Source organism: Halonotius sp. GCM10025705 (assembly GCF_042662885.1).
In the GTDB taxonomy this organism is placed as follows: Archaea; Halobacteriota; Halobacteria; order Halobacteriales; family Haloferacaceae; genus Halonotius; species Halonotius aquaticus.
This window is the reverse complement of sequence record NZ_JBHSZD010000001.1, coordinates 558,913-613,938: the sequence shown is the minus strand read 5'-3', so window position 1 is coordinate 613,938 and position 55,026 is coordinate 558,913. Positions and strand designations below refer to the sequence as shown.

58 protein-coding genes, 2 tRNA genes and 4 pseudogenes (3 of these 64 running past the window's edge) are annotated in these 55,026 nt (G+C 63.1%); 37 read left to right on the top strand and 27 right to left on the bottom strand.

Annotated elements, in window-relative coordinates; genetic code table 11:
- Together ACFQJB_RS03470 and ACFQJB_RS03465 are read left to right on the top strand one after the other, a co-directional pair.
- Positions 1-389: the 3' portion of a DUF7537 family lipoprotein gene (locus ACFQJB_RS03470; protein WP_379724001.1), read on the top strand. It extends 340 nt beyond the left edge of the window; only the last 389 of its 729 coding nucleotides appear in the window; its start codon lies off the left edge, out of view; it ends in the stop codon at positions 387-389.
- Between the two features lie 83 nt (positions 390-472).
- Positions 473-619: a hypothetical protein gene (locus ACFQJB_RS03465; RefSeq protein ID WP_379723998.1), complete on the top strand. Its 147-nt coding sequence runs from the start codon at positions 473-475 to the stop codon at positions 617-619.
- 50 nt (positions 620-669) lie between these two features.
- On the opposite strand, the gene ACFQJB_RS03460 is transcribed toward ACFQJB_RS03465, so the two are convergent.
- Positions 670-1,344 (bottom strand): metal-dependent transcriptional regulator, encoded by a 675-nt coding sequence (locus ACFQJB_RS03460; protein WP_379723995.1) that lies wholly within the window; start codon positions 1,342-1,344, stop codon positions 670-672.
- A gap of 56 nt (positions 1,345-1,400) precedes the next feature.
- Positions 1,401-2,630, bottom strand: a complete 1,230-nt coding sequence (locus ACFQJB_RS03455) for a threonine synthase (protein WP_379723992.1) — start codon at positions 2,628-2,630, stop codon at positions 1,401-1,403.
- Between the two features lie 103 nt (positions 2,631-2,733).
- Here ACFQJB_RS03455 and ACFQJB_RS03450 point away from each other — a divergent pair, with 103 nt between their 5' ends.
- Together ACFQJB_RS03450 and ACFQJB_RS03445 are read left to right on the top strand one after the other, a co-directional pair.
- Positions 2,734-3,726: an alpha/beta fold hydrolase gene (locus ACFQJB_RS03450; RefSeq protein WP_379723989.1), complete on the top strand. Its 993-nt coding sequence runs from the start codon at positions 2,734-2,736 to the stop codon at positions 3,724-3,726.
- 66 nt (positions 3,727-3,792) lie between these two features.
- On the top strand, positions 3,793-5,064 hold the full coding sequence (locus tag ACFQJB_RS03445; protein WP_379723986.1) for an NAD(P)/FAD-dependent oxidoreductase: 1,272 nt from the start codon (positions 3,793-3,795) through the stop codon (positions 5,062-5,064).
- A gap of 7 nt (positions 5,065-5,071) precedes the next feature.
- On the opposite strand, the gene ACFQJB_RS03440 is transcribed toward ACFQJB_RS03445, so the two are convergent.
- Entirely contained in the window at positions 5,072-5,785 is a 714-nt protein-coding gene (locus ACFQJB_RS03440; protein WP_379723983.1) for a metallophosphoesterase, read from the bottom strand.
- 83 nt (positions 5,786-5,868) lie between these two features.
- Here ACFQJB_RS03440 and ACFQJB_RS03435 point away from each other — a divergent pair, with 83 nt between their 5' ends.
- Complete coding sequence (locus tag ACFQJB_RS03435; RefSeq protein ID WP_379723980.1) at positions 5,869-6,648, top strand: MarR family transcriptional regulator; 780 nt, start codon at positions 5,869-5,871, stop codon at positions 6,646-6,648.
- Between the two features lie 22 nt (positions 6,649-6,670).
- On the opposite strand, the gene ACFQJB_RS03430 is transcribed toward ACFQJB_RS03435, so the two are convergent.
- On the bottom strand, positions 6,671-7,285 hold the full coding sequence (locus ACFQJB_RS03430; protein WP_379723977.1) for a J domain-containing protein: 615 nt from the start codon (positions 7,283-7,285) through the stop codon (positions 6,671-6,673).
- 46 nt (positions 7,286-7,331) lie between these two features.
- Positions 7,332-7,589 carry an MTH865 family protein gene (locus tag ACFQJB_RS03425; protein WP_120100520.1) on the bottom strand — a complete coding sequence of 86 codons (258 nt, stop codon included), beginning with the start codon at positions 7,587-7,589 and terminating at the stop codon, positions 7,332-7,334.
- Between the two features lie 123 nt (positions 7,590-7,712).
- Between ACFQJB_RS03425 and ACFQJB_RS03420 the strand changes: the two genes are divergently transcribed.
- Complete coding sequence (locus ACFQJB_RS03420) at positions 7,713-8,348, top strand: halocyanin domain-containing protein (RefSeq protein WP_379723974.1); 636 nt, start codon at positions 7,713-7,715, stop codon at positions 8,346-8,348.
- Here the strand turns inward: ACFQJB_RS03420 and ACFQJB_RS03415 are convergent, their stop codons facing one another.
- Positions 8,349-9,422: a glycosyltransferase gene (locus ACFQJB_RS03415; RefSeq protein ID WP_379723971.1), complete on the bottom strand. Its 1,074-nt coding sequence runs from the start codon at positions 9,420-9,422 to the stop codon at positions 8,349-8,351.
- Positions 9,423-9,627: 205 nt separating this feature from the next.
- Entirely contained in the window at positions 9,628-9,858 is a 231-nt protein-coding gene (locus ACFQJB_RS03410; protein ID WP_379723968.1) for a hypothetical protein, read from the bottom strand.
- A 107-nt stretch (positions 9,859-9,965) separates the two neighbouring features.
- On the opposite strand from ACFQJB_RS03410, the gene ACFQJB_RS03405 reads away from it, so the two are divergent.
- The 3 genes from ACFQJB_RS03405 to ACFQJB_RS03395 all read left to right on the top strand — a co-directional run bounded on the left by ACFQJB_RS03405 (position 9,966) and on the right by ACFQJB_RS03395 (position 13,036).
- Entirely contained in the window at positions 9,966-10,382 is a 417-nt protein-coding gene (locus ACFQJB_RS03405) for a cobalamin B12-binding domain-containing protein (RefSeq protein ID WP_379723966.1), read from the top strand.
- Between the two features lie 88 nt (positions 10,383-10,470).
- Positions 10,471-11,649: a methylmalonyl Co-A mutase-associated GTPase MeaB gene (gene meaB / locus ACFQJB_RS03400; RefSeq protein ID WP_379727944.1), complete on the top strand. Its 1,179-nt coding sequence runs from the start codon at positions 10,471-10,473 to the stop codon at positions 11,647-11,649.
- A gap of 133 nt (positions 11,650-11,782) precedes the next feature.
- Complete coding sequence (locus ACFQJB_RS03395; protein WP_379723963.1) at positions 11,783-13,036, top strand: HEAT repeat domain-containing protein; 1,254 nt, start codon at positions 11,783-11,785, stop codon at positions 13,034-13,036.
- On the opposite strand, the gene ACFQJB_RS03390 is transcribed toward ACFQJB_RS03395, so the two are convergent.
- The 5 genes and pseudogenes from ACFQJB_RS03390 to trpC all read right to left on the bottom strand — a co-directional run bounded on the left by ACFQJB_RS03390 (position 12,939) and on the right by trpC (position 17,858).
- Positions 12,939-13,856 carry a DUF7504 family protein gene (locus tag ACFQJB_RS03390; protein WP_379723960.1) on the bottom strand — a complete coding sequence of 306 codons (918 nt, stop codon included), beginning with the start codon at positions 13,854-13,856 and terminating at the stop codon, positions 12,939-12,941. The genes ACFQJB_RS03395 and ACFQJB_RS03390 overlap by 98 nt on opposite strands.
- A 144-nt stretch (positions 13,857-14,000) precedes the next feature.
- Positions 14,001-14,795, bottom strand: coding sequence for a 2-amino-3,7-dideoxy-D-threo-hept-6-ulosonate synthase (locus ACFQJB_RS03385; protein WP_120100542.1), 795 nt, complete (start codon positions 14,793-14,795; stop codon positions 14,001-14,003).
- Positions 14,796-14,849: 54 nt separating this feature from the next.
- The gene (trpA, locus tag ACFQJB_RS03380; RefSeq protein WP_379723957.1) at positions 14,850-15,746 is read right to left on the bottom strand and encodes a tryptophan synthase subunit alpha; all 897 of its coding nucleotides are present in this window, start codon (positions 15,744-15,746) and stop codon (positions 14,850-14,852) included.
- Positions 15,747-17,026 (bottom strand): annotated as a pseudogene (gene trpB / locus ACFQJB_RS03375) (tryptophan synthase subunit beta).
- 67 nt (positions 17,027-17,093) lie between these two features.
- Positions 17,094-17,858 carry an indole-3-glycerol phosphate synthase gene (gene trpC, locus ACFQJB_RS03370; RefSeq protein ID WP_379723954.1) on the bottom strand — a complete coding sequence of 255 codons (765 nt, stop codon included), beginning with the start codon at positions 17,856-17,858 and terminating at the stop codon, positions 17,094-17,096.
- An 86-nt stretch (positions 17,859-17,944) separates the two neighbouring features.
- Here trpC and ACFQJB_RS03365 point away from each other — a divergent pair, with 86 nt between their 5' ends.
- Positions 17,945-18,397 carry an MGMT family protein gene (locus tag ACFQJB_RS03365; protein ID WP_379723951.1) on the top strand — a complete coding sequence of 151 codons (453 nt, stop codon included), beginning with the start codon at positions 17,945-17,947 and terminating at the stop codon, positions 18,395-18,397.
- 34 nt (positions 18,398-18,431) lie between these two features.
- Here the strand turns inward: ACFQJB_RS03365 and ACFQJB_RS03360 are convergent, their stop codons facing one another.
- The gene (locus tag ACFQJB_RS03360; protein ID WP_120100554.1) at positions 18,432-18,770 is read right to left on the bottom strand and encodes a hypothetical protein; all 339 of its coding nucleotides are present in this window, start codon (positions 18,768-18,770) and stop codon (positions 18,432-18,434) included.
- A 51-nt stretch (positions 18,771-18,821) separates the two neighbouring features.
- Positions 18,822-21,076, bottom strand: a pseudogene (lonB, locus tag ACFQJB_RS03355) (ATP-dependent protease LonB).
- Between the two features lie 167 nt (positions 21,077-21,243).
- Between lonB and ACFQJB_RS03350 the strand changes: the two are divergent.
- Both ACFQJB_RS03350 and ACFQJB_RS03345 read left to right on the top strand, forming a co-directional pair.
- Positions 21,244-21,762, top strand: a complete 519-nt coding sequence (locus tag ACFQJB_RS03350; RefSeq protein WP_120100559.1) for a nicotinamide-nucleotide adenylyltransferase — start codon at positions 21,244-21,246, stop codon at positions 21,760-21,762.
- 10 nt (positions 21,763-21,772) lie between these two features.
- Positions 21,773-22,570, top strand: a complete 798-nt coding sequence (locus tag ACFQJB_RS03345) for an SAM hydrolase/SAM-dependent halogenase family protein (protein ID WP_379723946.1) — start codon at positions 21,773-21,775, stop codon at positions 22,568-22,570.
- Between the two features lie 6 nt (positions 22,571-22,576).
- On the opposite strand, the gene ACFQJB_RS03340 is transcribed toward ACFQJB_RS03345, so the two are convergent.
- From ACFQJB_RS03340 to thsA, 3 genes are all read right to left on the bottom strand, one after another.
- Entirely contained in the window at positions 22,577-24,757 is a 2,181-nt protein-coding gene (locus ACFQJB_RS03340) for a PAS domain S-box protein (RefSeq protein ID WP_379723943.1), read from the bottom strand.
- Complete coding sequence (locus ACFQJB_RS03335) at positions 24,750-26,249, bottom strand: ATPase domain-containing protein (RefSeq protein WP_379723940.1); 1,500 nt, start codon at positions 26,247-26,249, stop codon at positions 24,750-24,752. Before ACFQJB_RS03335 ends, ACFQJB_RS03340 begins: the two co-directional genes overlap by 8 nt.
- A 152-nt stretch (positions 26,250-26,401) precedes the next feature.
- Positions 26,402-27,967 (bottom strand): thermosome subunit alpha, encoded by a 1,566-nt coding sequence (thsA, locus tag ACFQJB_RS03330; protein ID WP_379723937.1) that lies wholly within the window; start codon positions 27,965-27,967, stop codon positions 26,402-26,404.
- Positions 27,968-28,162: 195 nt separating this feature from the next.
- Between thsA and ACFQJB_RS03325 the strand changes: the two genes are divergently transcribed.
- On the top strand, positions 28,163-28,993 hold the full coding sequence (locus ACFQJB_RS03325; RefSeq protein WP_379723934.1) for an amidohydrolase: 831 nt from the start codon (positions 28,163-28,165) through the stop codon (positions 28,991-28,993).
- A gap of 1 nt (position 28,994) precedes the next feature.
- Here ACFQJB_RS03325 and ACFQJB_RS03320 read toward each other — a convergent pair.
- A pseudogene (locus ACFQJB_RS03320) lies at positions 28,995-29,908 on the bottom strand (glycosyltransferase family 2 protein).
- Between the two features lie 72 nt (positions 29,909-29,980).
- Complete coding sequence (locus ACFQJB_RS03315; protein ID WP_120082806.1) at positions 29,981-30,253, bottom strand: MarR family transcriptional regulator; 273 nt, start codon at positions 30,251-30,253, stop codon at positions 29,981-29,983.
- A 187-nt stretch (positions 30,254-30,440) separates the two neighbouring features.
- Between ACFQJB_RS03315 and ACFQJB_RS03310 the strand changes: the two genes are divergently transcribed.
- The gene (locus ACFQJB_RS03310; protein WP_379723931.1) at positions 30,441-31,142 is read left to right on the top strand and encodes a class I SAM-dependent methyltransferase; all 702 of its coding nucleotides are present in this window, start codon (positions 30,441-30,443) and stop codon (positions 31,140-31,142) included.
- Positions 31,143-31,147: 5 nt separating this feature from the next.
- On the opposite strand, the pseudogene ACFQJB_RS03305 reads toward ACFQJB_RS03310, so the two are convergent.
- Both ACFQJB_RS03305 and ACFQJB_RS03300 read right to left on the bottom strand, forming a co-directional pair.
- A pseudogene (locus tag ACFQJB_RS03305) lies at positions 31,148-31,551 on the bottom strand (TRAM domain-containing protein); the annotation flags it as partial.
- 158 nt (positions 31,552-31,709) lie between these two features.
- Complete coding sequence (locus ACFQJB_RS03300) at positions 31,710-32,606, bottom strand: mechanosensitive ion channel family protein (protein ID WP_379723927.1); 897 nt, start codon at positions 32,604-32,606, stop codon at positions 31,710-31,712.
- Between the two features lie 93 nt (positions 32,607-32,699).
- Here ACFQJB_RS03300 and ACFQJB_RS03295 point away from each other — a divergent pair, with 93 nt between their 5' ends.
- The 9 genes from ACFQJB_RS03295 (at position 32,700) to ACFQJB_RS03255 (ending at position 40,990) form a co-directional block, all read left to right on the top strand.
- Positions 32,700-33,737, top strand: coding sequence for a zinc-dependent alcohol dehydrogenase family protein (locus ACFQJB_RS03295; protein ID WP_379723924.1), 1,038 nt, complete (start codon positions 32,700-32,702; stop codon positions 33,735-33,737).
- A 124-nt stretch (positions 33,738-33,861) separates the two neighbouring features.
- Positions 33,862-33,987 (top strand): hypothetical protein, encoded by a 126-nt coding sequence (locus ACFQJB_RS03290; protein ID WP_379723921.1) that lies wholly within the window; start codon positions 33,862-33,864, stop codon positions 33,985-33,987.
- Positions 33,988-34,175: 188 nt separating this feature from the next.
- Positions 34,176-35,300 (top strand): hypothetical protein, encoded by a 1,125-nt coding sequence (locus ACFQJB_RS03285; protein WP_379723918.1) that lies wholly within the window; start codon positions 34,176-34,178, stop codon positions 35,298-35,300.
- Positions 35,301-35,630: 330 nt separating this feature from the next.
- Positions 35,631-36,239 carry a trimeric intracellular cation channel family protein gene (locus tag ACFQJB_RS03280; RefSeq protein WP_379727942.1) on the top strand — a complete coding sequence of 203 codons (609 nt, stop codon included), beginning with the start codon at positions 35,631-35,633 and terminating at the stop codon, positions 36,237-36,239.
- Between the two features lie 118 nt (positions 36,240-36,357).
- Complete coding sequence (locus tag ACFQJB_RS03275; protein ID WP_379723915.1) at positions 36,358-37,899, top strand: PAS domain S-box protein; 1,542 nt, start codon at positions 36,358-36,360, stop codon at positions 37,897-37,899.
- 134 nt (positions 37,900-38,033) lie between these two features.
- Positions 38,034-38,663 carry a TetR/AcrR family transcriptional regulator gene (locus tag ACFQJB_RS03270; RefSeq protein WP_379723912.1) on the top strand — a complete coding sequence of 210 codons (630 nt, stop codon included), beginning with the start codon at positions 38,034-38,036 and terminating at the stop codon, positions 38,661-38,663.
- 63 nt (positions 38,664-38,726) lie between these two features.
- Entirely contained in the window at positions 38,727-39,176 is a 450-nt protein-coding gene (locus tag ACFQJB_RS03265) for a TIGR00725 family protein (RefSeq protein WP_120100593.1), read from the top strand.
- Between the two features lie 66 nt (positions 39,177-39,242).
- Positions 39,243-39,941: an SDR family NAD(P)-dependent oxidoreductase gene (locus ACFQJB_RS03260; protein ID WP_379723908.1), complete on the top strand. Its 699-nt coding sequence runs from the start codon at positions 39,243-39,245 to the stop codon at positions 39,939-39,941.
- A gap of 218 nt (positions 39,942-40,159) precedes the next feature.
- Positions 40,160-40,990 (top strand): hypothetical protein, encoded by an 831-nt coding sequence (locus tag ACFQJB_RS03255; RefSeq protein ID WP_379723905.1) that lies wholly within the window; start codon positions 40,160-40,162, stop codon positions 40,988-40,990.
- A 215-nt stretch (positions 40,991-41,205) separates the two neighbouring features.
- On the opposite strand, the gene ACFQJB_RS03250 is transcribed toward ACFQJB_RS03255, so the two are convergent.
- On the bottom strand, positions 41,206-42,153 hold the full coding sequence (locus ACFQJB_RS03250) for a ZIP family metal transporter (protein WP_379723902.1): 948 nt from the start codon (positions 42,151-42,153) through the stop codon (positions 41,206-41,208).
- 159 nt (positions 42,154-42,312) lie between these two features.
- On the opposite strand from ACFQJB_RS03250, the gene ACFQJB_RS03245 reads away from it, so the two are divergent.
- A complete protein-coding gene (locus tag ACFQJB_RS03245; protein ID WP_379723899.1) occupies positions 42,313-43,470 on the top strand; it encodes a PQQ-dependent sugar dehydrogenase in 1,158 nt (385 codons plus the stop codon).
- A gap of 9 nt (positions 43,471-43,479) precedes the next feature.
- On the opposite strand, the gene ACFQJB_RS03240 is transcribed toward ACFQJB_RS03245, so the two are convergent.
- Complete coding sequence (locus ACFQJB_RS03240; RefSeq protein WP_379723896.1) at positions 43,480-44,613, bottom strand: hypothetical protein; 1,134 nt, start codon at positions 44,611-44,613, stop codon at positions 43,480-43,482.
- Positions 44,614-45,329: 716 nt separating this feature from the next.
- Positions 45,330-45,402: transfer RNA gene (locus tag ACFQJB_RS03235), tRNA-Gln, on the bottom strand.
- 108 nt (positions 45,403-45,510) lie between these two features.
- Here ACFQJB_RS03235 and ACFQJB_RS03230 point away from each other — a divergent pair.
- From ACFQJB_RS03230 to ACFQJB_RS03215, 5 genes are all read left to right on the top strand, one after another.
- Complete coding sequence (locus ACFQJB_RS03230; protein ID WP_379723893.1) at positions 45,511-45,801, top strand: hypothetical protein; 291 nt, start codon at positions 45,511-45,513, stop codon at positions 45,799-45,801.
- 76 nt (positions 45,802-45,877) lie between these two features.
- Entirely contained in the window at positions 45,878-47,023 is a 1,146-nt protein-coding gene (gene sucC, locus ACFQJB_RS03225; RefSeq protein WP_379723890.1) for an ADP-forming succinate--CoA ligase subunit beta, read from the top strand.
- Entirely contained in the window at positions 47,020-47,889 is an 870-nt protein-coding gene (sucD, locus tag ACFQJB_RS03220) for a succinate--CoA ligase subunit alpha (RefSeq protein ID WP_379723887.1), read from the top strand. Before sucC ends, sucD begins: the two co-directional genes overlap by 4 nt.
- 101 nt (positions 47,890-47,990) lie before the next feature.
- Positions 47,991-48,152 (top strand): hypothetical protein, encoded by a 162-nt coding sequence (locus ACFQJB_RS15250; protein WP_417448578.1) that lies wholly within the window; start codon positions 47,991-47,993, stop codon positions 48,150-48,152.
- A complete protein-coding gene (locus ACFQJB_RS03215; RefSeq protein ID WP_417448577.1) occupies positions 48,140-50,530 on the top strand; it encodes an ATP-dependent DNA helicase in 2,391 nt (796 codons plus the stop codon). Before ACFQJB_RS15250 ends, ACFQJB_RS03215 begins: the two co-directional genes overlap by 13 nt.
- 101 nt (positions 50,531-50,631) lie before the next feature.
- Here the strand turns inward: ACFQJB_RS03215 and trxA are convergent, their stop codons facing one another.
- Entirely contained in the window at positions 50,632-50,964 is a 333-nt protein-coding gene (gene trxA, locus ACFQJB_RS03210; protein ID WP_120100615.1) for a thioredoxin, read from the bottom strand.
- Positions 50,965-51,035: 71 nt separating this feature from the next.
- A complete protein-coding gene (locus ACFQJB_RS03205) occupies positions 51,036-51,701 on the bottom strand; it encodes a 2,5-diamino-6-(ribosylamino)-4(3H)-pyrimidinone 5'-phosphate reductase (RefSeq protein ID WP_379723884.1) in 666 nt (221 codons plus the stop codon).
- Between the two features lie 93 nt (positions 51,702-51,794).
- Between ACFQJB_RS03205 and ACFQJB_RS03200 the strand changes: the two genes are divergently transcribed.
- The 4 genes from ACFQJB_RS03200 to ACFQJB_RS03185 all read left to right on the top strand — a co-directional run bounded on the left by ACFQJB_RS03200 (position 51,795) and on the right by ACFQJB_RS03185 (position 53,307).
- Positions 51,795-52,031, top strand: coding sequence for a glutaredoxin family protein (locus ACFQJB_RS03200; RefSeq protein WP_379723881.1), 237 nt, complete (start codon positions 51,795-51,797; stop codon positions 52,029-52,031).
- Positions 52,028-52,555: a cob(I)yrinic acid a,c-diamide adenosyltransferase gene (locus tag ACFQJB_RS03195; RefSeq protein ID WP_120100620.1), complete on the top strand. Its 528-nt coding sequence runs from the start codon at positions 52,028-52,030 to the stop codon at positions 52,553-52,555. Before ACFQJB_RS03200 ends, ACFQJB_RS03195 begins: the two co-directional genes overlap by 4 nt.
- A gap of 326 nt (positions 52,556-52,881) precedes the next feature.
- Positions 52,882-53,145, top strand: a complete 264-nt coding sequence (locus ACFQJB_RS03190) for a DUF7553 family protein (RefSeq protein ID WP_379723878.1) — start codon at positions 52,882-52,884, stop codon at positions 53,143-53,145.
- Between the two features lie 87 nt (positions 53,146-53,232).
- Positions 53,233-53,307, top strand: a tRNA-Val gene (locus tag ACFQJB_RS03185).
- 167 nt (positions 53,308-53,474) lie between these two features.
- On the opposite strand, the gene ACFQJB_RS03180 is transcribed toward ACFQJB_RS03185, so the two are convergent.
- Positions 53,475-53,852, bottom strand: a complete 378-nt coding sequence (locus ACFQJB_RS03180; protein WP_379723875.1) for a thioredoxin family protein — start codon at positions 53,850-53,852, stop codon at positions 53,475-53,477.
- A 138-nt stretch (positions 53,853-53,990) separates the two neighbouring features.
- Between ACFQJB_RS03180 and ACFQJB_RS03175 the strand changes: the two genes are divergently transcribed.
- On the top strand, positions 53,991-54,170 hold the full coding sequence (locus tag ACFQJB_RS03175; protein WP_379723872.1) for a hypothetical protein: 180 nt from the start codon (positions 53,991-53,993) through the stop codon (positions 54,168-54,170).
- Between the two features lie 108 nt (positions 54,171-54,278).
- On the top strand, positions 54,279-54,431 hold the full coding sequence (locus ACFQJB_RS03170) for a hypothetical protein (protein WP_379723869.1): 153 nt from the start codon (positions 54,279-54,281) through the stop codon (positions 54,429-54,431).
- Between the two features lie 131 nt (positions 54,432-54,562).
- Positions 54,563-55,026, top strand: partial view of a hypothetical protein gene (locus ACFQJB_RS03165; RefSeq protein WP_379723866.1) — the 5' portion only. It continues 28 nt past the right edge of the window; the window shows 464 of its 492 coding nt (coding positions 1-464); its start codon is at positions 54,563-54,565; the stop codon falls past the right edge of the window.
- Positions 54,981-55,026, top strand: the 5' portion of a protein-coding gene (locus ACFQJB_RS03160) for a glycosyltransferase (RefSeq protein WP_379727940.1). Its footprint extends 794 nt past the window's final position; 46 of the gene's 840 nt are visible here — the first part of the coding sequence; it begins with the start codon at positions 54,981-54,983; its stop codon lies beyond the right edge, outside the window. The genes ACFQJB_RS03165 and ACFQJB_RS03160 overlap by 74 nt, the downstream gene beginning before the upstream one ends.

Below are 55,026 nucleotides of genomic sequence, written 5' to 3'. Positions count from 1 at the left end.
ACTACTACACCGCTGAGGGCGTCTTCGAGTACGACCGGACGACGGGCGAACTGAGCCGAAATCCCGACGAAAACTGGACTCCCTCTCGCGTCGCCTCACAAGAGGGACTCGAACAACCCCTCGTGGCACTCGAACTGAACGCGACGCGGACGGTCACCGTTGCGGAAACGACGGCTGTCAGGTACCGGGTGACTGGATTCAAAGATCCTGACTCGGTTCCGTTCGATACTGCGTCTGGACAGATTACCGTTTCCGAGGCGGGATTCATCGCAGAGTACAATATCACGAGAGCAAGCGAGGGAAATACCAGGCAAACAAGATACGACCTTTCGGCGGTCGGAACGGCGACGGTGAACCGGCCAGCGTGGCTGCCCGACGGGGAGATGTGAGCGTGACAGCTTTGGGTAAGTCACGTCATCGCTGTCCAGCAATCGAGTCAGATATATCGGCTGTGAATGGGTAGTATCGACGCATGAACGTCGAATTCGAATGCCTTATCTGCGGCGAAACAGCAGTCGCATCGGTCGACGAGGAGGCGATCCCGGACGATGATAAACCAATGGAGACGCTACACGACTGTCCAAACTGTGGGATCGAAACGATCTGGGTCGAAGCCTAACGCACCTCACGTGTTGCCCTGCTGGCAACGCGGTAGCCACCGCTCACCGCTCAGGCCACAGCCTCATCAACCGGCTCAACCCGAATCGACCGCGCGACGGATTCAGGAAGGCTCTGCTCGTCGCCGCTGGCGGTTTCGACGGTGATCATGCCGAACGGCGCGATATCGGTGAGTTCGAGTTCCGTCCCCGGCGTGATGCCGGCCGCTTCGAGATAGGTCAACTCTTCTTCGTCGCGGTCGCTAACGCGGCTGACGACGACGTGATCGCCGGTCTCAAACTCGGTGAGTCGGACAGCATCGTCGCCCTCGATTGGGTCGAGGTCGACACCCGGAATCGGATCGCCGTGGGGGTCGACAGTCGGGTTATCGAGGGCCTCGGCGACGCGGCGTTCGAACTCCTCGGAGATGTGGTGTTCTAAGGCGTCGGCCTCCTCGTGTACCTCGTGCCAGTCGTAGTCAAGCTGCTCAGTGAGATACGTTTCCAGCAGGCGATGGTGGCGGATAACTTCGAGTGCGACAGTTTCGCCCTCCGCGGTCAACTCGACGCCTTTGTACTTCTCGTGGTCGATAAGGTCGTTTTCGGCCAGCGAACTCACCATGCTGGTGACCGTCGGCGGGGTCTTCTCAAGATACTCCGCGATCTCGGAGGTCGACACCGGCGGCCCGCCCTCGGTCTGAAGGACGTAGATCGCCTTCAGGTAGTCCTCCATGGTGTCGCTGAACATACAGGGGCAGCGGTGTCGAGGGCAAATAGCTACCGGGAAGCAGCGACGACCGCGGGCTATCCACCGGGGCCCATCAGATGACTGCGGAGAATATCCGGCGTCTTGGTGCCGGATTCGGTGTTGAGCAACACCACCGTCTCGTCGCCATCGAAGCCGCCATCGTCGGCGTACCGCCACGCGCCAGCCGGGGCCGCGCCGCCGGCCGCGCCCATCTCGATGACCTCGTTGCTGGCGACGGCGACCGCCGATTCGAGGATCTCATCGTCGTCGACGGTGACAGCTGCTCCGTTGAGTCGCTCCAAGGCGGCGACAGCCTGCTCGCCGCCGGCCGGATCAGGCACCTCCAGTTCGCCGACGATCGTATCCGGGACAGCCCACGGCTCGGGTGCGCTCGCGCCGCTGTCGACCGCGGTGGCGATCGGTGCACACCCCGTCGGCTGTACCGCCACCAAGGTTGGCGTCTCATCAGCAACGCCAATCGTGACCAACTCCTCGAAGCCAGCGGCAACGCCAACAACCACCTCGCCGGTGCTTGCCGGGACGAAAACGACATCCGGAACCGCGCCGAGATCCGCATACAGCTCGAAGGCCAGGGTCTTCGCGCCCTCCTGTCGGTACGGCGTGGTGAACTCCTGCAGCGAGTAGTAGTCGCCAGCCAACTGCTCGTCGACAGCGTCGGCGGCATCCGAGTACCGCCCACCGACGACCTGCATCTCCCCGCCGTGGACGTTGATCATCGCCTTGTTCGAAAACGCTGACCGCGAGGGGACAAACGCGTAGCTCCGAACGCCGAGGCGACCCAGATACGCCGCTGCCGATTGCCCGCTGTTGCCGGTTGTCGCCACTGCGGCCGGTTCGACAGCCTCGGGAGAGCCTCTGGCTGCGATCGCGGTCGCCGCGATACTCATGCCGCGATCATAGATCGTTCCTGTTGGATTCCGGCTCTCGTCTTTGATGTAGACGCTGTCGACGCTGAGTTCGTCGGCCAGCCGATCGGCGGCGACCAGCGGCGTCGCCCCCTCGCCGGCGGTGACGGCGTCGGCGGCGTCGAACGGCAACAAGGCGTCATACTGCCACTGTCCGCGTGCGGACTGGCTGCCGGTGGCCGCGTCGGTGCCGCGGGGAGGTGCGCCGCGGTCGAACAGCGCGGCAGCGTCGACCGCGTCGTAGTCGTAGGCGACGGTGCAGGCAGTGCCACAGGTCGGACAGCCCTGATCGGCATCGAGCGGGTGGATCGTCTCGCAGTCCGGACACCGTAGGCCCTGAACAGCCCCCGTTGGTTCCATACACGGCGTTGGGTACCGACGCCCTAAGCCCTTCCCGTCGCTCGGGGAGCTGTGAGTGACCTGATGGCAAGCTATTATGTGTGCGGCAGCGTAGCCCACAGCGATGGGTTCCCCGCTGTCCCGGCGGCAGACACTCGGGTTGACCGCAACCGCCATCGCCGGCGGCACAGCCGGCTGTCTCGGCGGCGACCCACCCGAGGGAACGATCGATTACTCGGTGCTGGATGCCATCGACTGGGCGAATGCCCCGCCAACAAAGGAGACAACCGCGGGCACCCAAAAGCCGGTGTTCCGGGAGTATCTGGCTGACGGCGATCCAGACACCGTGTTGATCCTGTATCATAACGCGACCCTCGATAGCCGGATGCTCACTCCGCTGGCCACGGCGATTGCCGAGACAGGGGTTGCCCACGTCATCACCCCCGATATTCGGGGCCACGGGCCCAACCCGATTCGCCGTGGTGACAGCGAGTATGTGGGGCAACTCAGCGACGATCTTGAAGCGGTTATCGCCACCGCAAACAGCCTCCAGCGGCCGACGCCACTCGATGAGTTCGACACAGTGATCATCGGCGGCCACGGTGCCGGCGGCGGATTTGCGGCCCGGATCGGCGCGGATCCACTCGGCGACAGCCTCGCCGACGCCTATCTGTTTTTGGCACCGCATCTTGGGCGACTGCTCACTCCGACGAGCCGACGCGCCTTCGGCGGCTGGCAGCAGTTCAACGTTCAGTCGGCCCTGGTAGCTGGGCTGTTCAACGGCCTCGGTGTTGGCCTCTACAATGACACCGAGGTCGTCAGCTACAACATGCCTGAGAGCGCCCGCTATGGAGCTGAGACGCGGTCTTACACGTTCCGGCTGGCAACCGATCTGGTGCCGGATGAGCATACCGTCGTCACCGAGATCGAACAGCCGACACTCACGCTCGTCGGCAGCGACGACGAGGCCGTGATCCCGTCAGCATACGAGTCGTTGCTGGCTGACACCGAGGGGAGTCAGGTATCGATTCTCGACGGCCTCTCGCATCTCGAACTGATGGCCCACCCGAAAACGCTTGAGGCAACGATCGCGTGGATTGAGTCACTCGGTGGGTAGGCCGACACCGCTACAGTCTGACAGGAGTCCGGGTGCTTCTTTGCCCCCGCCACCCCATAGTGCGGTATGAGTCGTTCTGTTGTCGTTATCGGCGGCGGACTCGCGGGGTTGGTCGCCGCCCGCCATCTCGCGGCTGGTGGCGCGGATGTCACGCTGTATGAGGCCGACGAGACGGTGGGGGGCCGCGTCACAACCCACACCGAACGCGGCTATACGTTGGATCGTGGCTTTCAGGTGCTGTTTACCGCCTACCCGGCGGTACAACGAGAACTCGATCTTGCTGCCCTCGACCTCCGGCGGTTTTCGCCGGGCGCAACGATCGCCCGGCCCGGCAGTCGGTCGGTGTTGGCCGATCCACTGGGTGATCCGAGTGCTGCCCTTGCCAGTCTGCTTACTGCTGAGGTCACCACAACCGACAAACTGCGAACGCTCGCGCTCCGACAGGATCTTTCGACACGAGCCTACGACGATCTGCTCCAGCGACCCGACGCATCGATCCGCGAGTGGCTTCGTGAATGGGGGTTTTCCGAGCAGTACAGCAGCAACTTCATCGCGCCGTTCTACGGTGGGATCACGCTGGATCGATCGCTGTCGACCTCCAAGCGCGTCTTCGAGTACACGTTCAAGGCCCTCAGCGACGGCGACAGCGCGGTGCCGGCCGAGGGGATGGCCGCAATCCCGCGGCAACTCGCCGCGGCCGCCGCCGACGCCGGGGCAACAATCCAGACCGGCGAGGCTGTCACAGAACTCAAACAAAAACGCCGGCATGCGGTCGTCGTCACCGACAACGATCGCCGTGCGGTCGACGCCGTCGTCGTGGCAACCGGCGCGCGACAAGCGGCGCGGCTCACCGACTGTGCTGCGATCCCGACCGATGGCGTCGGCTGTGTCACCCAACACTATCGGCTCCCAGCGGCCGACGGTCTCGACACCGGGCGGCGACTGCTGTTGAACGCCGGCGACAGCGCGCCGAATACGGTTGTGCCGATGTCGACGGTCGCCCCCGAGTACGCGCCCGACGACGGGGTGCTGCTGAATGCGACGTTCCTCGGCGACGACGCCGTCGACACCGACAGCCAGCAACTCGCTGCCAAGACCCGCAAGACGCTGTCGGCGTGGTACCCCGACCGGCAGTTCGACGGCCTCGACCCCCTTCGAACCGATCGGATTCCGTTTGCGCAGTTCGCCCAACCGCCCGGGATTCACGAGTCGCTGCCAGATGTGCGTGACGGCGGGCGACGCACCTATCTGGCCGGTGAGTACACCGAGTGGTCGTCGATTCAGGGCGCGATGGAAAGCGGTCGCAAAGCCGCCCGTGCGGTGTTAGAGGATCGCTGAGACGGGGTCACAACAACCGCTGTAACTGCTGGAGTGGCGGAAACCACAGCGTGTCGTCATCTTCGTCATCCCAGACCACCGGCTGTAGCGGGGCCAGCGTCGATACCAGCGGTGACGGCAGATCGCCTGCCCGCCGGTCGCTGATATCGACGCCGCCAGCGAGGGTGGTAAACGCTGGGAGCACCAGTAACTCGCCGCCACGGTAGGCGTCTTTGCCAAACAGATAGCAGGGGCGTTTCACCCCCTCAATCGTGATCGCCGGATGGGCATGGCCGATCACGTAGCGATGCCCACGTTCCTCGGGCGGGGCGTGGCCATGGCAAACAACCGTGCCGTCATCGAGTGTGACCGCGTCAGCAACCGAGCCCGGCCAGCAGTCGGCCAGCCGGCTATCGTGGTTGCCGACAACAGCGAGCGCGTCGACATCGGCGTCGGCACAGTCGGCCCACAGCCCTTCGATGGCGTCGGCAGCAGTCCGTGGCAGCCGATCAAAGCTGTGGAGGAGATCGCCAGCAAAGACGATCGTCGCCGGCTCGAAGCGATCCAGCAGTGTGCGAACGCGCTGGCGGATCGACTCGCCAGCGTCGATCGGAGCCGCAACACGGGAGGCGTCGCCCCGGCCAACATGGAGATCAGCGAGCACCACCGCGTCGGCGGCGTCGAGGTACACCGCCCGGTCGGCGAACCTCAGCGTCTCAGCAGCCGGTGGGCGGACAGCCATACCGACGTGTTGGCGTCGACGGACAAAACCCTCCGGTCGGCGATCCCGTCGGGCTTTTTACCGTGCCACCGAAAGCAACTGGTATGAGCGATGCCCTCGCGGACAAGCGAACGGCCACGCGGTTTCGCGTGCTGGTGGAGATCGCCGACCGCCAGCCGGCGGTGAGCCAAGGCGAGATCGCCGACTCGGTCGGCGTCACCAGCCAAGCTGTCTCCGAGTACATCCGCGAGCTCGTCGACGACGGCCTCGTCCGCAAGGAGGGGCGCTCCCGGTATGCCGTCACCAAGGAGGGCGTCGACTGGCTGTTTCAGGAGGCCAGATCCCTCCAGCGGTTCGCCAATCACGTCACCGACGACGTGTTGGGCAGCGTCCAGGAGGATACCGCGATCGCCACCGACGCGATCGAAGCCGGCCAGCAGGTCACTCTCTCACTGGAAGACGGGTTGCTGCATGCGACCCCCGGCGACGAGGGGCCGGCAACCGGGGTCGCCACGACCGATGCCGACGCCGGCACCGACGTGAGTGTCACCTCATTTGAGGGGATCATCGAGATGACGACCGGCACGGTCACGGTTGCGCAGGTGCCGCCGGCTCGTGATGGCGGCAGCCGCGAGGCCGATATCGACGCGTTGGCCGACCACTGTGAGACCGCCGATCAGTGTCTGGCAGCCGATGTCGAGGGCGTCGTCTCACTCCGGGAGGCGGGCTACGAGCCAGCGGTGACGGTTGCTGCCGGCGAGGTCGCCGCCGCGGCGGCCGCTGTCGGGATGGCTGTTGTCGTCGCCGCCTCAACCGACACAGTTGGTCGTGTCACCGACGCGCTCCGCGATGGCGACACGGATTATGACGTCACAACGCTGTAAGTGAAGCTATCGTCGCGACCGCTCAGGCGGTGCCCTCGGCGTGATCTTTCGCGGTCGCGTAGGCTTCTTGAAGCTGTTTGAACTCCTCGCTGCTGCCGCCGCGATCGGGGTGGGTTTCTTTGGCTCGCGAGCGGTAGGCATCCCGGACTTCAGTGGCGGTGGCGTCAGGCGAGATCCCCAGCTGCTCGTAGGCGCGATCCACCGGGTCGTTGCTGGTCGGTGGGGGACGGACATCATCCGGAATCTCAAAGGGCAGTCGGCGGCCGAGGTTGGCCGCGGGCATCTCAGCCTCACAGAGAATAACGTGTGTCGTGGTCTCCTCAAGTCCAAAGAGGACGCGTGGATCGAAGGTAAGCCCGACATCTCGATCCGGCAGATAGAACTCCAGGCTGTGGCCGGCGCGGTCGTGGGCTTCAAGATACGGTTCGTCGATCGCCGTCAGATACTCTCGGAATTCGGCACGCCGCCGCTCCGTGCCGCTGGTGTACTGGGTGCGGTCGTGGTGGCCGTGATCTGTGGCAGGAAACAGTCGATCGCCAACATAGAAGAGGGCGGCGACGATCGCGGAGGCAACCAGTCCCAAGAGGAGCCCAAAGACGACCCACGCCGGCAGCGTGGCCTGCAGCACGGATAACACACCTGTCGTTTGCGCTCCAGAATAAAGAACGTCTCGCCCCTGTCGCTCAGATCACGCCTTCGTCTTTCAGGCCCGCGATCGCGTCGTCGACGAGTGACTCAACATCCTCGTAGGGGAACTCCTGGTGGCCGCTGAGCTCCGAGGCAAGTTCCATTGCGGTGAGCGTTCGTTCTCCGGCGGTGAACGTTGTCCCCGGGCCGTTGGGGAGTGCGGGTACCAGATCCATCTGGCCGGTGATCGGGTAGTCGGCTCCGGCGAAGGCCTCGGTGAACTGCTCGCGGAGTTCGGCTTCAACTGATGACATGGGCGAATGTGTCGGGATCGGCAGTAAAAGCGTTCCGAAACGGGTGACAAGCGGGCGGGCTCACCGGTGGGTGGGCGAGTGCGAACCAACATATTCACTACACCCGATCACGAAGGGCGAGATATGAGCGACAACGACGCGGTCTCGCGGCGGGGGCTGCTTCGAACAGCGGCCGGCGGCGTCGCCGCGGCGGGAGCCGCAACGGCCACGGCAGGTACCGCGGCTGGGCAGTCGGAGATGGCTGATTTCGGGAGCCACCTACAGGGCGTCGACGGCGGCACCGAAGACCTGCGCGGAAACGACGAGGTCACCGTCCAGGTCGGTGCCAGCGGCAACGGCGGCAATCTCGCCTTCAGCCCAGCCGGCATCTGGATCGACCCAGGAACGACCGTCATCTGGGAGTGGACCGGCGAAGGTGGCGGCCACAACGTTGAAGCGATCGACGGCCCCGCCAGCTTCAGCAGCGAAACGGTCGGCGAATCCGGCTTCACCTTCGAGTTCACCTTCACCGAGGAACACGCCGGGATCACCAACTACCGATGTAGCCCCCACGAATCGCTTGGAATGCTCGGGGCGGTCGCCGTCGGCGGCGACGTGCCGACAGTCGAGACTGGCGGCGGTGGCGGCGGTGGCGGCGCCCCACAGATCCCGGATTCGGCCAAAACACTCGGGTTGGCGACGTTCGTGGCGATGGTCTCGACGCTCTCGTTTGCCTTCTTCTTCCTCAAATACGGCGGCGACTACGAGGACGCGGCCTGATCACAACAGGCCGTAGTTGTCGATCGCCTGCCGGTAGCAGGTGAGATACCGCTCGACGATATTGCTGTAATCGTAGCGTTCGTACGCTGGATCGATGGTTCGGTGTTCAAGCGCGCTTGCGGCGACGATCTCATCAGCAAACTCCTGTGGCGTCGAGACGAGTTCGCCGCGGGTTTCTGCAAGCCGGGATTTCTCCTCAATCAACTCGTGGGCCGCCGAATCGGTCTGATACTCCGCGATGCCGACACAGCCACAGGCCAACCCCCACAGCAGGTTCGTCGCAAACGGCTCTTGTTCGGCGGTCTGGGCGAAAACGTGGGCCCCTTTCAACACGGCGACGCGCTGTTCGTCGCCCAACTCGCCGAGAAATGAGACCCGATCGCGGATGCGGAGGTCGCGGGCTGTCCGCTCGATATCCGACGCCGCGTCCCCGTTGCCGATGATCGCCGCCGACCAGTCACGGTCGCGGAGCTCGGCCAACGCGAGCAGAAACGTCTCGGCGTTGGCGTGTGAATCCAGCTGGCGACTGTAGACCAGATCGAATTCGTCGTTGACGGGGGCAGATTCGATCAACGAGAAGTCCAGTCCTTCTGGGATGACGCTGACCGCCGACTCGGCGGCCCCGTACTCACGGACGACCGTTTCAACCGTTTGGGAGGGGGCGATGAGCCGGTCGGCGTTGCTGGCGACGCTCCGGCAGTCACTGTCGCTGTCGTCGTCACCGATCGCCCACCAGTCGACAACCAACGGCACCCGCAGTAGTCGGCACACTGCTTTGGCGGCGCGGGCGTGTCGAGCCGGCGTGTTCGGCATGTGGACGACATCCGGGTCGACCCGTCGAATGGCCAACGGGAGTTTGGCGACAAAGCGGTTCGTCGAGAACTCGCCGTCGACCGCGCGGTAGGAAATACCGTCCTGCTCGAAGGTTGGGTGGTCGCCGTCCCACCAGCGGCTACAAAGCACCACAACCTCGTGGTCAGTATGGCTGAGCAGGCGAATCAGTCGCGTTCGTCGGCGAATCGCAGGGGTGTCGCGGGTGTGGTGGGTATGCATCGAGACGAACGCGACACGCATACCTGAAGCGTGCCACCCGTTCATTAAAAACCCACGCGAAACGTGCCCGATCGACCCCAGGCGTCGGTCGCTACCCACGCACCCGACCGGTTAGCTGTCACTCCTTGTGTGATATGTCGTGTCTGTGGTTCGTTGGTGTCAGAACCACCTGCAGAAGTGTTCGTCGCAGGCTACGATGCCTGCCGTGGACGGTTGGAGCGGCGATTCAGTGCGTTCGATCGGTTGATGGAACCGGCTGCATGTCCGGCCCCGAAAGCCGGCTGAGGCCAACAAGCAGCGAGAGTGTCATTACAACCAACAGTGCAGCCAAGGCGAGCGCAAACGTCGTCACACCGAGGGTGACGAGTGCAGCGGCACCAGCCATCTCACCGCCGATGGTGGTGAGGAGGGCCGCGATGGCGAGTCCGAGGAGTCGATCTTCCAGTTTCGTGGTCATACCTCCCCTTGGGGCTGGAAGGTGATAAGCCGCGCCCGACACCTGCGGTCGTGTCTCACACCCGCATGGCCGGTAGAATCAAACCGTTCTCGCCCAAACCCACAGCTATGAGCGCGGAATCGACACAGCGGGCGATCCGGTGTCTGATCGCCAAGGTTGGCCTCGATGGCCACGACCGCGGCGCGCAGGTCATCGCTCGGGCGTTCCGGGATGCTGGCTTCGAGGTGGTGTACTCCGGGCTCCACCGCGCGCCCGAGGAGATCGTCCAGGCTGCCGTCCAAGAGGACGTGGATGTTCTTGGCATCTCGATCCTCTCAGGGGCCCACAACACGCTGATCCCGAAGATCATCGACGGCCTGGAATCCTACGGCGCGCTTGATGACACCCTAATCCTTGTTGGTGGCATCATCCCCGAAGAGGATACGACGACGCTCAAAGAGATGGGCGTCGCCGAGATCTTCGGCCCCGGGACGCCGATGGAAGAGACCGTCGCGTTCGTCCGCGAACACGCCGGAGCGGAGTGACAATGGGCGACGACACCCCCAGACCGCCGACGACGATGGCGACGAGACGACAGACGATGAGCCCACAGCGTCGCTCCCGGATGCGTTGCTGGCGACCCGTCCAGCGGCTCCACGCGAGCAACTATCGGCGACGAATACGGCGTTGCTGGATGACCTCTTGGACGGTGACCAACGCGCGCTCGCACGCGTGCTCACGAAGATCGAAGATCGGACAGCGGGAGCCCGTGACCTCCTGGCCGCGCTGTACACCCACGCCGGCACGACACCGGTACTCGGGATCACCGGCAGTCCCGGCGCGGGCAAATCCACGCTGGTCGACAAACTCACCGACTACTACCGCGAGCGCGGCGAGACTGTCGGCGTGTTAGCGGTCGATCCTGCCTCGCCGTACACCGGCGGGTCGGTGTTGGGCGATCGGATCCGGATGGGGTCGACCGCCGGCGACGAGGGCGTCTTCGTCCGCTCGATGAGCGCGCGCGGCCGCCTCGGTGGGCTCTCGATGGCGACGACCGACGCCGTCACCGCCTTCGAGGCCTTCGGGATGGATCGGATCATCATCGAGACGGTCGGCGCGGGCCAAAACGAGGTCGACATCGTCGAAACCGCCGACACCGTCGCGGTCGTCGTCCAGCCGGGCTCCGGCGATGATGTCCAACTGCTGAAAGCCGGCATCCTTGAGATCGGCGACCTCTTCGTCGTCAACAAGGCAGACATGGACGAGGCCGCTCAGACAGTCGCAGATCTGGAGGCGATGGTACACGGCGCGAAGCCGACTGGTGGAGTTGCTGGTCACCACACCGCCGATATCGGCCCTGTTGGCCACGATAGCGACGATAGCGAGCCCCCGAGTGAGTCCAGCACCACCGACGACAGTGAAGAGCCGACGTCGTGGACACCCACAGTCGTCGAGACGATCGCCACGACGGGTGAGGGAGTTGAGGAGTTCGCCGATGCTGTCGCTGCACACACAACCCACCTTGCTTCGTCAGCCGGAGCGACCAGCCGCCGGCACCAACGGGCGGCAGCAACCCTGCAACGACTCCTCAGGAGTGATCTGAGCGAGATCAGCGAACGCCTGCTGGACGCCAACGGCGGCCTCGATGCGGTGGCCGCGGCCGTCGCAGAACGCGACGTTGACCCATACACGCTCGTCGACCGGCTTGTTGCGCCACTTGATTCGGCCGTCGCATCGGCGACCGTTAACACCGACGCCACAGAGGAGCCACCGGACGCCAACACCAACAGCGACGGCAACACCCCAACCTGAGGTCACAGGAGCCACCCGTGAGGTTCCTAGAGGCTTATTGTAGTTCGATTGTAAGGGATCACTACGTCGTACCGAGCAGCAGCGGTGAGCCCACCACTGTCGCTCCGGACACCACCAGCTTTCAGAGGACGCAATGGACGACCAGCCACAGACCACACAGCCGGATTTCCTCTACACACTGGCGACCAACGGCCAGTTCGACCGGATCGCCCGCTATCTCGGGAGCAACGATTCACTGGGCGTCCGGTTGGGGGCCGCCGGCATCCTCGCCGAGTTCGGCGACGGGGTGAAACAGGCCGACAACGGCGAGATCAAACAACAACTCATCAGCGGCGTCTTAGAGGAAACCGACGAAACCGTTCGGGCCCGCATCGTCGAGACGCTGCTGTACATCCACGACGAGGACATCATTGAGACACTCGTCAGAAAGGTCGCCTCCGACACCGAGCCGACGCCGACCGACTCGCCACACCCACTGGTGTTAGTCGAGTGGCTCGGCAGCGACCACCCCGAACTCCGCCTGCTGGCGGTCGCCGGGCTTGGCGATGTCGGCACCCACACCGTCATCCCAAAGCTGGCCTCCGCGTGTACGGACGACGACTACCGCGTCCGAGCCAGAGCGATCGAGGAATGCGGCCGGGTCGGCGACCACCGCTGTGTCGACGCGCTCATCGAAGCGCTTGAGAGTTACAACGAGGAAATCAAGATGAAGGCGGCCCGGTCGCTCGCCCAGATCGGCGGCGATGCCGCCATCGAGGCCCTTATCGACGCCGCAAAAACCGACAACGAGGAACTCCGGCGGACAGTCATCGAAAGTCTCGGGACGCTCGGGTCGCTTGATGTCCTCACAATTTTGCTCAACGGGATCGACGACAGTGATGACGGTGTCCAACAGGCAGCCGCCGAATCCATCGTCGAGTTGGTGTATCAGGCCCCCTTCGAGGAGAGCCATACCGTCCGCGAAACGGTCGTCGAAGAGCTACAGGCCAGCACCGACAGCGACACCGTCCCGATCTTTTTGACGCTCTTCGAGGAGAGCGACCGGCGGGCGATCCGGCGAAATACGGCGTGGCTGCTTGGTCGCATCGCCAACCCGCATCCACGCGATGAGACTGTCGAGACTCTCATCGACGCGCTGGATGCCTACGACGACACCACCGCCCAGATCGCTGCCACCAGCCTCGTTCGGATCGGCGGCATCGATCTTGAGGAGCGGCTTGAAGCCGCCATCGACAGCTACGAGACCAGCGAGGACGCCCGCCAGCGCGCGGAGTTCGTCCACACTCAGATCACCGACAGCGAGGCCGAGGAATTGCTGAAAGAAACCGTCGAGTACGTGCGGGTGACCGAGCCCGCCGACTACACCGCCCAGAAGCGCGACGACTAAGCTTACTCTTGGAGGAACAGCGGTCCTCGGCTTTGATCTGCATATCGAACACGGGATCTAACACGTTCATACTGGAGGCCATCCGGTCACGGTTGACGAAGAAATGCGACAGCGCGGTCACATCCTCCAGTCGAGCCGTCAGGAGGTGAAGGAATTTGAAAATGCGCTGGAGCTTTGCTTTCTGGATGAGTTCGGTGAGGATGTCGAACTCGAAGGCGATCTTCCGGCCGGGCTCTTGTTGCTCTTCGAGCACGCGTGAGATGGTCTCGGTGAGACTGCCCAACCCCATCTGTTTGTCGAGATGGACGATCTCGACGGGAATATCCATCAACTGGACACCGCTGAGCCCCTCCAGTGGGTCTTCCTTTGTCGTCAGGACGACCGTCCATTCGGGCCACTCACTGAGTTTAGACCGCAGCAGATCGATCCGCTCTGCCGGGTTTGTGGTGACGATTACGACAACGTCACCCGGTGACAGAAAATGAACTCTGGCGTTGTCGGCACCGGTTGATTCGATCGGGGAGAGCACCGCAACCGACCCCGTTCCGTTGATGTCGTCGGCGACGTGGACACCCGACTCCAACAGCGGTTTTTTGTGTGAAAACAGGTGCTGTTTGAACGTTTCAAGCGCGACGTGCTCGTCGTGAGCGGAGTTACGGCGATCGCAGTACGGACACGACCAGCCGACCATCACCCCCTCCTGTGTGAGGCGGTTTTGGTTGCGCTTGGCGATGTAGGTTTTCACGCGCTCGACGGTCTCCTCGCGGCTGGCCGACCAGACGGTGAAATCCCCACTTCGCGCACGCCATCGGTACACCATCGACTACCTCATCGGAGTCGTGTAGCATACTTAAAACTCACCATGAACTAAGTAGTGCCGTTCAGAGCCTGAGACGCCGGTCAGTTGGTGAGTATCGATCAGGACACAGTCGTCAGTTGACAGCCCGACGCAGATACCAACGAATCAGGCTTCCACGGTGAGGCCGGCCGCACTCAGCGCGTCCTCGGCGTCGTGGTCGTCGTGGACAACCGCCGAGACAGCACGGGTGATCGCCTCGGGTGTGTCGTGTTGGAAGATCGATCGGCCCATCGAGACGCCCGCCGCGCCGGCATCCATCGCGCCACGAACCATCTCGACGGTTTCGGCATCAGTCCCCTTCGAGCCACCGGCGATAACGATCGGCAGGCTGGTCGACTCACAGACGTGTTGGAAGCTCTCGGCGTCGCCGCTGTAACCGGTTTTGACGATATCGGCACCGAGTTCCTCGGCGAGCCGAACAGCGTGGCCGAGCGCCTCAGGTTCATCGCCCTGAATCCCGGGGCCACGCGCGTAGGCCATCGCCAACACCGGGATGCCAAACCGCTCGGCCTCGCCGGTAATCTCGGCGAGTTCCTCGATCTGCTTTGGTTCGTAGTTCGAGCCGACGTTGATATGGAAGGAGACCGCATCAGCGCCGGCACGGATCGCCTCTTCGACGGTGCAGGTGAGGCGTTTGTCGTTTTCGTCCGGGCCGATCGTCGTTGAGCCGTTGACGTGGACGATGTAGCCGCTGCCGTTGGTGTTGCCGTGGACGCGGTCGGCGACGCCCTTCTGGGTGAGGACGGCGTCGGCACCGCCGCTGGTGACGCCGTCGACGGTCGCCTCCAACTGCTTGAGGCCGGTAACCGCGCCCATTGTGATCCCGTGATCCATCGGGACGATCAGATACCGGCCCCCGGTGGAGATGCGATCGAGCCGCGCGCTGATTCCTGCGGACATAACTGTTGTGTGAACCTCTGTCAGTAGGAGGGTATGTAGCTTGCGACTCCGACCCTACTCGTCGCTGGGTGCCGGCTCAGTTTGCCCACGGCTTGCACCCTCAGCCAGTTCCGTGGCCTTCGCTTCCAGCTTTGCAGCTGTTTCCTCGGTCGACCACTCGTTGTCGACGCCGTCGGCGACGATATCGACGAGAGCGGAGCCGACGATGATCCCATCGGCACCGCTGGCGACGATGCGTTCGGCCTGCTCGCCGCTGGAGATCCCGAAGCCGACCGCTTTCGGCACGTCCCACTCGCTGAGTCGCTGGAGACTCCGATCGGTCTGATCCGACACGTCGCTTTTCGCGCCGGTCGTGCCGAGGCGAGCCTGTACGTAGACGTAGCCCGAAACACGCTCCATCATCGATTGCAGCCGCTCGCCCTCGGTTGTCGGCGCGACGATGAAGACGAGATCCAAGCCGTGTTCGTCACAGGCCGCCCGCAGCGGGTCAGCCTCTTCGGCAGGGAGGTCGGGAACGACAAGGCCCGAAATACCGGCCTCGGCCGCGCGAGCGACGAACTGTTCAGGGCCTCGCTCGTCACTGCCCGGCGGGCTATACTGGTAGATGAGATTGTAGTAGGTCATACAGACCAGCGGGACGTCAACATCGACATCCTCGACGAACTCGAAGAACAGTTCGGGCGTCATCCCACCCTCTAACGCGCGAACGATCGCGCCCTGAATCGTCGGCCCCTCGGCGATCGGCTCCGAGAACGGTAAGCCGAGTTCGATCACATCCGCGCCGCCGCGAGCGAGGGCCTCGACGTATTCCTTCGAGGCCTCGTAGCTCGGATCGCCGACCGCGAGATAGGGGATGAACGCGGGGCCGTCGTCGAAGGCCGCGGCGATCTCGCTGTTGGCAGCCGCGCCGTCGCTGCGGCGGGTCTCGGCTGCCTGTCCACTGTCGGCCATTCAGATCCCCTCCGAGAACATCGACATATCCGGCGCGTTTGGGATGTCGCGAGACTCGGTCTCCTCGATGGCCGCCTGGAGATCCTTGTCGCCGCGGCCGGAAACGTTGACGACGACGGTGCCGGAGAGGTCGTCGGCGTGTTCCTCCAGATAGCCAAAGGCGTGGGCGGTTTCGAGGGCCGGAATGATCCCCTCAGTGTTCGATAGCCGGTGGAAGCCTTCCAGTGCTGCGTCGTCGTCGATGGCGACCGGAGTCACGCGGTCTTCATCGACGAGGTGGGCGAGTTCGGGACCCACACCCGCATAGTCGAGGCCTGAGGAGATGGAGTGCGATTCCATGATCTGGCCGAAGCTATCCTGTAGGAGTTTCGTGCGCGCGCCATGCAGAACGCCCTCGTCGCCGGTCGACAGCGACGCGGAGTTAGGCGCGACCCCGGCCTCCTCGTCGACCGCCAGCGAGGAGCCACCGGCCTCAACGGCAACGAGATCCACGTCCTCATCGTCAACGAAGTGGGCAAAGGCACCCATCGTGTTTGAGCCGCCACCCGCACAGGCAACGACGGAATCCGGGAGCCCCCGGTTTGCTCGCGAACCTGGGTGCGCATCTCCTCGGAGATGACCGCGTGGAAATCACGTACCATCACCGGGAACGGGTGAGGGCCGACGATGCTGCCGATCACGTAGTGGGTCGTCTCGACGCTGGCCGCCCAGTCGCGCATCGTTTCTGAGATCGCTTCCTTCAGGGTGCCGCGGCCGGCGGTCACCGGCTTCACGTCCGAGCCGTTGAGCTTCATCCGGAAGACGTTGGGTCGCTGGCGGTTGATGTCGCGTTCGCCCATGTAGATCGTACAGGGCATATCGAGGTGGGCGGCAGCCATCGCCGTCGCCGTCCCGTGTTGGCCCGCGCCGGTCTCGGCGATAATCCGGTCTTTGCCCATGTATTTGGCAAGGAGCACCTGACCGAGGGCGTTGTTCAGCTTGTGGGCCCCGCCGTGGAGCAGATCCTCGCGTTTGAGGTAGACATCGCAGTCGTATCGCTCCGAGAGCCGATCGGCCCGCTGCAGCGGCGTCGGCCGGCCGCCGAAATCCGCCAGCCGCTGGCGGAACTCGTCCATGAACCCATCCTCGTTGTTAACGACGTATCGCTCGTAGGCATCGGTGAGCTCTTGAATCGCTGGCATCAGCGCTTCCGGCACGTACTGGCCGCCGTAGTCGCCGAACTTACCGTCGGCCGCCTTCGTGGGTGAGTCCTCAGCATCTGTCGCGTGGTCTGTACTCATTGTGTGTTCCTCTCGTATGGCATGGTCATGTAACCCTCGCTTCGCTGTGTCAGTGCGCTGTCTCCCATCAGTTCGCTGCTCCGGTCAACCGCTCGGTGTTTGTCTGTGGATCGCCGTCCATGATCGCGCTGCCGATCAGCAGGCCGTCCGCGCCGGCATCCCGCATTCGGCGGACATCCTCAACCGTCGCAACACCGCTTTCGGCGATCAGCGTCACGTCGTCGGGCACGTCGGGTGCCAACTGTTCGACAGTCGAAAGGTCGACCGTTAGCTCCGCGAGATCGCGGTTGTTGATCCCGATAACCTCCGCGCCGGCGTCGATGGCGGCGGCGAGTTCCGAGGCGGTGTGTACCTCGACGAGTACCTGAAAGCCACGGTCGCGGGCGGCCGCAAGCATTGGTTCGAGGTCGTCGCCAAGGAACCGCGCGATCAGCAGGATCACGTCGCTGTCGGCGGTGTCAAGTTGGGCCTCACGTAGGATGAAATCCTTGCGCAAGACTGGGACGTCAACGGCCTCGCGGACACGCCGAAGGTTCTCGATCGAGCCACCGAAATGTTCCGGCTCTGTGAGCACCGACAGCGCGGCCGCGCCGCCGTCGACCATCGCTTTCGCCAACGCAACCGGATCGGCGTCGTGTTCGCCGTCGGTCGTCGGACTCGTCGGTTTGACCTCCGCGATCACCGGCACGCGGCCGTCGCGTTCGGCCGCGGTGAACGCTGCCGACAGCGACCGCGGGGTCACCGACACGCGCTCGTCGCCGCCCGACCGGGCCGCAGCCGCATCGAGAATCGACTGCACTGCCGGGGCCACCTCCCCTTGTTGTTCGTTCATCTATGTACATCAGTGTACGTATCTGTACATAAGACTTGCGTCGTAAGCCGGAACCGTTGAGAGGCATCGGCAGCTTATATCGAAGCATGACGCCCGGAATCTACGCACAACGGTTCGACGACCTCGATACCGTCGTCCAACTCGGTGTCGCCAGCGGCCAGGTGATCGATGTGTCGTTTCCGGAGACGGTTCCCGACGACGCCGCAACCGACCACGAAGTCTTCACGCTGATCGGCGACTATCTCGACGGTGATCGCCTCGCGCTGACCGACGTCGAGATCGCCCTGACGGTGCCAACCGACCACCGGCAGGTGCTTGAGGCTCTCCAGAATGTCTCGGCTGGCAACACGGTGACCGTCTCGCGACTGGCACGGCTGGCCGGAATGGATGAGGACAGCGAGGAAGACGCCGCAACTGTCCGAGACGCACTACAGGCAAACCCGGTGCCGCTGTTGATCCCGGATCACCGCGTCCATGACGCTCAGGGAGCGACGCCACCCAATGTTGCGGCGACGCTCCGCGATCTCGAAGACGACTAACGACAAAACAGCGACGGAGGCGGACTGTGATCGGTTACTCGTCGACGTATCCGAGCAGGCGGATCGCCCCGTAGACGAATAGGGCCGCTCCCAGCGGCCCGTCAAACTCGAAGAGATTCGGCACGTCAAACCCGACGAGAACACTGCCGAGCACCATCGCCGAGACCGGAATCGCCAGTTTGGCTTCGACCGGCTCGATCCGCTGGAGTGCAAACCAGACGAATGCGACGGTGCCACCGACCAAGGATAGAATCGACAAAAAGTGACCCTCAGCGTTGCCGACGATGACAAAGAGGCTGCCGAAGGCGATGGCGACGGTTGCTGTCACCAACGGGATGTCATCGGAGTCGATATCGACCGAGACTGCATCCATACAGACCTCTCGAAAAACAGCGTCTTGAAACTCCCGCTCCCGGCAGCCCGCTTACTGCGGGCTGGGACTGGAGGGGCCGGCGACGCTGCCGTCTTGCAGCGCCGAGCCGGTGATGTTCTTCAGTCGAGCGACCAGCGAGTCGGTCTCGGCTTCCCCTTCGAGCGCCACGTCAAGCACCTCGCTGATGTGGCTGACGGGGATGATCTCGACCATATCCTCGTACTCGTCTTCGATCATCACGTCTTGTTCGTTGGCCTGCGGGATGATGACGCGCTTGCAGCCGGCTTTGGCGGCGGCCTCGATCTTGTGGGTCACCCCACCGACCGGAAGCACGTCGCCGCGAACCGACAGCGAGCCGGTCATCGCCAGATCCTGGCTGACGCCGACACCCTCAAGCGCAGAGATCACGGCCGTCGCAACCGTGATCGACGCCGAGTCGCCGTCGACACCCTGTTGGCCGGTCTGGACGAACTGGATGTGGATATCCTTCTCCGAGATGTTCTCGTCGGAGAACTTCTTGATGATTGCCGAGACATTCTGCACCGACTCCTCGGCCATCTCCTGGAGCTGGCCGGTGGCGATCACCTGCCCACCGCTTTGGGTGGGTGTGATCTCAGCCATCACCGGCAGCATGATCCCGGAGTCCTCGCCCATCACGGCGAGGCCGTTGACGCGGCCGACCTCGTAGCCATCGGAGACCTGGAGTTCGTAGTCCTTCCGTTTCTCGATGAACTCGTCGGCGAGCTGCTGTTCGATCGATCGAGAGCGTTCTTTGGCCTGCAGGACGTGATCGCGGGTCGTGTACTCGGTGTCCTCGGCGCGAGCGATATCACCAGCGACGCGGACGAGCCCGCCAAGGTCACGGAAGTGCAGCGTGAGCTGTCCCTTCCGGCCGGCGCGTCGCCGCGCCTCAAGGACAACCTCCTCGATCGCCTCGGCTTCAAACGGCGGGAGGCGACCGTCGTTGGCGACTTCTTGGGCCACGAAGCGGACGTACTTCTGGCGCATTTCGAGCGTGTCGTCGATGGTGTCGTCCATGTAGACCTCGTAGCCGTACCCCTTGATGCGGGAGCGAAGCGCGGGGTGCATGTTCTCCATGGCATCAAGGTTGCCGGCGGCGATCATAATGAAGTCCGTCGGCACCGGCTCGGTCTGAACCATCGCACCAGAGGAGCGTTCGCTCTGCCCCGTAATCGAGAACTCACCCTCCTGGATCGCAGTCATCAGCTTCTGCTGGCTGCGGATATCGAGGGTGTTGATCTCGTCGACGAACAGCACGCCCTTGTTGGCTTTGTGGATCGCCCCGGCCTCAACACGGTCGTGGGAGGGCGTCTCCATGCCGCCGGACTGGAAGGGGTCGTGTCGCACGTCGCCCAACAGCGCGCCGGCGTGGGCACCGGTGGCGTCGCGGAACGGCGCGCTCGTGGTGTCGGCGTTGTTGACCAGCAGGTTCGGGATCATCGCGTCGCCGCCACGGGAGGCATAGCGGAAGGCGAGATAGACGATCCCCGCGGCGAGAATCCCCAGCAGGATCTGGCCGGCGATGATGAGCGCGTAGCCCAACACGACGGCGATGATGATCCACATGAGGAAGGTACGCATCTGGTCGCGCTTGCGGGCCTCCTCCTTGTGGGCGTCGACGATCTGTTCACCCTTACCCGCGGGGACGGTCGCACCTTCGGCTTGTTGCCGTCGTCGGGGTTGTGGTAGATCAGGACATCCTGCAGTTCCTCTTTCGGGAGGAGTTCGGTCATCGCCTTCGCCAGCATGGACTTGCCGGTTCCCGGCGAGCCGATCATCATGACGTGTCGCCGCTGGCGGGCAGCTTTGATGATCACATCGCGGGCGTGTTCCTGGCCGATAACCTGGTCGACGAGCCGGTCGGGGATCTCGACGTCCTCGGTGCTGTCGATCAACAGCCCGCCAAGGAGGTCGTCTTCATCCGGGTCGTCGGCGACCTGCGCGCTGACCTCGACATCGCTGCCGAGTTCCTCGATCGTGCCCGCCGTCCCTTCGGTTTCGGCCGGTTCGTTGCCACGGGTGCGGTCTGTGTTAGGGTCGGAATCGAAGGCGTCCTCGTCGGCGATCGTTGGCCCGTCGTGATCCGATCCCGTTGGTGGCCACTCGTCCTCGTCGCCGTCGGAGTGGTCGCCGTCCTCGTCGGCGTCCGATCGCTCCTCGTGGTCGTCGTGCGGTCGATCGCCGGCCTCGCCGTCGGCGACCTCCTCGGAGTGCCCGGGCTCCGAGGCCGTCTCCTCGGCCTCCGTGTCGGGAGGCCCGTCGTCTGTGTCCGTGTTGTTGCTCATAGAACGGGTTCGCTACGCGAATAGACGGCTCGGCGACTGATATACTTTCTCCCCTTGTGAAAAATCGTCAGTGTGCATAATTGCGGTGGTAGCAGCCCGCTACCGAGTGTCTGCGATCCCGCCAGCGACTCGCCGCGCTTATAAAGGGCGACGTGATAGCGTGTGGTATGCGGGGATTCTACATCGGCCGGTTTCAACCGTACCATGCGGGTCATCACCACATGGTCGAGGAGATCGCCGAGCAGGTCGACGAACTGGTGTTAGGGATCGGCTCGGCGGGGGACTCCCACACACCACGCAATCCGTTTACCGCCGGCGAACGCGTCATGATGGTGACCAAATCCGTCGCCGAGTTCGATATCCCAACCTACGTCGTCCCCATCGAGGATCTCGACCGCAACTCGGTGTGGGTCAGCCACGTCCAGAGCATGTCACCGGCCTTCGATGTCGCCTTCTCGAACAACCCGCTGGTGATCCGGCTGTTCGAGGAAGCCGGCGTCGAGGTGCGACAATCCCCGATGTTCCGCCGGGAGATCCTGGAAGGCTCAGAACTCCGAGAGCGCATGATCGACGGCGAGGACTGGGACTCGTTAGTCCCTGATCCGGCGGCAGCCGTCATCAAGGAGATCGGCGGCGTCGAGCGCATCCAGCAGGTCAGCGACACCGACGGCGCGGGCGACACCTAAGGGCCGACCGATGCTTACGCTTGCCTCTGATTTTGGCAGCCCCTATCCGGCGGCGATGAAAGGCGTCATCTGCTCGCGGACAGACGCCCGCCTCGTCGATATCGCCCACGATCTCCCACGACAGGATCCCCGTGCGGCGGCCTTCTGGCTGCGCGAGACGATCCCATGGTTTCCACCCGCTGTCCATCTCGCGGTTGTCGACCCCGGTGTCGGCACCGATCGCCGCGCGATCGCGGTTCGCGTCGGCGACCACGCGGTCGTCGCCCCCGACAATGGGCTGGCCCGGCCGGTCGTGCGACGACTCCGGGAGCCGACAGCCGCGGGCGACCCAGCCGCCGCAGAGCCGACCGTCGAGGCCTTCGAGATCACCGTCGAGGAACCGGCGTCGTCGACGTTCCACGGGCGAGATGTCTTCGCGCCCGCGGCCGGTGAGATTCATGCTGTCGGCGTCGACGCCATGGCCGACCTCGAGATGCTTAGCCGGATCGAACTCGATTCGTGTGTCGACATCGAGTTTCCGACCCCCATTGTCGACGATGGAACGATCCACGGTGAGGTACTCGTCGTCGACGACTTCGGCAACGTGATCACGAACATCCCGGGCGACGAGCTCACCAACGTCGAGACGGTTGGAATCGACGGCACAAGCGTTCCGGTCGTCGAGACATTCGACCATGTTGACCGCGGTGAGACGCTGGTCACTGTCGGGAGCCACGGCTACGTCGAATGTGACGTGAATCACGGCCGTGGCGACGAGGCCTTCGGACTCGCTGTGGGCGATGCAGTCCGGCTCTCGCTCGGCCGCTAACGACCCCTATTCGTCAACGGGCACTCGCGGCAGCGTCAACACCATCTGGGTGCCGATATCGCTTCCTTCAATTCGAACTTCCCCGCCAAGCAGCGAGACCGTCCAGTGGACGAGCCAGAGGCCAAGCCCGCTGCCGTGTTGGAGTTGTGTCTCCTCACCCTGTTCGATCGCTCGCCACTCGTGTTCCGGAACCCCGAGGCCGTTGTCGGTGACCGTGATCTCAACCCACTCCTCGCTACGGTCGGCGGCTGGCGTGGCCGTCACGGTGATCGCTGGTGTCGTCTCGTCGTTGTAACTGAGCGTGGTCGTTAACAACTCCTCAAGCGCCACCCGGAGGCGGCTATCGGCGCGCACCGCCAGCGCCCCCGAGAGCTCGGTTTTGATCGTCGCCTCGGGATGAGCTTCCTCGAACTCGGCGGTCACCGCCTCAAAGAGGTCGTCGATCGGATAGCGGGCATCGCTCGGTGGTTCCTGTTCGAACAGCGACCGCACCGTCGAGGCCTTCTCGCTGAGGGCCGCAAGTTCCGTCGCGCGCTCCTCGATCGCCTCGACAAACCAGCGGGCCTCCTCGTCGGCGACTGTCTCCGACAGCAGCGTGGCGTTGCCCTCGATGACATTGATCCCGTTGCGAAGATTGTGGCGGAGAATGCGGTTGAGCACCGACAGCTGTTGCTCCCGAAGCTGGCGGTCGGTCACATCGGCCTCGATGGCGACGAAATGGGTGATATCGCCGACGCTGTTTTCGATCGGCGAGATCGCCTGTTCGACGTGGTAGAGTTCGCCGGATTTTCGCTGGTTGACCAGCTCCGCCTCCCACGTGTCACCGTCAAGAATCGTCTCCCAGAGCTCCTCGTAGAATTCCTCTGACTGTTTCCCTGAGGCAAACAGGTTTGGACTTTTCTCGACAACCTCCTCGCGACTATACCCGGTTTGGGACTCGAAGGCCGGGTTGACGTATTTGATATCCCCAGTGCGGTCGGTGATCACAACAGCACTCTCAACGTTTTCGACAGCGCGGCGGAACAACTGCAGATCCTGTTCGCGCTCCTTCCGTTCGGTGACATCCTCCTGAAATCCGACGTAGTTGACAACCTCGCCGTCATCGTCGCGGACAGGAGCGATCGTCACCCGGTTCCAAAACGGCGTGCCGTCTTTTCGGTAGTTCCGGAGTTCGACGCTGACCGGTTCCTCGTTGTCGATGGCTTCCCGCATCTCGGCGACCGGTTCCTCGCGGGTGCCTGGCCCCTGGAGATACCGACAGTTTTTGCCTGTTGCTTCCGATTTGGGATACCCTGTCAGTTCCGTGTAGCCGTCGTTGACGTAAACAAGCGGATTGTCCGGTTGGGAGGGATCGCTGATCGTAATGCCGATCGGCGCGCCATCGATCGCCTGTGTTTTGAGTTCTAACTCTGCTTGGTAGGCCTTCCGCTCGGTGATATCACGGATCGACAGCAAGATCGACAGGTCGTCGCTGGTCTCGAAGGTCGTCGCCGAGATCTCGATCGCCCGCTCCTCGCCGGCTTTCGTCCGGCAGGTGAGCTCGTCGGTCCACGCATCGCCGGTGGCGATGATATCCTCGAAAAACGACGCGAGGGGATCCGGCTGGTCAGGGGCAAGCAGTTCAGACGGCTCTGTTTCGAGGATCGTTGCCCGCGAGTAGCCGAGCAGGTCGCTGGCGGCGGGGTTGCAGGCGGTGATAAGCAGTGACTCCGCATCAAGGACGAGGATCGCGTCGTTGGTCGCCTCAAAGAGCCGTTCGAATCGGGTCTGAATGTCGGCGTACCGCTGGGTAAGTTCGGCGGACTGCCGCCGACGGACAAGGAGGTTCTCCAGCCGGCGGTACAGCGTCTCCCGATCGATCGGGGCGGTAACAACCTCATCGATCAACGGCGGGCCATCGTCACTGTTGTCAGCACCCAACTGGGGAGCCGTCTCAGTCGCCTGCTCTCGCCGGAGCAACAACACCGGCTGAAAGGTTGGATCTAATTCGGCTTTCTGGGCTTCAATCGCCTCGCTGTAGGCTGGCAGGCTGCGATCATCAACGAGATAACAGTCGACGGCCCGCAGTTCGTCGGCGATGACAACATCGTATTGTTCGCTGAGCATCGACCGGATCGCTTCGCGGTCGGCCTCGTTGGCGACGATGAGTTGGAGCCGATCGACTGCGTCGGGATGGCCGTCACGCATCGTCGCGTCTCTCCGCCCGGTGGCCGGTGCCCTGCATAATCCCGTGGACGTTCTCGAAGGGGCCGGTGATCTGAAGGCCCTCGTCGCTGACGATCGCAAACCGGTGGAAACGGCTGTCGAAATCACCGAGCCGCTTTTTCAGCACGCCGATCGCCCGCTGGAGTTCGCCGTCAACCTCGACATACGAGAGAAAGAGGATATTGTCGGCGATGTAGCTGGTGTTCGTGCTGGTAGCCTTCGGAAAGCCGGTCAAGGCATCGGATTCGTCGGTGATGATCGTCGCCACGTTGTGGTTTTTGAGCACCCGTGTGAGCCCGTGGAGCCGGCGGACAAGGCGCTGATCGTCGCCCTGTAAGGAGATCTTGTAGCCAGCGAGCCCATCGATGAAGACGGCAGCCGGATCGTGGGTTTCGACCTCGTTGACGACGTATTGACCGAACTCTTCGGCCGACCGCACCAGGGGTTCGACCTCGGTAAGCTGGAGTTGGCCCGTCTCCAGAAGCTCGGAAACCGGGATTCCGAGGTTCTCACACCGATAGGTGAACTGGTCGATCGACTCCTCAAAGAGATAGCCGAGAGCGGTTCTGCCGTCGGCGGCGAGCCCCGACAGCATCTGCGCACCGGTTGTCGATTTGCCGATCCCGGTTGGCCCAGAGATAAACGACACCGCGCCGCGTTCGATCCCGCCGCCGAGCAGTGAATCCAACGTCTCGTGGCCGGTCGTGATCAGTGTCGGATCGAAGGTTCGGTCGTCGTGATCGGGGATCGTCTGTGGGTAGATCTCGATGCCGTCGTCGCGGATTTCGAGGCCGTGCGTGCCGTCGATCTGCCCGAGACCGCGGTGTTTGGGGACGGCGATGCGGCGTTCGCTCTCATCCAGATAGAGGTTGACCACGCCGTCGCTGAGCGACTCGAAGTCGTCGTAGCTGCTGCCGTGGGGGACGCCGCGGCTAACCGTCCGTGTAGCAACGGTTGTCACCCGCCGATCCCGGAGAAACCGGATCAGCGATTGGAGGCGTTTGCGGTACTGGTATTCGTCGCGTTCGACGTACTGCAGTTGGGTGATCGGATCGATCAGGAGGCGTTCGGGATCAACCGACTCGATGACCTCCTTGATATCTTTCGTGAAGCGTTCGGATTCGACCTCGGCGGTCTCGACGAGATCATAGGAGATATCCTCGGCGAAAAAGTCGGTGCCGGGCCCGATGTCGAGGAACTCGGCATCGCTGATGTCGACCGACAGCTGGGCGGCATTGAGGACGATATCAGCTTTTGATTCCTCGCCGTGGATGTAGACAACCGTCTCGCCGTTTTCGATGCCGGCTTCGAGAAAATGCTGGCCGAGCAACGACTTACCGGTGCCAGACACACCCTGCACGAGGTATGTACGACCCCGGATGTATCCGCCGTTCAGGAGTTTGTCGAGCTCGGCGACGCCGGTGCTGATCGGCTCGATATCGTACTCGTCGGCGGTTGGTGTCTCATCTGTCATTGTGTGGTACGCCGTGTCAGGTAGCTCGTGCTCGTGGGGATTTACCTACTGAACTGCGCTTGCTATGTAATGCCGCCGTATTCACTTAAACATGTGCAAGCCAAAAAAGACGAACCCAACCGTGACTGCCATCGGGGCGGCAGCGAGCGGCGTTAGTTGTCGGAGCTGATCACGTCGTCAATGCGGAGGATCATCGTCGCGGCCTCGGTCGCCGAATCAACGGCTTCGTGTTTGACGGCCGCGGGATCGAGGATATCCTCCTCAACTGGGTCGCCAACCTTGCCCGAGCGGCCGGTCGAAACGAGGCCGGCCCGTCCCTGCGCATCGTGGCGGGCCCGGAGATCGACGAGCGCGTCGATCGGATCCATGCCGGTGTTTTCGGCGAGCGTTCGTGGCAGCTCATCGACTGCCGTCGCGAAGGCCTCGATGGCGAGCTGTTTCCGGCCTTCGACGCTGGCAGCGTGACTCCGGACGTGGTCGGCGATCGCGATCTCAGCCGCACCGGCACCGCCGACGACGCCGCCGGCATCGAGGGCGGCGATGACGACATCAAGGGCGTCGTTGAGCGCGCGTTCGAGCTCGTCGACAACGTGGTCGGTGCTGCCGCGGACGAAGAGGCTGACGTGGGCGGCGTCGGCACCCTCGACGAAGGTGAACTTGTCCTCGCCGTAGGTCTCGACGCTCAGGGCGGCGGTGGTGCCGAGATCCGCATCCTCGATGTCCTCAAGGGTGCCGAGCTGTCGGGCACCGGTTGCCGCCGCGATGGCGTCGGCATCCGAGGAGCCGATATCCTCGAAGGCGACGATCTCCTCGGCAGCGAGGTGGCTGGCGACGCGGTCGTCGATATCGCCGGTGACAAACAGGAGCTCAACCCCGGCGTCGGCGATCGTCTCAGCGTAGCCTTCCAGCTCTGCTTCCTCGGCGGCGATAGCCTCGTTGAGCTGATCGACGTCAGTGATGTTATACTCGGCGTCGGCCTCGCCAGTGTCGAACTCCAGATCCGTATCGAGGATCGCCGTCGTCGCATCCGCAAGCTGGCTCGGGGCTGCGTCGTCGAGCGGCGTTTCGTCGATGACAACGCCCTCGATCAGTTCGGTCGCACTCGTCGACGCGCCCGGGTGGGTGTGGATGTGGATATCCTCGCGGTCGACACCGGCGTCGGTGGCGACCTGCTGAACCGCGCTGACGACCGGTTCCGCCAGGGCATCGACGGTCACATCGCCGGTGCCTTTGCCGGTCATACTGGAGCGGGCGACCGCTTCCAGCGTGTCGTCGTCGAGATCGACAGCAAGCGTCTGGTCGTCGACCGCCTCGTGGGCGAGTTTGGCGGCTTCGTGGTAGCCTTCGACGATGACGGTGGGGTGAAGATCCTGATCGAGCAGTTCCTCGGCCTCGGCGAGCAACTCGCCGGCAAGCACAGACGCGGTCGTCGTCCCGTCGCCGACCTCGATCTCCTGGGTCTCGGCGACCTCGACGAGCATCTGGGCGGCGGGATGTTCGATATCCATCTTGTTGAGAATCGTCGCCCCGTCGTTGGTGATCGTCACATCACCCGAGGAGCCGACGAGCATCTTGTCCATCCCTTTCGGGCCCAGCGTCGTCCGCACTGAGTTGGCGACGGCTTTGCCGGCCCGGATGTTGGAATCCTGGGCGTCCTCGCCTTGTGTTCGTTCGTTGTCCTCCGAGAGAATTACCATCGGTTGCTGTCGTTGTGCCATGTAGAATCGCCTCGTTCGATGATGGTTTGCAGTTCTATATAAATCCATCGACCTTCGACACCACAAATCGCCAGCAAGCGGCGTGTGGGCTCGTCACATACTCACGTGGATTTGCCGGGTGTATGCCGTCACAAGTAGTCGATTCGGCCCAAACAGTCTGCAACAATTATGTGGGTCGCCCGCAACCCTCAGGCAATGCTAGAGTTGGAACACGGGTTCCGCGTGGTCGACATTCACGGGCATCTCGACCACGACGAGGTGGCTGTCTCCACCCACGGGCATAATGTGGGCCCCGACCGACTCGAACGAGAGTGTCACCAGGCCGGCGTCGTCCGAACAGCCGTCTCGCCGACCCGCCGCCCGAGCGACATCGGCTACGTGCGGGCGAACAACGCTGTTGCGCGGCTCAGTGTCGACCGTCCGTTTCTCGCCTTCGCCCGACTCAACGGCCCGCTGGCGGCCGCCGAAAGTCCGATTTCGACGTTTCGAAACCTCTACGCGCCCCGTGAGACCCACCACACGCGTCCGGGCGACATCGAACAGTACGCCTACGACGACCGGTTTCACGGCTTCGTGCTCGATCCGATCCACGACGGTCTCCCGAAAGAGCCGGTACGCAAGGAGTTGGCGGATGTCGATCTTCCCGTTGTCGTCTACTGTCGAGACGGGTTCCCGCCATCAGCGGCTGCCGATACGTTACTGAACGATGGGTATCCCGTCGTGCTTGCTGGCTTCGGGGGCTACCCGATGGCCGAATCGCGGATGGAGACCGCCCTCGCGTTGCTCGATGAGTACGACCATCTCTATCTCGATACCTGTGCGGTTCGCTCCCGTGACATCCTCGAGCGCGGCCTCCAAGAACATCCCGACCGGATCATCTTCGGCAGCGGCACCCCCGATGTCCATCCGAACGTCGCCGTCATGGAGATTCTCACGCTGGATTTGCCGGAAGATGCGATGACACGCGTGTTTAACCGAAACCCGAGCCGGCTCATTCCTGGCTTTGCGGCCGGTGCTGATGTCTGAGCTATTGGCTCGCGTCGTCGAGCTCGTATTTTGTCACCGCGCGGTCGGCCCGTTTTGAGAGGCCGTGTGGGTTGCGTGCCTCGCTTCGGTCGCGGGCACGAGCGACAAGCCCATCGGAGCCACCGGTCAACATTCCGGTAATGACCTGCCGGCCGGTGCCAAACCACGTTGTCGGCTCGGCGTCACCCCGGATCACGTCGCGGGCCGCGGTGATCGCGTCGCTGGCGGCGTGTGACAGCGTGCGACGGGCGACCGTCGGCCGAAGGCCGTAGTTTTTCACCAGCCGGTAGGCCAATGCGCGATACGTCCATCCCCAGTCGGGGTCGGCGCGCCCGCCGTCGGCTTCGAACTCGCGGCGGACGCTCATGTCGGGTCGCCACGCGACGGCGTGATCGTTGGCCGCCAGCCGATGGGCCACATCCCACGCGCCGCCAGTTTCAAGATACTCGTCGAAGCCGTCGATAGCCTCCAAGACACGTCGCTGAAACGCCACATTGTGACCGGCGATCGCGGTCACCCCGCGACCGGCGATCGTTACCTCCTCGGTCGATTCGGTGGTGACGCCGCCGCGGAGCGTTCGGTGGGTCGGGCCGGTGACGACCGGGGCCTCGGTGAGGCCGTCGACGACCGCGGGCAGCCAGTCGGATTCGAGCCGAAGATCGTCGCCGAGGAAGGCGATCACGTCGCCGCTGGCGGCGTCGATGCCGGCGTTGCGGGCGACGTTGACCGTTCGAGAGGCGACCTCGACGAGAACATCCACGTCTGCTCGCTCGGTGACCATCCCGGTGGTGCCATCGGCCGAAGGGCCGTTGACGACGACAACTTCTGCGTCGGGGCCTGATCGGCGACCGTATCGAGACAGGCACCCAGTTGGTCGCGCCCGTTGAGCGTGGGGACAACGACCGAGAGATCCATATCCGGTGTACTACACCGGCTGCTATATAAAAGAGGTGATCAGCCGGGACACCACATGATTGATCCTGACGATCAGGTGTTGCGGTAGTAGACCTGCTTGCGGGCGTCTTTGAAGCTGTATCGGGAGCCGATCAGCTCCGATTCCTCCAGCCGGTTAAGCGCGTATCGTACCGTTCGATCCGGCAGCAACGACTCCTCGGCAAGTTCGCCCTGTGAGAGTGGTTCGTCGCCCTCAAGGACTTTGGCGATGAGCTTTGCACTCGGCGGGAGCTCCCGGAGCCGTTCGCGGAACTCGGCGTCTGAGAGTCGAACTGGACTGTTGGCCTCGATCGGACTAGTGCTCATATCTACCTCACCGCCGAGCCCAGTGGTAAAGGTTGGCTCCATATTGCGCCGGTCAATATATATTGTATAAGGTTACAAACGTGGGATTTCGGCTGTCGGCGGCCGCTCAACGTGTCACCCACGAGATCTCCGTTGGTGGGGCATATCCAGTACGGTTTTATCCCTCGGGTGAGCAGTTGCCGCCAGCGTGAAAGGCACCGAGTGGTACCAGGCCGACGAGATCGCCGAGGCCTACGACGACAAGCGGTTTTCCGGCGGCGGACAGTTCATTGATCGCCGCGAGAAGACCGCCGTTCGCAACGCTCTGGGGCCGGTCGCAGACAAGGAGATCCTGGAGGTTGCCTGCGGTACCGGCCGATTTACCGTCATGCTGGCACAGTTGGGCGCCGACATTGTCGGCCTCGATGTGTCGGGACCGATGTTGGCACAGGGCCGCGAAAAGGCACAGGCCGTCGGCGTCGACGACACCGTCGAGTTCATCCGCGGTGACGCGGCGCGGCTGCCGTTTCCCGACGACCATTTCGATGCCGTCTTCGCGATGCGATTTTTCCATCTCGCCGACCGGCCAGTAACGTTCCTCAAAGAACTGGCCCGCGTCTCGGCGGGGCCGGTGCTGTTTGATACGTTCAATCTCGAAAGCAGCCGCGTGCTGTACAACTGGCTGTTGCCGATGGGCTCGCGGCTTTATTCCCGGCAGGCCGTCGAGAGCCTGCTGGCCGATGCCGGTGTCGACCTCATCGACGCCACCCACGATTTCGTCCTGCCGTATGGCTTCTACCGGAGCCTGCCGACGCGAATCGCTCGCCCGTTCCGCAAACTCGATCGGGCGATCGGTTCAGCGGGCGGCGGCGACCGCGTGGCCTCGGTGTCGTACTGGGTCGTCGAGTAACTGAAGTCTTCCTCGATGATCTCGCCGACCGCGAAGTTGGATTTGACCTCCGAGACCTCGATTTTGACGCGCTCGTCGATCTCCGCGCCGGGAACGATGATCACGTAGCCGCGTTCGACACGCGCGATACCGTCGCCCTGTTTGCCGATATCCTCGATCTCGACATAGCGGAGTTCACCCGGCTCAACGGGGGTTGGGGCTCGCCGCTGTCGCCGCCGGTCGTCGAGGATTCGTCGATCGTCGTCGACGCTGTCGTGTCGGTGTCGTCGATCAACGCCACCCGATAGGTCTCTCCGACCTCGATATCACCGGTTTCGACCTCGCGTTTCGGCACCTCGACAGTGTAGCCGTCGTCGGATTCGCTCACAGACGCGCTGAACAGACAAAGGAGTTGTTCTGAGATTTCCATAGATGACTTCCCTCAGATATCATCGACCAATGATAATAGAAGTACCGCCACGGCGACGATCCCATGGGCAGCGGGCGATGTGTCGAACAAGCGGTTGTGTGCGACGAAAAAAGCGACAGCGCGATCAGCCGCAGCGACGACAGGGCCGGTGAGCGCGGTTAGTCGTCGGCTGGCGGGGCGTCGGTGATGTCGCGGCTGTTGACATCGATCTCGCCGGTGAGTTCCGTGTAGGGGTACGGCATGCCGATCCCCTCAGCGTCGAAGCGACGCTTGACGTTTTCGACGAGTTTGTGTTTGACACCACCGGCACCAGTCTGTGCAGGGTCGATCCAGACGCGACCGTTCAGCACGACCGCCGAGTCGCCAAGGCCGGTCACTGGTGCGGCCGGTTCCGGATCGTCAAGGACGCCATCGATCTTGCTGGCTTCATCGAGGATGACCTCGCGGGCATCCGCGATGCTGGCCCCGTATTCGATCCCGAAATCAAAGGTGACGCGTCGGGTTTCGTTGGCAACCGGGTTGGTGACAACCGCGCTGGCGAGGTCGCCGTTCGGCACCGTCAGCTGTTCGTTATCGAAGCTGTCGAGTTTGGTCACACGAAGGTTGATCTCCCGGACGATGCCATCGTTGCCGTCCCACTCGATGTAGTCGCCGACGGTGAACGGCTTATCCTTGAGGATGAAGATGCCGGCGACGAAGTTCTCGATAATGTCGCCAGCGGCGAAGGAGATACCCAATGCGAGCGCGCCGGCCAGCGTCGCAAACGCCGAGAGGATCGCCGGGAAGCCGGCGACCGTTGCGGCGATCGCAACCGCACCGACGACCGCAAGCACGGCGGAAACGCTTGAGCCGAGACTGACGACCGCCGAGGAGAACTCCCGTGCGTTGAGTGCCTTCTTTGTGGCCCGGACAAGGACTGATTTGCCGATTCGGTACAGCAACAGGAACGTCACCAGGAACGTGACGACGGTGATCCCGAAGTCAACGACGACGCTCCCGTACTGTGTGAGGAGCCCATCCAAGCTGTTCGGAACTTGCAGTAGTGTGAATAGCACGGTTGTACCATTGTCTAAAACCTCTTAAAAATGGGTGTCTCGGCCGTTCCGACCGAGAGATGGGTTTTTGATGACTGAACACGCCTAGCCGATATGCGCGCAGCTACCTTCCACGGCCCCGGCGACATCCGCGTTGAGTCCGTCCCGCAACCGGAACTCGATTCCGCGCGTGGGGCGATCGTTCGCGTCACCCACACCGCGATCTGTGGCTCCGACCTCTGGTTTTATCGCGGCGAAAGCGACCGCGACGTGCCCTCTCGGGTCGGCCACGAACCGATGGGCATCGTTGAGGCAGTCGGCGACGACGTGGTCTCCGTCGAACCGGGCGACCGCGTCTTGGCACCGTTTTTCATCAGCTGTGGCCGCTGTGAGTTCTGCCGAAAGGGCCTGCACACCTCCTGTGTCAACCAGGCCAGTTGGAGCGGCGACAACGGCGGCGCACAAGGCGAGTACGTCCGCTGTCCCGAAGCCGACGGCACGCTCGTTCGCGTTCCCGACCGACACGCAGACGACGAGGACACCCTGCGGTCGCTGCTCCCGCTGACTGACGTGATGGGCACCGGCCACCACGCCGCCGTCAGCGCGGGCGTCGAGGCGGGATCGACAGTTGCGGTCATCGGCGACGGTGCGGTCGGCCTCTGTGGCGTGCTGGCCGCCAAGCGACTCGGCGCGGAGCGGATCATCGCCATGGGTCACCACGAGGATCGCCTCGAAATCGCCGCGGAGTTCGGCGCGACCGACCTCGTCAGCGAACGCGGCGACGAGGCCATCGAACGCGTCCAAGAACTCACAAACGGCGGCGTCAACCACGTCATGGAGTGTGTCGGCGCGACCTCCTCGATGGAGACCGCCATCGGCGTCGCCCGCCCCGGCGGCACCGTCGGCTACGTCGGCGTGCCCCACGGCCTCGGCGACGGCCTCGATCTGGAACCGTTCTTCCGGGCAAATGTCACGCTGAACGGCGGCGTCGCCCCTGTCCGGGCCTACGCCGAGGAGCTGATGGCCGACGTGCTGCAGGGGACGCTTGACCCGTCGCCGATCTTCACGAAAACGGTCGATCTCGATGGTGTTCCCGAGGGCTACGCCGCAATGGACGACCGCGAGGCGGTGAAAGTACTCGTCAAGCCGTAGGCCGTCGGCGAAGACGCAGCGATCGACTGTGTTGGGTTGTGGCACGTCTTTTCGTCGACAGAGATCGGATTCAGGAGTATGCCGCCGTCCAGAACTGAGTTGCTCACCGCCACAACGCTGGTTCATGGCCGCGCCACTGCTGTATGATGTCGGCTTCATCGCCACCGCCGGCGCGCAGTTGTCCGTAACGGTGGTTGCCACCTTCGGCCTGTACACGGGTATTGCCGGACGCACTGAGTCTGCGGCCTAACGAACGTCTTCTCGCACACTAATTGTGTCCTGCTCGGTCGCCACCAGCAAAGATCCGGAACCGTAACGTTGATAATAAAACGAACGTTCGTTCGGGACGCGGTGGAACGATCATGATAGATACAGCGAGACACAGACCGTACAGAAGCAACAAGAAGCGATCACACACGCAACCGGTGGTGACGATGCATGGTCGTTGAACCGGTTGTGGCCCTGCAGGCCTTCGGCGGCTCACTCGCCGACGTCACAGCCGTCCTCGGTGAGGCATCCATCTGGATCGGCGCGTTCGCTGGCGGGGCGTTCGGAGCGGCGATCGGCGCGCTGCCGGCGTTTATTTTGACCGGGCTGTTGGTCATCGCTGGCGCGGCGGCCAATATTGTTGGCGTCGCCCCCGAAGGAACCGTTGGCCTCGTCGGCGTCGGCTTCGGCCACGTCTTCGGCCCCCACATTTCGTTTGCCGGCGGCGCGGCCGCCGCGGCCTACGCGGCCAAACGCGGCTACATGGAGAGTGGGTTTGACTTCCATAACGCGAAAGATATCGGCTTCGCCCTCGGCACCAAGCCCGATGTGCTGGCCGTCGGCGGGGCCTTCGGCCTGCTGGGGATCGCCGTCGAACAGCTGTCCCGCAACCTGCTGATCCCGGTTGATCCGATCCCGGTCAGCATCGTCGTCAGCGCGTTCGTCCACCGGGCGGTCTTCGGTTACGCGCTGATCGGCAAACCGCAGGGCTCGGGCCTGCTCGATATGGGGCCCTTCGAGCGCGGTGACACCCTCGCGGCGACAGCTACCGGCAGCACAAGTGTCGACGACAACGGCACCGAAAACGGCGGCGAGTCGGCCAGCGAGTGGCTGGCGACTGAGCCGTGGCTCCCACAGCAGTACAAGTGGGCCAACGTCGCCATGATCGGCCTGGCTGCCGGGCTGGCGTCGGGCTATCTCGCCTTCCGTACCGGGAGTCCGTTCCTCGGCTTCGGGCTGAGCGCGGCCTCGCTGCTGTTCCTCAACCTCGGGATCGAGCGGTTCCCGGTGACCCACCACATCACGCTGGCCGGCTCGACGATCTTCCTCGCGGTGACGGCCTCGGGTGAGGCCGCGCTGGCTGGCCTCTCTCCCACTGTCGGCCTGCTGTTTGCTGGTGGCCTTGGCGTCGTTGCCGCGCTGGCCGGCGAACTCACCCAGCGGATCTTCTACGCCCACGGCCGCACTCACATCGATCCGCCCGCGATGGCGATCATCATCTGGTCGTTCGGTGTTGGGCTCCTGTACGTCGCCGGCGTGTTGCCGACCGGCGTCTGGATCCCCGGGACGGTCTAAGCGATCACGTGGCGGTTCGGCCCTCGGCAGCCCTCGCGGGCTGCCACCACACTCCTTATCGTGCGGCAACACACAGCCGCGATGGCTCTTGTCTCCCTGAGCGACGCACGAGCAGCATAGCGATAGTGGTGCTGATTGGCGTGCAAGATGGACGATTCGTATTAACCCAGACTCCTGCTCAGTCCGGCCATATCCGCCGGCTACAACAGGTTCACCGGTCTACAAAGGAACGGGAGTACCGATACGTGCCACTCAAGAGCGTCGATCGCAAAGCCGAGCGCAGTGAGTCAGGAGATCCTCGGGCTACTCTTCGGCGACCCGTTTGCGGTGATGAATACAATTGGGTTGATCGCCTTCGCCCTCGTTGGTTCCTCGAAGGCTATTCGTGAGGAGTTCGACCTGCTCGGACTCATCATCGTCGGGCTTGCCATGGCGTTTGCTGGTGGGGCGACGCGTGATCTGCTTGTAACGCGAACCCCGCTGGCCCTGCAATCGCCGATCGAGATCAGTCTGGGACTTCTCGGCGTTGGCTTGGCAATCGCACTGAGCATCGTCCTTGAGGCACCGGAAACACATCCGGTGACGCTCGTCGCCGACGCGATCGGCCTCGCTGCCTTTGCGACGACCGGTGCTATCGTCGCAACTGAGGCTGGCGTGTCGGCGTTTGGGATCGTGGCGATTGCGACGATCAACGCCGTCGGTGGTGGTGCCGTCGCCGACATTCTGCTGGATCGACCCCCGTTTATCCTCTTTGAGGACTTCTATGCAAGCTGTGCTGTCATCGGTGGAACCGCCTATTGGGTCGTTGGGCTGCTTGGTGCCCCAGCGAGTACCGCTGCGGTGGTGTGTGCGCTGGTAACCGTCGGGACGCGGTTGGTGGCGGTGCTATTCAACTGGAGCCTGCCGACAGTCCAAACGTTGGGGCTCCGAGCCGACTGAAGCCGTTGGAGTGTAGACGCTCTCGCTTCTTTCGACCCAGCAATCGAACCGACACGGGAGCAGTAGACAGAATAATATGCACGCGAGCCCTCTACTGATGCACTTCACTGCTTCCGCTATGCCTGAAAAGAACTTCTCGTACGATGGTAATATCATTAATTCTGCTGAGTGGGATCGAGACTTCATCGAAGCGAGTCTCAATGCGATTCCAGATATCTTCTATGTGGTCGATACTGACGGCGATTTTCAGCGGTGGAACGACAAACTCCCACAACGTACCGGCTACACCGACGAAGAGATCGGAACGATGAACGCCCTCGAATTTTTTACGGGGGATGATCGCGAGACGATCGAATCATCGATTGAGACGGTGCTACAGACGGGCGAAGATATCACCGAGGCTGAAATCACCACTAAAGAGCAACACACGATCCCTCATGAGTTTCGAGGGGTCAGACAAACTGACGCTGCGGGTACCCCAACGGGCATCATCGGAATTGGAAGGGACATCACGACCCGGAAGTACCGAGAGGAGGAACTGAAAGCACTGAACACACGGTTTGATCTGGCATTATCGCAGACCGATACGGGGATCTGGGAACTCGATATCGCGTCCGGAACCGTCCGCTGGGATACAACCAGTGAACGGCTGTTCGGATACGACCCCGGTGAGTTTCCGGGGACATATGTTGGGGTCGGCAGCCGGGTCACCGAAAGTGATACAGAGCCCAGCGCGGAGACTGCCGACACAGCGGGTTCTGGGCCAAAGTACCGACCCGAATACGGTGATCGCATTCCGGATGAGGATCTCGATCGGGTGTCAGAACAGCTTGAACACGCAATCAAGACCGGCGAGCAGTATCAGGCTGATTTCCGGGTGCAACCGCCGAATGAGCCCCAACGGTGGATCCAGGCTCGTGGGGTCGTCGAGTACGATCATGATGGGCAGCCAGACCGAGTGCTCGGTGTCCAAACCGATATCACGGCGCAAAAAGAGCGTGAACGCGAACTCGAACGGACAAAGCAGACCCTCGAACAGAAGAATGAGCGGCTCAATCAGTTTGCCGCGACGGTCTCACACGACCTGCGGAATCCGCTTGAGATCGCACAGGGATACCTCGATGTCGCTCGGGAGACCGGTGAAGAAGATGCCTTTGACACGCTTGAGCGGTCGCTCGATCGCATGGAGTCGATGATCGATGAGTTGCTGGCGTTGGCTCGAACCGAGACCATCGATCCTGAAACGGAGCCGGTTCGTGTGGCCGACCTTGTCGCGACGGCGTGGGAAACTACCCAGACGGGAACGGCAGAACTTGCGTGTGACCTACCAGACTCAATGACTGTTGTGGCTGAGCAATCACTCCTGAAAAACGTCTTTGAGAATCTGTTCCGCAATGCCGTCGAACACAACGAGTCGCCGGTGACCGTCACCGTCGGCGAACTGGACGGCGGCGGCTTCTATATCGAGGATACCGGGAGTGGACTGCCTGAGACTGACGACCAGTCGGTGTTTGCGCAAGGGTTTACCACCAATGACAGTGGGACCGGATTCGGGCTGGCCATCACCCGAAACCTGATCGAGGCCCACGGGTGGACGATCACCGCGACTGCGAGCGCGGCTGGCGGGGCCCGATTTGAGATCCGTACCGATGGCTCGTGACTTCGTAGCGCAGCACCCACAGTCAGGTTCGAGTGACTGTATCGCTGTGTTCGTACCGCGCGGCGATTCTGGCCGACGGTGTCACACAGCCGCGGGTGCCAAGCTATTTTTCGCCCGACTGCGAACCTCCATGTATGAGCGACGAGGCACTGCTCGACGGCAACCCGGCCGATACCCACGAGGCCATCATGATGGCGACGTTTGCCGCGCTCCGCACCCACGGCTATCCCGGCATCTCGATCCAGCGGATCGCCGACGAATCTGACCTGACGAAATCGACGTTTTATCACCACTTCGACGGCAAAGACGACATCCTCCTGTCGTTTGTCGAGTATATGCGAGATTACTTCGAGCGTGGCTACCGGATCGAATCGACGGGCGATCCGGTCGGCGACCTCAAAGCGTTCATCACCGTCTCGCTGGGCGAGTATCCGGCCGCCGAGGGGACGCCGGATGCCGACGCGCGACTTTCGACGTATCTTGAGCTGCGGGCCCAAGCGATCCAAAACGAGGCGTTCCGGGCGGAGTTCACCGAGCTGTCGGCCACGCTCGTCGACAACCTTACCGAGATCATCGAAACCGGGGTCAAACAGGGCGTCTTCGCTGTCGACGATCCGGAGACAACGGCGGAGTATCTGGTCGCCACCATCGAAGGCATCAATCTCCAGCAGACAACCCGGACTGACGACCCACGCTCGATGCTCCGTAAAGAGTTGGAAACCTACATCGAGACAACGGTACTGGCCGACGACATCGCGTTCTAAGTGCGACTAGCCGCCCGCAGAGCGATCCAAAACAGCAAGACCCCCGGCGACAAGAGAGGAGATATGCGTGTCAGCGTCATCGGCGGCAGCACCGTCACCGACGAGGAGTACGCCACAGCCCAGACGCTCGGCGAGCAGCTTGCCGACCGCGGCCACGAGGTCGTCTGCGGCGGTCGAACGGGTGTGATGGAAGCCGTCTGTCAGGGAGCCCAGTCAGCCGGCGGTCACACCATCGGTATCCTTCCGGGCTCGGAGCCGGCAGCTGCTAACCCCTTCGTCGAGACGGCGATCGCCACCGGAATCAACGACGCCCGCAATGCGGTTGTGGTATTGAACGGCGACGCTGTCATCGCTGTCGACGGCGGCCCAGGAACGCTGTCGGAACTCGGCCACGCGCTCAGCCTCGGCAAGCCGGTCGCCGGCATCGACACCCACCGCGTCGACAGTGTCGCGGGTATCGAACACGTCGACACCCCGGCAGCGGCGATCGACTACGTCGAAGCCAGCGTGTAAGCGGCGATCGATACCGGGCGTCGACAGCGGCGGACGGCTTTTGGCGCTCGTGGCCCTGTCGTTTGCATGGATGTCCCTCTCTACGACAACTTGGATGAGCAGGTAGCGCTCGTCACCGGTGCGACCCGCGGGATCGGCAAGCGCATCGCCGATGGGCTCGTCGACCACGGCGCGACCGTCTACGCCGGCGCGCGTGACACCGCCGACATCGACAACGACGCCCGCGAGGCAATCGAACTCGACGTGACAGTCGGCTCACAACGAGCGGCAGCCATCGACCGCATCAGCGACGAAGCCGGCTGTCTGGATATTCTCGTCAACAACGCTGGCGTGATGGACAGCCGCGAGTCGCTGGCCGAGATGCCGACTGAGACGATCGAGCAGACGCTATCGACGAACCTCCATGGGCCGATCCACCTAACGAAACAGGCACTCGATCTCTTACTGCCGCAGCCCGGCCCTCGCGTCGTCAACGTCTCCTCCGGGCTGGGCGCGATCACCGAGCCACAGTCCGGTGGGATGCCGGCCTACCGGATTTCAAAGACCGGGCTCAACGGTCTCACACGATATCTTGATGGCGAATACAGCAGGCAGGGATTGCTTGCCAATTCGGTCTGTCCGGGCTACGTCCAGACCGACATGACCGAGGGGAGTGCGCCCAGAACGCCCGAAAAAGGTGCGGAGACGCCGATCTGGCTGGCGCGGTTCAAGCCTGATGCCCCAAGTGGAGCGTTCTGGCGTGATCAATCGCCGAAAGACTGGTGACCGTGGGTTCAACCGCCGCAGGCAGTGCCTGTCTGGAGCACAGTTCGACCAGCCTGACGGGTCGCAGACAGCAGGCAACGTGATACTAACCGGCTGCAGCACATACAGTAAGATATGTCTCGATCACAGCAGGCGGTCGCACCCACCGCGACACCCCGTGGCAGCAGCCACGGAAGGGGAGCGACGGCGATCGCTGTTGATCTCAGGAGTTGGCAGGGATGACACAGGGATCGTCACGAACCGGCAGCGGAGGCGTGACACGGCGTGCCGCCATCGGCATCATCCTTGGTGGGGTAGCACTGGGCGTGAGTACCGCGGGGGCCTTCGATCAGGTCGACACCAGACGGCCCTTCGGGATCGCTGTCAGCGACACCAACGCGCTTGTCGGGCTCGTCGACCGCGGCCCGGTGAAAAAGAACGCCCAAGAGCCGATGGTGACGATCACGAACAACACGGCCGACACCGTGAGTTACACTCTCACACTGGATAGCTGTGCCGACGGGACACTCCACAGCCCAAACGGCGGTACTGGCTGTTCGATTACGTTCAGTCTCGCCGGCGGCAACAGCGGCACCGTCGATCTGACCGCCGCCATAGCAGGGACGGTCACCTACAGCATCAGCGCGACCAGCCCCACGCTCTCGATTCAAACGACCGGCAGCGTGACAGCTGAAACCGGCAACGTCGCCGGCGCGATCCGGATCCAGAAACCGGTTCAGGATCAGGAGTTCACCGCGGCCCCACCGCAGGGCAACCAGGGGAACGTCTTCGAGATCAAAAGCGTCGATGTGCGTGACGACGACGGCGACGATGATCTCGTGGAGGTCGCCTACGAGGTACGAGAAGGGGGCTCGGGTGGGACGATCGTCGGCGAAAAAACGGTCACGCTCCCGCCGTCGAACCGCTACAACCCGAACGGTAACCCGGCCGAGACGATCGATCCAAATTCGGGGTACACGATCCAAAGCGGGGTGTTGTACACCCTCACCGTCACCGGTACTGACGCCGACGGCAACACCGAAACCTCGACGATCGAAGATACGGCCTGAATGCCGCTGGGCGACCGCTCACAGCGGGATTTCGAGGGCCATGCCGATCAGCAGAAACAGCAGGATAACCCCCACAATCGCCAGGCCGATCTTTTGGAACGTGTTCATCGATATCCCGTATCAGCGACAGGCGTAAAAATAGTTGTGCGCAGCTCCCGATCGAATCGGGGTGAGCGTCACCAGCAAACCCCGGAGGCGTCGACGACGGGTGCTACTTAGACGTACAACAGCGGCAGCATCAACAAGACGCCGGCGACGATCCCGGTCGCCAACTCGCCGTAGCCGTGACGCGGGAGGTCGACGCCGGTGGCCAACGCCTCCGGGATGAACTCCGTGAGGACGAGATAGATCATCGCGCCGGCCGCAAAGCCGAATCCGAACGGAAGGAACGATTCAGCCCAGGTCACAAACGCGAAGGCGATGACCGCGCCGATCGGCTGGGGCAAACTGGAAAAGACCGCCGCGCCGACCATCCGCCACTTCGAGAGTCCCATTGCCCGCATCGGGATGGCGATGGCGGTGCCCTCGGGGATGTTGTGGATCGAGATCGCGATCGTCATAAACACAGCCAGCAGTGGCACAGCGATGCCGAACACGTCGATCCCGCCCTCCAAGCCGAGTTCCGCAAAGGAGACACCGACGGCGACGCCTTCCGGGAAGCTGTGAACGGTCAGAATCCCCAGAATCAACACGAGCTTTTTGAGGTCGCCCTCGGCGAAGGCCTCGACGTCAATCGGATGGTCGTGGCTGTGAGTCCCCCCATCGCCGTCAGGGAGGGCCTCGCTCTCCTCGACAGCGGCGGCTGCTGCGTCAGCGTCGTGGTCGTCCGCATGGTCGTGCTCGTGCGCCGTATCGTGGCCACCGTCGCCACCGACATTGGCCGCATCAAGCACGCGATCAGCAACCTCAACGAGGACGACCCCCGCGACGAGGCCGCCGAGCATGAGCGTCGGCACCCCACCGCTGGCGTACGCCAACCCCTCGTTGATGAGGCCGAACAGCGATGCGGCGACCATAATCCCCGAGGCGATTCCCCACAGGGCGACGTTCCAGCGGTCGCTGAAGTCCTCAACGAAGAAAAACGGGATCGCCCCAATCCCGGTCGCCAACGCCGTGATTAGCCCGGCAACAAAGACAAGCGTCAAATTCACCAGGAGGCTCATACGTCGGCGTTCACACCCGATAGTAAAGAAAGTTTGTAAGTGAAAAACAAAATTTTGTCTAACCTAAAACAGCGCGGGAGAGTAGTCTCACTCCTGCTGGCAAGGGCTCATATTGTGGTGAGTCGGTGTCATTTTGTCTGCGACAGCCGACATAGAGCTATGGAACGACGCAGCTATCTGTCGGCTGTAGGGGTAGTCGGTGCCGGCGCGCTTGGGGGCTGTCTGAGCGAGTCACCAGAGCAGTCGACTCAGGCAGGCATTACTGTCGAGCGAGTCGTTGAGGGGCTAACCCACCCGTGGGGGCTGGCTGCTGGCGGCCCCGACGACGCGCTGTTGGTCACCGAACGCGATCCAGGTCGGCTTCAGCGGATCGACCCCAACGCCGGTACAGCAACCGAGATCAGCGGGGTACCCGCGGTCGATGCCGCCGGACAGGGCGGGCTGCTCGATGTGACGTGGGGGCCCGACGATTCGTGGGTGTATCTCACCTACGCGATCACAGCCGAGGATGGCACAACAACCCGGCTTGGTCGCGGACGACTCGACGCCGGTGGCGACCGGTTGACCAACTTCGAAACGCTGTACACCGCGGAACCGGCCGTCGATTCCTCGGGGCATTACGGCTCTCGGGTCACATTCGGGCCCGAAGGCTATCTGTATATGACGGTCGGCGATCGCCAGTTCAAGAACTTCGGCCCCGAGCACGTCGCCCAAGACCGAAGCAATGACCTTGGGACAACACTGCGACTGGGGGCGGATGGTTCGATCCCCGCGGACAACCCCTTCGTCGACGAGGAGGCCGCCCAAGATGCGATCTACAGCTACGGCCACCGAAACGCACAGGGCCTCGATGTCCATCCCGAAACGGGCGCGATCTGGGAGAGTGAGTTTGGTGAGTCCGATGGCGACGAGATCAACATCATCGAGCGCGGCGGCAACTACGGCTGGCCGGTCGCTGACGAGGGCTGTACCTACGGCACCGGCCAACCGATCGGCGTGAGCCACGACGACCGCGAGGACATGATCGGGCCGGTCTTCGGCTGGCCCTGCGGCGAGGACGGCCCCGCACCAAGCGGAATGGCGTTCTACGACGGCGAGGCATTCCCGGCGTGGCAAGGTGACCTCTTCGTCGGCGGACTGGCCGGCCAACGTCTTGTGCATCTCGGGATTGATGGCCAGGACGTGACTCTCCGTGAACCACTCGTCGCCGACCGCGGCTGGCGGGTGCGGGCGGTCGTCGTCGGCCCCGAGGGTGAGCTCTATCTCGCGATCGACGACGGATCGGCCCCGATCGTTCGGCTGCTGCCGGACGCCTGAGCCCGCGGGTCACAGCGATCGGCGAGAGCCAGAGATAACGCCCAACACGCCGACGATCACACCGACCGCGATCGACGGGAGCCCGGCCTCCACCGGCATCCAGCCGGCAAGCCAGAGCAGACCGGCGGTAATGATGATCACCGCACCACCGACCGAGGGGGCGATGCGCATGGCGAGACTGCCGAGAATGACGACTAACAGGATCGACAACACCGCACGCACCACCGCATCCCGACGTTCTTGGCGTGTTGGATTCTGGATTGACTGCTGGCCGCTGATCGTCGCATCGTTCATGTTCGTCGCCTCGTAGTCGGCGTTCCAGTTCGACTCAGTGGTGTCGTCTGGAACCGGCACATCCGCGGTCATATTTTGCGCATAGGAGTCCTCCAAGATCGTATTCGATGCATTGCCCGCCTCCGAGAGCGTCAGCTCAGCAGCGCGGACATTCGAGAGGTTGACCGCGAGTCGATCGCCACCCTCGGGGCGACGGTAGGCCGTCGAGATGTTGATCCCTGAGATCGATTCGGTCGTGGTGTATTCGATCGGCTCGATCGGCAGCGCAGTCGGTTCGCTCCGCCGAGGCGTGACGGTGGTGACGTGGGTTTGCTGGGCGGTCGGATCGACGATCACGACGCGGTACTGCTGGTTGCGCTGGAGGGCCGTCTGAAAGCCATTGTCGCCGATGATGTCGCCGGCGACGGTCTGATACTGGGTGCCGGCGTCTGTTGGCACCGGTCGCTGAAGGCGGAGTTCGGATCGTTCCGCATCGAACCGGCCGGTTTGATCAGCCAGCCGCAGCCGTGGGGTAACGGCTGCCACTGAGTCCTCAGCAGGCAGCAGATATGCCGGCTGTTGGTCGATCCGGGCAGGGAGCCGGACGCGGCGGTCGTAGTAGCCACCATCCGAAGCGAGTTGGGCTGCAAATCGTGTGTTGACCGGGAGGCCGGTCATGTTGATCGTGCCATCACGCGTTGTCTGTCGGGTGACCGGCTCGCCGGTATCGACGGGCGTGAGCGTTACAGTGGTCTCGCTGCCGTCGATCAGCGAGCCATCGGTGACATCCCGGATCGACAGCTCGGAGGAGTTCGGCCACGCGGATCGTCTGCTGGCCGCGCGGGAGATCCTGAAATGTCGCTGTCCCATCCGGGTTCGGAGCGGCGTCGGTGGCGACGACCTGGTCGTCGGCGACAGCGGCGACGCTGTTGTCGGGCGAGACGCCGCTGACCGAGACGGTGACCGGCTCGGGGGCCCGGTAGCTGAAATCGGGGCGGTCGTCAGTCGGGTCGATGCCAGGGGTGGTGAACTGGTCGAACTGACCATCCAGCGTGACCGTTCCGATATCGCTTCGATTGACAGTGACGGGGTTGCGTGTGGCGTCGACCGATTCGATGCCGACCTGTGAGGCCTCGAAGGCATCGTCGCTGACGGTAGCCGACGCCGGGCCACCGCTGCTGAGTTCGAGGGGGCCGCTCGTCCAGGAGTCGTTGCCGACGACCGGTTTCGACTCGACGGCTTTGCTTTCGGTGACCGTGACCTCAAAGCCAGTCTCGGTCTCGTAGGTGAGGTCGCTGACGGTCGTGTTGGTGATGACCGAGTAGGAGATCACAGAAACCGGAATCGCCATTAGCGCGACGGCGATCACGACGACCAGCAGTTCGTTTCGATCCATCGAGAGGGTGGTGGCGACCGGCATCGTGGTGCCGTCACGCCATGTATGCCACAGGAGTCTGTCGGGCGGACGGTTAACCTCGTTTATTAGCCGCGGCTCGTGTGAACCAGTTGTCGTCTTGGGCGTGATGGGTTTGATCGACCATCGCGGCTGTGAATTGGAACGTCGAGGCTCAGTTTCGCGGTAAAAGTAGTCCCGGGCGGATTCGAACCGCCGTCATAGGCTCCAAAGGCCCATATGATTGGCCACTACACCACGGGACTGCATTCCAAGGTCAGGCTGGCGATTACATTAGTCCTTTCTTTTCGTGACACGGCTGGCGCTGCGGCGACGCCCACCAGCGATATACGCCACCGGTGTCAGTGGCCGGTATGGGACTACAACGCGTCGGGGTGCTTTGTGTGACCCTCGGGCTCGCGGTGGTGATGCTGACGGCCGTGCTCTTCGGCCCGGCTGCCGGCGGCACCGACGTTGGCTGCCCCGACCACGACCCAAGCTACGCGCTGGCTGGCGTCGATGTTGGCTCACTCGCCGTCAGCTACACCGACGGCTGCAACACGTTCGTCCTCCAGCCGCTCATCACCGGCGGCGTCGGGCTGACCGGCCTCGGGACTCTCTTCGGCCTGCTTGGGATCGGCCGAACGAGTGTCAACAGGTCGTAGCCGTCGGGGTCGAGGTGTCACCCAAGTCGCCGAAAATGGGCGGATTTAACCGTCAGTCCGTCCCGCGTACACACGTATGCGACTTCACGAGTATCAGGCGAAGGACATCTTCGCGGACGCCGGGATTCCGGTGCCGAACTCCCAACTTGCAGACAGCGTTGAGGGCGTCCTCGATGCGGTGTCCGCGATCGGCTATCCAGCAGCGATCAAAGCGCAGGTACACGTCGGCGGCCGCGGGAAAGCCGGCGGGATCAAGATCGCCACCAGTGAGGAAGAAGCACGCGAGGCCGCTGAGTCCATTCTCGGAATGGATCTCAAAGGCTACACCGTCGACCGCGTCCTCGTCGAGGAAGGCGTCGACTTCGTCGATGAGTACTACGTCGGCGTCACGATGGATCGCGGCGAGGGCGAACCCGTCGCCATGGTCTCCACGAAAGGCGGTGTCGATATCGAGGCCGTCGCCGAGGAGGATCCCGACGCCATCGCCCAAGAGCACATCGACCCCGCCTTCGGGCTCCAGCCCTACCAAGCCCGCAAGGTTGTCTACGACGCCGGCGTCCCCGCCGAGTACGCCCGCGACGTATCTTCGATCCTCTCGACGCTCTACGAGCTCTACGAGGCCAACGACGCCAGCGACATCGAGATCAACCCCGTGATGATCACGGCCGACGATGACGTGATCGCCGCCGACGCGGTGATGAACATCGACGAGGACGCCCTTTTCCGCCAGCCCGACCTCGCCGACATGGAAGAAGACTCCTACCAGAACGACCTCGAACGCAAGGCCGGCGAGTACGGCTTTGACTACGTTCGTCTCTCGGGCAACACGGGGATTATCGGCAACGGCGCGGGCCTCGTGATGGCGACACTCGACCTCGTCGACTACTACGGCGGCACCCCCGCGAACTTCCTCGACGTCGGCGGCGGCGCGAAGGCCGACCGCATCGGCAACGCCCTCGATATGGTCTTTGCCGACGAGAACGTCGACAGTGTCGTCTTCAACATCTTCGGCGGGATCACCCGCGGCGACGAGGTCGCCAAGGGAATCAACGAAGCCCTCGAAGACTTCGAGGAGATCCCGAAACCGGTCGTCGTCCGACTCGCCGGCACCAACGCCGAGGAAGGCATGGAAATCCTCAACACCGACCTCGTACAGGTCGAAGCGACGCTTGAGGACGCCGTCCAACGTGCGGTCGCCAACGCCGAGGAGGTGGCCCAATGAGCGTTTTTGTCGATAATGACACCCGCGTCGTCGTCCAAGGTATCACCGGCGGCGAAGGGAAGTTCCATACCGAGCAGATGTTGGAGTACGGCACCAACGTCGTCGCTGGCGCGGTGCCGGGCAAAGGCGGCCAAGAGGTCGCCGGGGTTCCGGTCTACGACACCGTCGATGAGGCTGTCGACGCCGAAGACGCGAACGCCTCGGTCGTCTTCGTCCCGCCGGCGTTCGCCGGCGACGCCGTCTTCGAAGCCCTCGATACCAACCTCGATCTCGTCGTCGCTATCACCGAAGGCATCCCGACACAGGACATGGCGAAGGTGAACAAGCGACTCTCCGAGGTCGACACGAACCTGATTGGGCCGAACTGTCCTGGCATCATCACGCCGGGCGAGGCCAAACTCGGCATCCTGCCGGGCAACATCTTCGAGTCCGGTAACGTCGGCCTGGTCTCGCGGTCGGGCACCCTGACCTACCAGGTCGTCTCGAACCTGACCGACCGGGGTATTGGGCAGACCACGGCGATTGGCATCGGCGGCGACCCGATCATCGGCACCTCCTTTATCGACGCGCTGGAGGCCTTCGAGGCCGACCCCGAAACCGACGCCATCGCCATGTGTGGCGAGATCGGCGGCGAGGACGAGGAGCAGGCCGCGAAATACATCGCCGAGTACATGGACACCCCGGTTGCGGGCTTCATCGCCGGCCGCACCGCGCCGCCGGGTAAGCGGATGGGCCACGCGGGGGCCATCGTCTCCGGCTCCGGCACCGGCACCGCCGAATCGAAGATCAACGCGCTCAACGATGCCGGCGTCCCGGTTGCCGACACGCCTGGTGAGGTCGCCGAAGCGATCGACGACTTCCTGTAGTCACCGCTGCTGCGATTTTATTTCAAGCATCTACAAGCGCCGCCCGGGAGTACCGACCGAGGGTGCGAGCATATAAATCCGGGTAGGCACCAACCCCAGATGTGACCAGCGAGTCCGACCCGGACTGGAAGCCGTATTTCGGCTTTTCTGCGCCCTACGCAAACCAGGCCGACGCCATCGAGCAGGCCATCGAGACCGTCGGCGACCGTGGCTACCTCGCCATGGAGGTCCCTGCGGCACCGGGAAGACGATGGCCGCGTTGACCGCGGCGGCAACCCTCCTCCGTGAGACCGATAGCTTCGACAACGTCTTCGTCGCCACACCGGTCAAACAGCAACGCCAGCAGTTCATCGACGACCTGCGAACGATCAACCGCGGGATCGAGGAGCCACTCGCCGGCGTCGCCCTCGTCGGCAAAACCGATCTCTGTCCCTACGGCCGCGAGAACCTGTTTCCGGAGGACGCAAGCGTCCACGATCGGTGTGAGGAGCTCCGGGATTCGACAGCCGATCTCATTCGCACCGACGATAATGACGGCACGGGCGAGACGACAACGCAATCGTCGATCACCTCACAACTCCTCGAAAGCATTGCCGGTGGGGTTGGCGGCGACGACGCTGACGCCCCCGAGCCAGCAGCACGCCTCACCGCCGGCCGTGATGATACCGACCAGTGGTGGGACACCGAGCGCGCACTCGAACTCGTCCAAACAGCCCAACAGGATCTCCGCGCGGCCCAGCAGTCCAGCGGCGGCGACGACGCGACGCCATTAGAGACGGCCGGCGCGAGCGCGCCGTACGGCACCGCCCAGCCGGCCGCACCCGAATCGATGACCGACGGCAACTCGACGCCGCTGTACTGTCCGTTCGAGGCCGACTGGTACGCCCGCGATAAAGGGTCGCCCGTCGGCTTCGAGCAGGGTATCGATCACGTGCTCTCGACCGAGGAATTCCTGCCGGCGTCGGTCGAGGCCGGCACCTGTCCCCACCGGGCGATGGGCGTCCTGCTGGAACACGCGGATGTCGTCATCGGCAACTACAACCACCTCTTCGACAGTCGCACGCGCAACCTCACCGAACCGATCCTCGACGAGCGGACACTTGTGATTCTCGATGAGGCCCACCGGATCGAGGAGCGCGTCCGCGATCTCGTCAGCGACACAGTCGGCCGCGTGACGCTCACACAGTCCCAACGCGACCTCGGCAAACTGCTCGATCGCGCCAGCCAACACCCGGACAACAAAGAAGTGGTGGAAAAGCACCTCGCCGAACACGACGTACCCTACGAAGCCGTCGAGCAGGCCCGAACCTTCTATCGGGAGGCGGTCGCGTGGCTGGACGACCACGTCGATGACGCGCTCGCCGAACGGTTCGACGGCTACGCGGCCGGCTATCTCGACGATCTGCCAGCCGAGCGGATCGAACTCGAACTCCGCGATCCAGAAACCGACGAGCGAGACACCTTCACCAAGTGGGCTGAAAACGCGGGCTACGACGGGGCGTTCTTTCGGACGCTCGGGAAAGTCGGGGGTGCGGTCGAAGACGCACTCAGCCAACTCGGGATCGACCGCGACTGCGTCTGTACCGCCGTTGGCGCACGGTTCGGTCAGTGGTGGACGCGGGATCACACCGCCTTTTTCCGAGAGATCACACTGGAGCCGACCGACGCCGACAGAGATCGTCTCGACCCCGAGTGGCGAACCGCCTACAACGCCTCGCTGGTGATGTACAACTGTATTCCAGCCGAGCAGGTGGGCGAAATCTTAGGCGAGTTCGGCGGCGGCGTCTTGATGAGCGCGACGCTGGAACCGTTGGACGTGTTCGAGGCGGTCAGCGGGCTGTCGTCGGTCGCGGCGGGAGGCAGCACAGCAGGCGGCAACACGGCCGGCGGCGACACAGCCGGCAGCGGCGACGACCGACCGCCCCGCCGCGTCGATCGGCGCAGCTACGATCTCCAGTTCCCCGTCGCCAACCGCGAAAGCTGGATCGTCGACGTGGAGCCGTTCACCGCCCGCAACCGCGGTGACCCGGCCGACCCCGACAACGCAACCCGTGATCGCTACGCCTACGTCGGCCGCGAGATCGCCCGTAGTCACGGAAATATCCTACTGTGTTACCCCAACTACGCCGAGGCAGAGTGGGCCGCCGGTCGGCTGCGCGAGGAGATCGACAAACCAGTCTATCTCGATGAATCCTCAAGTCACGAGGCGACCCACGCGCTCCGCGAGGGGTTCGTCGACGACGATCACGCGGTGTTGGTGACAAGCACGCGCGGGACGCTGACTGAGGGCGTCGACTACGAGGGCGAGGAGTTACACACCTGTGCGGTGTTCGGGATTCCGCTTGTCAACATCGGCTCCCCGCGCGTGCAGGCGGTACGGCACGCCTACGGCGATCGGTTTGGGCGCGACAACGCCTTCGACTACGCGCTGACGGTGCCGGCCGTCCGACAGGTGCGGCAGGCGATCGGTCGGGTGTTGCGCGGGCCGGAGGAACGCGGCGTTCGGGTGCTCGTCGGCGAGCGATACCTCCCCGACAAACCGCGGTCGGTCGCGCCGTTTTTCCCCGACCAAGAGCGTGCGGAGTTCCGGCGGTTAACGCCGGAGTATCTCGACAGCCAATTTGAGGCATTCTGGAAGTAAGACTGGCTGTGTGGTACCAAATAACAAAAGAGCAGCCGGTGAGACCGCAGCGACCGTTGCCGTCGATCAGTGATCGATCCGATCTGGCGTCGCGTAGTCGCTTACGCGCGCAGTTCGTCAAGCGCAGCCTGCAGGTCGGCCTTATCCTGGACGCCGACAACGCGGTCGGCGGCTTCGCCGTTGTGGTAGAACTCGATGGTTGGGACGCTCCGGATGCCCTTTTCGCTGGCGAGCTCCTGGAGCTCGTCGATGTCGACTTTCAGGACTGCGGCGTCGGTTTCGGCGGCCAACTCCTCTACTGTTGGGGCCAGCATCTTACAGGGGCCACACCAGTCGGCGTAGTAGTCGACGAGGGCAACCTCGTTGTCGGCGATCAGTTCCGCGAAGTGGTCGCTGTCGGATACGTGGATCGGCTCGGTAGCTGCTTGGCTCATATTACCTTCTTCGGTAGCATTACATATAAGCATGGAGGGGCGATGCCGACAGCACACACAACCGCTCGGGTTTAGCCGTCGATCGTGTAGTTCAACACCACGCCGTCGTCCAATTGTTCGATATCGTCGAGCGTGAGCGCCGGGAACTCTTCGGTGAAGCCGTCGCCGTCGGTCAGCGTCGGCGCGTCTCGGCCGCCGATGAGCATCGAGCCGACGAACACAGAGAGTTCATCGACGAGTCCCTCCTCAAAGGCCGAGAAGATGAGTTCACCGCCGCCCTCGATCATGAGCCGTTCAAGCCCCTCGTCGGCGAGGCGGTCGATCCCGGCGGCGAGATCAACGCGGTCGTCGCCAGCGACGATGATCTCCGCGCCTGCATCAGCCAGTTCGGTTCGCCTGTCTTCGGGTGCCTGTTCGGACACAAGCAGGTAGGTCGTCGCCTCGTCGTCGAGAATGCGGGCATCGAGTGGGGTTCGGGCTGTCGAGTCAGCGACGACGCGGGCGGGGTTGCCCGGTCGGCCGTGTCGCTGTCGCTGCACGCGGCGGTCAGTCACGTCAAGTGTGAGATGGGGGTCATCAGCCAGCACGGTGCCGACGCCGACCATGACGCCGTCGGCGGCCGCCCGGATTCGGTCGACGCGGTCAAAATCCTCAGGGCCGCTGATGGCGAGTTGCTCCCGGCGTCGGGAGGCGAGTTTGCCATCGACGCTCATCGCGGCGTTGACGACGACGTGCATACCGGCCATCAGCGCGTGATCGACATCGGGGTTTCGGTCGCAGCGCGTAACCGCGGCACTAAGCTACTTGCCTGCTGAACCCAAACGCGGGGTATGGTGACCCTGTATGCGCTCGATGGGTGTCCGTACTGCGAAAACGTCCACGACGCCCTCGACGACAACGAGATCGACTACGAGACGATCTGGACAGCCCCGCTTCACTCCGATCGCAACGAGGTCAAACGCGTCAGCGGACAGCGAAGTGTCCCCGTCATCGTCGACGAGGAACGCGGTGTGACGATGGCCGAAAGCGAAAATATTCTCAGCTTTATCGAACGGAGTCTGGCATGACGATCTACACCGGCCGCGGCGACGAGGGACTCACGGATCTACGGGATCGCTCGCGGGTGTCGAAAACGAACGTCCGGATCGAAGCCTACGGCGTTGTCGACGAGGCCAACTCGCTGATCGGCCGGGCGCGACCGACCGGCTACGACGATGTCGACGACTGGCTGGCCGGCGTGCAAAACCACCTCCATATCATCCAAGCGGAGTTCTCGATGCCGGAGGCCGACGATCCCTCGATCGAGGAGGCCCACGTCGAAGAAGTCGAAGACTGGATCGACACCGCCGACGAGGAGCTTGACCCGCTCACCGAGTTCATCCTCCCGGGCGGCAGCGACAGCGGGGCAGCACTCCATCACGCCCGGTCGGTGACCCGGCGGGCCGAGCGACGAGCGGTCGAACTCGCCAACAATGAACCGATCAACGCTGAGGCGTTGGTGTATCTGAATCGGCTCTCGGACGCGCTGTTTACGTTCGCGCGACTGGTCAACTCACGCGACGAAATCCCTGAGGAATCGCCAAGCTACTGAGCAGTGCTGATCAGTGATCGCCACGCAATCGAAGAGAACCTGACGACGACCGACGGGACAGACGGGAGGATGCGGTCGTCGCGGTGCGGATGATGCCAACGATGCCGTCGGTGACACGACGGAGGCGATACGATGCGGTCGCAACGGAAGCAGGAATCCGTCGGCGACCGTATTTTTAGGTTTGCCTAATTCATTGTATAGGTTTTGATTTAGGTGCGCCTAAAATACCCGAACACAGTAGCGGGGATGGACAGACCCCCGGAAGCGCAAACTGTTGGTATAGGAAGGACACAAGAGCTTTATCTGTTGCTGCCGAAAGGACAGATATGAACAAGCACTTCAGTGATACTCGATACTACCTCACCCAAGCCGCATCGCACCTCAACCGTGGCGTCCGCGAGGAGCTATCGCCGGTCGTTCGGCGGGTTCGACGGCGGTTGGGCCGTGAAGTTCCGGAGCCGACGCCCGAAACGCCAGCCGAGAAGGCCCGCGTCGCCGCCAGGCGATCAACCGAGCGTGTCGTCGAAACGGCAACCGGGGCGAAACAGCGTGTCGACCGATACCGGCGCGACGACGACGCTGCTGTCTGAGCACCGTCCTCGGTCAGCATTTCTTGCGGTATCCACATCACGCGGAGAGAAGGGTTTAAGTCCAGCCGAGAGATAGCAATTTTCGTCGGGTCGGTGGTCTAGTCTGGTTATGACGGCTCCTTCACACGGAGCAGGTCGGCGGTTCAAATCCGCCCTGACCCATTCGTTTTCTTGCGCGTTTGAAGGAGGAAGTCGACAGGCTCGCGATTCGATGCAGCAGTTACAGCAGCAGAACTGATCAGCTTCGCGCAGCCGGCGACAGCGAGCATACCAAGGCCTGTCTCATCTAGTCGAACGCAGTCGGGAGAGACTGCCGTCGAAACCGACACTCAGTGATCCGTGGTTGTGTCAACCTGGGCGTCGATCCAGGCGGTAAGGTCGTCGCCAGGGACGAAGCCCTCGGCATGGCGGGCGACTGGGTCGCCGTCGACAAACAGGACAAACAGCGGCACGCTCCGTACCTCGAAGCGGTCGACGAGCGGCGGATCGTCTCGTGGGTTGACGAGAGCGACCCCGATGTCGAGTTGGCGAGCAACGTTGCCGACGATCGGTTCCATGCTTGCACAGATGCCACAGCCCTCCGTGTAGAACTCGACCAACGCGATCTCGTGTTCCGAGATGAAGTCATCAAGGGCCGCTTCGTCGGCAAGATTGGTTGGGCGGGTTGTCGCTTGGGTGTCCGCCGCAGTGTCGGCTGTCTCAGTCATGGCCGAAAAGAGGTGGGCTGGCTATCTAAGACGTTCGGCCCAACTGAACTCAGAGTTGACGACGATGCGATCTGCCTCATAGTTGTGTCATGTGATACCAACCCATGAAATTTTGCCTATCGAGCCGAAATATCCATTATGAGCGCCATCATTCTCTCGGTTTCCGCCGAACAACAACTGCTGCTGAAACTCCAGTCGACGGTCGTGATGACGATCTTCGGGCTCATCGCTGGGCTCGCGCTCAAGCAGGTGTTACGAGCGATTATCGGGGATGGCTTCATCGACGCCAGCCCCTCCCGGCAGTCGCCGTGGCGATAGTAGGTGGGACAACCGAAAACGTGGCATGGAGGCGACAAGCGACATCCACCGAACAGGTGAACGCCCAGCCAAGGATTTTTATTCGCCGAGTGCGTGGCACGTGTTGTCATGTGCCACCACGTAGATATGGCCATCGACTGGGATGAGATCGAAACCGAATCGGAGTCACGAACACGAACGCTCGAAACACACGAGACCGACGAGCCGGAACTCGACGCCGAGGAATCACCACCCGAAGCCGCACCGCCGGCTGACGACTAACGAGCCCATTTTTTGCGGACAGCAGTTTGAAGTAGTCGACTGTCGAACTCTCTTCCAGAGAAACACTTCCGACCCAGCAATGCAACATCCAGCCGCACCCGTTGGAGCAAGACCTGTGAGCGGAGAGGTCGATGATTGAACCGCTCGTCGGTACGGCGATCGGGCTCGTGTTCTGGGTGACGTTGGCGCTGTATGGCTTTTCGTCCCTCTGGTGGCTGCTTGAAGTGACGGTGCTGGCCACCGGCTGGCAGGCCGACGATGAGAGTGAAATCCCCCTCGGCAACATCCAGGTACGAATTTTGACCTACAACTCGCCGTCGACCGTGCAGGTGACGGTCAACTCGGTGCCGGAGAGGATCGGCGCGACGAAGGTGATCGCCGAAGCCGACATGGATATCGACGGCGCGGATGTCCACGTCGTTCCCGACGACTTCGAGAGTCAGGCCCAAAGAAGGGCCGAGCCATCGAATGGGCCCGAAAACACGTCGAGTGCGAGCAGGAGTACATCCTGTATCTCGATGAGGACAGCATCATGGTCAACTTCGAGGGCTGCCGGCGGCCGATCTGATCCAGATTTCGGAGCATCCGCTGCGAA

Coding starts and splice junctions, on each gene's coding strand:
- ACFQJB_RS03315 (WP_120082806.1), bottom strand. CDS start 30,253: ATGAGCACTAGTCCGATCGAGGCCAACAGTCCAGTTCGACTCTCAGAC.
- ACFQJB_RS03385 (WP_120100542.1), bottom strand. CDS start 14,795: ATGTCCGCAGGAATCAGCGCGCGGCTCGATCGCATCTCCACCGGGGGC.
- ACFQJB_RS03405 (WP_379723966.1), top strand. CDS start 9,966: ATGAGCGCGGAATCGACACAGCGGGCGATCCGGTGTCTGATCGCCAAG.
- ACFQJB_RS03200 (WP_379723881.1), top strand. CDS start 51,795: ATGGTGACCCTGTATGCGCTCGATGGGTGTCCGTACTGCGAAAACGTC.
- ACFQJB_RS03335 (WP_379723940.1), bottom strand. CDS start 26,249: ATGACAGATGAGACACCAACCGCCGACGAGTACGATATCGAGCCGATC.
- ACFQJB_RS03345 (WP_379723946.1), top strand. CDS start 21,773: ATGCTTACGCTTGCCTCTGATTTTGGCAGCCCCTATCCGGCGGCGATG.
- sucC (WP_379723890.1), top strand. CDS start 45,878: ATGCGACTTCACGAGTATCAGGCGAAGGACATCTTCGCGGACGCCGGG.
- trpA (WP_379723957.1), bottom strand. CDS start 15,746: ATGGCCGACAGTGGACAGGCAGCCGAGACCCGCCGCAGCGACGGCGCG.
- ACFQJB_RS03290 (WP_379723921.1), top strand. CDS start 33,862: ATGGCCGCGCCACTGCTGTATGATGTCGGCTTCATCGCCACCGCCGGC.
- ACFQJB_RS03465 (WP_379723998.1), top strand. CDS start 473: ATGAACGTCGAATTCGAATGCCTTATCTGCGGCGAAACAGCAGTCGCA.
- ACFQJB_RS03265 (WP_120100593.1), top strand. CDS start 38,727: ATGCGTGTCAGCGTCATCGGCGGCAGCACCGTCACCGACGAGGAGTAC.
- ACFQJB_RS03420 (WP_379723974.1), top strand. CDS start 7,713: ATGAGCGACAACGACGCGGTCTCGCGGCGGGGGCTGCTTCGAACAGCG.
- ACFQJB_RS03215 (WP_417448577.1), top strand. CDS start 48,140: ATGGCCGCGTTGACCGCGGCGGCAACCCTCCTCCGTGAGACCGATAGC.
- sucD (WP_379723887.1), top strand. CDS start 47,020: ATGAGCGTTTTTGTCGATAATGACACCCGCGTCGTCGTCCAAGGTATC.
- trpC (WP_379723954.1), bottom strand. CDS start 17,858: ATGAACGAACAACAAGGGGAGGTGGCCCCGGCAGTGCAGTCGATTCTC.
- ACFQJB_RS03365 (WP_379723951.1), top strand. CDS start 17,945: ATGACGCCCGGAATCTACGCACAACGGTTCGACGACCTCGATACCGTC.
- ACFQJB_RS03280 (WP_379727942.1), top strand. CDS start 35,631: ATGAATACAATTGGGTTGATCGCCTTCGCCCTCGTTGGTTCCTCGAAG.
- ACFQJB_RS03440 (WP_379723983.1), bottom strand. CDS start 5,785: ATGGCTGTCCGCCCACCGGCTGCTGAGACGCTGAGGTTCGCCGACCGG.
- thsA (WP_379723937.1), bottom strand. CDS start 27,967: ATGGCACAACGACAGCAACCGATGGTAATTCTCTCGGAGGACAACGAA.
- ACFQJB_RS03180 (WP_379723875.1), bottom strand. CDS start 53,852: ATGACTGAGACAGCCGACACTGCGGCGGACACCCAAGCGACAACCCGC.
- ACFQJB_RS03455 (WP_379723992.1), bottom strand. CDS start 2,630: ATGGAACCAACGGGGGCTGTTCAGGGCCTACGGTGTCCGGACTGCGAG.
- ACFQJB_RS03445 (WP_379723986.1), top strand. CDS start 3,793: ATGAGTCGTTCTGTTGTCGTTATCGGCGGCGGACTCGCGGGGTTGGTC.
- ACFQJB_RS03395 (WP_379723963.1), top strand. CDS start 11,783: ATGGACGACCAGCCACAGACCACACAGCCGGATTTCCTCTACACACTG.
- ACFQJB_RS03360 (WP_120100554.1), bottom strand. CDS start 18,770: ATGGATGCAGTCTCGGTCGATATCGACTCCGATGACATCCCGTTGGTG.
- ACFQJB_RS03350 (WP_120100559.1), top strand. CDS start 21,244: ATGCGGGGATTCTACATCGGCCGGTTTCAACCGTACCATGCGGGTCAT.
- ACFQJB_RS03450 (WP_379723989.1), top strand. CDS start 2,734: ATGGGTTCCCCGCTGTCCCGGCGGCAGACACTCGGGTTGACCGCAACC.
- ACFQJB_RS03460 (WP_379723995.1), bottom strand. CDS start 1,344: ATGTTCAGCGACACCATGGAGGACTACCTGAAGGCGATCTACGTCCTT.
- ACFQJB_RS03190 (WP_379723878.1), top strand. CDS start 52,882: ATGAACAAGCACTTCAGTGATACTCGATACTACCTCACCCAAGCCGCA.
- ACFQJB_RS03285 (WP_379723918.1), top strand. CDS start 34,176: ATGGTCGTTGAACCGGTTGTGGCCCTGCAGGCCTTCGGCGGCTCACTC.
- ACFQJB_RS03295 (WP_379723924.1), top strand. CDS start 32,700: ATGCGCGCAGCTACCTTCCACGGCCCCGGCGACATCCGCGTTGAGTCC.
- ACFQJB_RS03240 (WP_379723896.1), bottom strand. CDS start 44,613: ATGGGACAGCGACATTTCAGGATCTCCCGCGCGGCCAGCAGACGATCC.
- ACFQJB_RS03255 (WP_379723905.1), top strand. CDS start 40,160: ATGACACAGGGATCGTCACGAACCGGCAGCGGAGGCGTGACACGGCGT.
- ACFQJB_RS03170 (WP_379723869.1), top strand. CDS start 54,279: ATGTGCCACCACGTAGATATGGCCATCGACTGGGATGAGATCGAAACC.
- ACFQJB_RS03205 (WP_379723884.1), bottom strand. CDS start 51,701: ATGCACGTCGTCGTCAACGCCGCGATGAGCGTCGATGGCAAACTCGCC.
- ACFQJB_RS03195 (WP_120100620.1), top strand. CDS start 52,028: ATGACGATCTACACCGGCCGCGGCGACGAGGGACTCACGGATCTACGG.
- ACFQJB_RS03410 (WP_379723968.1), bottom strand. CDS start 9,858: ATGACCACGAAACTGGAAGATCGACTCCTCGGACTCGCCATCGCGGCC.
- ACFQJB_RS03390 (WP_379723960.1), bottom strand. CDS start 13,856: ATGGTGTACCGATGGCGTGCGCGAAGTGGGGATTTCACCGTCTGGTCG.
- ACFQJB_RS03270 (WP_379723912.1), top strand. CDS start 38,034: ATGAGCGACGAGGCACTGCTCGACGGCAACCCGGCCGATACCCACGAG.
- ACFQJB_RS03415 (WP_379723971.1), bottom strand. CDS start 9,422: ATGCGTGTCGCGTTCGTCTCGATGCATACCCACCACACCCGCGACACC.
- ACFQJB_RS03425 (WP_120100520.1), bottom strand. CDS start 7,589: ATGTCATCAGTTGAAGCCGAACTCCGCGAGCAGTTCACCGAGGCCTTC.
- trxA (WP_120100615.1), bottom strand. CDS start 50,964: ATGAGCCAAGCAGCTACCGAGCCGATCCACGTATCCGACAGCGACCAC.
- ACFQJB_RS03275 (WP_379723915.1), top strand. CDS start 36,358: ATGCCTGAAAAGAACTTCTCGTACGATGGTAATATCATTAATTCTGCT.
- ACFQJB_RS03230 (WP_379723893.1), top strand. CDS start 45,511: ATGGGACTACAACGCGTCGGGGTGCTTTGTGTGACCCTCGGGCTCGCG.
- ACFQJB_RS03435 (WP_379723980.1), top strand. CDS start 5,869: ATGAGCGATGCCCTCGCGGACAAGCGAACGGCCACGCGGTTTCGCGTG.
- ACFQJB_RS03340 (WP_379723943.1), bottom strand. CDS start 24,757: ATGCGTGACGGCCATCCCGACGCAGTCGATCGGCTCCAACTCATCGTC.
- ACFQJB_RS03245 (WP_379723899.1), top strand. CDS start 42,313: ATGGAACGACGCAGCTATCTGTCGGCTGTAGGGGTAGTCGGTGCCGGC.
- ACFQJB_RS03250 (WP_379723902.1), bottom strand. CDS start 42,153: ATGAGCCTCCTGGTGAATTTGACGCTTGTCTTTGTTGCCGGGCTAATC.
- ACFQJB_RS03175 (WP_379723872.1), top strand. CDS start 53,991: ATGAGCGCCATCATTCTCTCGGTTTCCGCCGAACAACAACTGCTGCTG.
- ACFQJB_RS03325 (WP_379723934.1), top strand. CDS start 28,163: ATGCTAGAGTTGGAACACGGGTTCCGCGTGGTCGACATTCACGGGCAT.
- ACFQJB_RS03260 (WP_379723908.1), top strand. CDS start 39,243: ATGGATGTCCCTCTCTACGACAACTTGGATGAGCAGGTAGCGCTCGTC.